This window comes from Lacisediminihabitans profunda, from assembly GCF_008040105.1.
GTDB lineage: Bacteria > Actinomycetota > Actinomycetes > Actinomycetales > Microbacteriaceae > Lacisediminihabitans > Lacisediminihabitans profunda.
Map to the genome: position 1 here is coordinate 1 of NZ_VRMG01000009.1, position 55,001 is coordinate 55,001.

At 67.9% G+C, this 55,001-nt stretch carries 57 protein-coding genes (1 of these 57 running past the window's edge); 16 read left to right on the forward strand and 41 right to left on the reverse strand.

The window, feature by feature from the left end; translation table 11 throughout:
* Positions 1–141: 141 nt before the first annotated feature.
* The gene (locus FVP33_RS13265) at positions 142–1,029 is read right to left on the reverse strand and encodes an SDR family oxidoreductase (RefSeq protein WP_147784168.1); all 888 of its coding nucleotides are present in this window, start codon (positions 1,027–1,029) and stop codon (positions 142–144) included.
* Between the two features lie 82 nt (positions 1,030–1,111).
* On the opposite strand from FVP33_RS13265, the gene FVP33_RS13270 reads away from it, so the two are divergent.
* From FVP33_RS13270 to FVP33_RS13280, 3 genes are all read left to right on the forward strand, one after another.
* Entirely contained in the window at positions 1,112–1,456 is a 345-nt protein-coding gene (locus FVP33_RS13270; protein WP_147784169.1) for a metalloregulator ArsR/SmtB family transcription factor, read from the forward strand.
* Positions 1,457–1,858: 402 nt separating this feature from the next.
* Positions 1,859–2,509 carry a LysE family translocator gene (locus FVP33_RS13275; RefSeq protein WP_147784170.1) on the forward strand — a complete coding sequence of 217 codons (651 nt, stop codon included), beginning with the start codon at positions 1,859–1,861 and terminating at the stop codon, positions 2,507–2,509.
* Between the two features lie 714 nt (positions 2,510–3,223).
* Complete coding sequence (locus FVP33_RS13280; protein WP_147784171.1) at positions 3,224–6,103, forward strand: alkaline phosphatase family protein; 2,880 nt, start codon at positions 3,224–3,226, stop codon at positions 6,101–6,103.
* 186 nt (positions 6,104–6,289) lie between these two features.
* Here the strand turns inward: FVP33_RS13280 and FVP33_RS13285 are convergent, their stop codons facing one another.
* From FVP33_RS13285 to FVP33_RS13310, 6 genes are all read right to left on the reverse strand, one after another.
* A complete protein-coding gene (locus FVP33_RS13285) occupies positions 6,290–6,979 on the reverse strand; it encodes an N-acetylmannosamine-6-phosphate 2-epimerase (protein ID WP_147784172.1) in 690 nt (229 codons plus the stop codon).
* Positions 6,976–7,896 (reverse strand): ROK family protein, encoded by a 921-nt coding sequence (locus tag FVP33_RS13290; protein ID WP_187270716.1) that lies wholly within the window; start codon positions 7,894–7,896, stop codon positions 6,976–6,978. Before FVP33_RS13290 ends, FVP33_RS13285 begins: the two co-directional genes overlap by 4 nt.
* Positions 7,893–8,600 (reverse strand): GntR family transcriptional regulator, encoded by a 708-nt coding sequence (locus FVP33_RS13295; RefSeq protein WP_147784174.1) that lies wholly within the window; start codon positions 8,598–8,600, stop codon positions 7,893–7,895. Before FVP33_RS13295 ends, FVP33_RS13290 begins: the two co-directional genes overlap by 4 nt.
* Before the next feature lie 27 nt (positions 8,601–8,627).
* Entirely contained in the window at positions 8,628–9,494 is an 867-nt protein-coding gene (locus tag FVP33_RS13300; protein WP_147784175.1) for a carbohydrate ABC transporter permease, read from the reverse strand.
* Complete coding sequence (locus FVP33_RS13305; protein WP_147784176.1) at positions 9,491–10,390, reverse strand: carbohydrate ABC transporter permease; 900 nt, start codon at positions 10,388–10,390, stop codon at positions 9,491–9,493. Before FVP33_RS13305 ends, FVP33_RS13300 begins: the two co-directional genes overlap by 4 nt.
* A 109-nt stretch (positions 10,391–10,499) precedes the next feature.
* Positions 10,500–11,675, reverse strand: coding sequence for an extracellular solute-binding protein (locus tag FVP33_RS13310; protein ID WP_147784177.1), 1,176 nt, complete (start codon positions 11,673–11,675; stop codon positions 10,500–10,502).
* Between the two features lie 327 nt (positions 11,676–12,002).
* Here FVP33_RS13310 and FVP33_RS13315 point away from each other — a divergent pair, with 327 nt between their 5' ends.
* Complete coding sequence (locus tag FVP33_RS13315) at positions 12,003–12,788, forward strand: glucosamine-6-phosphate deaminase (protein WP_147784178.1); 786 nt, start codon at positions 12,003–12,005, stop codon at positions 12,786–12,788.
* Between the two features lie 96 nt (positions 12,789–12,884).
* On the opposite strand, the gene FVP33_RS13320 is transcribed toward FVP33_RS13315, so the two are convergent.
* Positions 12,885–13,436 carry a GNAT family N-acetyltransferase gene (locus tag FVP33_RS13320; protein WP_147784179.1) on the reverse strand — a complete coding sequence of 184 codons (552 nt, stop codon included), beginning with the start codon at positions 13,434–13,436 and terminating at the stop codon, positions 12,885–12,887.
* Between the two features lie 83 nt (positions 13,437–13,519).
* Positions 13,520–14,173 (reverse strand): TetR/AcrR family transcriptional regulator, encoded by a 654-nt coding sequence (locus tag FVP33_RS13325; protein WP_147784180.1) that lies wholly within the window; start codon positions 14,171–14,173, stop codon positions 13,520–13,522.
* Between the two features lie 86 nt (positions 14,174–14,259).
* Between FVP33_RS13325 and FVP33_RS13330 the strand changes: the two genes are divergently transcribed.
* Entirely contained in the window at positions 14,260–14,751 is a 492-nt protein-coding gene (locus tag FVP33_RS13330; RefSeq protein ID WP_147784181.1) for a cupin domain-containing protein, read from the forward strand.
* Between the two features lie 96 nt (positions 14,752–14,847).
* Complete coding sequence (locus tag FVP33_RS13335) at positions 14,848–15,270, forward strand: VOC family protein (RefSeq protein WP_147784182.1); 423 nt, start codon at positions 14,848–14,850, stop codon at positions 15,268–15,270.
* 9 nt (positions 15,271–15,279) lie between these two features.
* On the opposite strand, the gene FVP33_RS13340 is transcribed toward FVP33_RS13335, so the two are convergent.
* The 4 genes from FVP33_RS13340 to FVP33_RS13355 form a co-directional block, all read right to left on the reverse strand.
* On the reverse strand, positions 15,280–15,474 hold the full coding sequence (locus FVP33_RS13340) for a hypothetical protein (protein ID WP_147784183.1): 195 nt from the start codon (positions 15,472–15,474) through the stop codon (positions 15,280–15,282).
* Positions 15,475–15,897: 423 nt separating this feature from the next.
* Positions 15,898–16,824: an aldo/keto reductase gene (locus tag FVP33_RS13345; protein ID WP_147784184.1), complete on the reverse strand. Its 927-nt coding sequence runs from the start codon at positions 16,822–16,824 to the stop codon at positions 15,898–15,900.
* A gap of 43 nt (positions 16,825–16,867) precedes the next feature.
* Entirely contained in the window at positions 16,868–17,068 is a 201-nt protein-coding gene (locus FVP33_RS13350; RefSeq protein WP_147784185.1) for a hypothetical protein, read from the reverse strand.
* Between the two features lie 89 nt (positions 17,069–17,157).
* Positions 17,158–17,394 carry a DUF167 domain-containing protein gene (locus FVP33_RS13355; RefSeq protein ID WP_147784186.1) on the reverse strand — a complete coding sequence of 79 codons (237 nt, stop codon included), beginning with the start codon at positions 17,392–17,394 and terminating at the stop codon, positions 17,158–17,160.
* A 264-nt stretch (positions 17,395–17,658) separates the two neighbouring features.
* Here FVP33_RS13355 and FVP33_RS13360 point away from each other — a divergent pair, with 264 nt between their 5' ends.
* Positions 17,659–19,029 (forward strand): NAD-dependent succinate-semialdehyde dehydrogenase, encoded by a 1,371-nt coding sequence (locus tag FVP33_RS13360; protein ID WP_147784187.1) that lies wholly within the window; start codon positions 17,659–17,661, stop codon positions 19,027–19,029.
* A 97-nt stretch (positions 19,030–19,126) separates the two neighbouring features.
* Here the strand turns inward: FVP33_RS13360 and FVP33_RS13365 are convergent, their stop codons facing one another.
* From FVP33_RS13365 to gabT, 3 genes are read right to left on the reverse strand one after another with little or no spacing between them, the layout of a single operon-like run.
* The gene (locus FVP33_RS13365) at positions 19,127–20,287 is read right to left on the reverse strand and encodes an acyl-CoA dehydrogenase family protein (RefSeq protein ID WP_147784188.1); all 1,161 of its coding nucleotides are present in this window, start codon (positions 20,285–20,287) and stop codon (positions 19,127–19,129) included.
* A 23-nt stretch (positions 20,288–20,310) separates the two neighbouring features.
* Positions 20,311–21,825 carry an aldehyde dehydrogenase family protein gene (locus tag FVP33_RS13370; RefSeq protein WP_147784189.1) on the reverse strand — a complete coding sequence of 505 codons (1,515 nt, stop codon included), beginning with the start codon at positions 21,823–21,825 and terminating at the stop codon, positions 20,311–20,313.
* Positions 21,822–23,201 carry a 4-aminobutyrate--2-oxoglutarate transaminase gene (gabT, locus tag FVP33_RS13375; protein ID WP_147784190.1) on the reverse strand — a complete coding sequence of 460 codons (1,380 nt, stop codon included), beginning with the start codon at positions 23,199–23,201 and terminating at the stop codon, positions 21,822–21,824. Before gabT ends, FVP33_RS13370 begins: the two co-directional genes overlap by 4 nt.
* A 102-nt stretch (positions 23,202–23,303) precedes the next feature.
* Between gabT and FVP33_RS13380 the strand changes: the two genes are divergently transcribed.
* A complete protein-coding gene (locus FVP33_RS13380) occupies positions 23,304–24,821 on the forward strand; it encodes a PucR family transcriptional regulator (RefSeq protein WP_147784191.1) in 1,518 nt (505 codons plus the stop codon).
* A 6-nt stretch (positions 24,822–24,827) separates the two neighbouring features.
* Here FVP33_RS13380 and FVP33_RS13385 read toward each other — a convergent pair whose 3' ends face one another.
* The 9 genes from FVP33_RS13385 to FVP33_RS13425 form a co-directional block, all read right to left on the reverse strand.
* The gene (locus tag FVP33_RS13385) at positions 24,828–25,982 is read right to left on the reverse strand and encodes a CaiB/BaiF CoA transferase family protein (protein WP_147784192.1); all 1,155 of its coding nucleotides are present in this window, start codon (positions 25,980–25,982) and stop codon (positions 24,828–24,830) included.
* Positions 25,983–26,062: 80 nt separating this feature from the next.
* Positions 26,063–27,010 (reverse strand): acyl-CoA thioesterase, encoded by a 948-nt coding sequence (locus FVP33_RS13390; protein ID WP_147784193.1) that lies wholly within the window; start codon positions 27,008–27,010, stop codon positions 26,063–26,065.
* A gap of 98 nt (positions 27,011–27,108) precedes the next feature.
* The gene (locus tag FVP33_RS13395) at positions 27,109–27,558 is read right to left on the reverse strand and encodes a pyridoxamine 5'-phosphate oxidase family protein (protein WP_187270717.1); all 450 of its coding nucleotides are present in this window, start codon (positions 27,556–27,558) and stop codon (positions 27,109–27,111) included.
* Between the two features lie 89 nt (positions 27,559–27,647).
* Complete coding sequence (locus FVP33_RS13400; RefSeq protein WP_147784195.1) at positions 27,648–29,873, reverse strand: glycoside hydrolase family 31 protein; 2,226 nt, start codon at positions 29,871–29,873, stop codon at positions 27,648–27,650.
* Positions 29,870–31,024, reverse strand: coding sequence for a glycoside hydrolase family 15 protein (locus FVP33_RS13405; RefSeq protein WP_147784196.1), 1,155 nt, complete (start codon positions 31,022–31,024; stop codon positions 29,870–29,872). Before FVP33_RS13405 ends, FVP33_RS13400 begins: the two co-directional genes overlap by 4 nt.
* Before the next feature lie 115 nt (positions 31,025–31,139).
* The gene (locus FVP33_RS13410; RefSeq protein WP_147784197.1) at positions 31,140–32,387 is read right to left on the reverse strand and encodes an ABC transporter substrate-binding protein; all 1,248 of its coding nucleotides are present in this window, start codon (positions 32,385–32,387) and stop codon (positions 31,140–31,142) included.
* A 58-nt stretch (positions 32,388–32,445) separates the two neighbouring features.
* Positions 32,446–33,336, reverse strand: a complete 891-nt coding sequence (locus tag FVP33_RS13415) for a carbohydrate ABC transporter permease (protein ID WP_147784198.1) — start codon at positions 33,334–33,336, stop codon at positions 32,446–32,448.
* Positions 33,329–34,288 carry a carbohydrate ABC transporter permease gene (locus FVP33_RS13420; protein ID WP_147784199.1) on the reverse strand — a complete coding sequence of 320 codons (960 nt, stop codon included), beginning with the start codon at positions 34,286–34,288 and terminating at the stop codon, positions 33,329–33,331. Before FVP33_RS13420 ends, FVP33_RS13415 begins: the two co-directional genes overlap by 8 nt.
* On the reverse strand, positions 34,285–35,508 hold the full coding sequence (locus FVP33_RS13425) for an ROK family transcriptional regulator (protein WP_147784200.1): 1,224 nt from the start codon (positions 35,506–35,508) through the stop codon (positions 34,285–34,287). Before FVP33_RS13425 ends, FVP33_RS13420 begins: the two co-directional genes overlap by 4 nt.
* 196 nt (positions 35,509–35,704) lie before the next feature.
* Here FVP33_RS13425 and FVP33_RS13430 point away from each other — a divergent pair, with 196 nt between their 5' ends.
* Both FVP33_RS13430 and FVP33_RS13435 read left to right on the forward strand, forming a co-directional pair.
* A complete protein-coding gene (locus FVP33_RS13430; RefSeq protein ID WP_147784201.1) occupies positions 35,705–36,145 on the forward strand; it encodes an ArsR/SmtB family transcription factor in 441 nt (146 codons plus the stop codon).
* A complete protein-coding gene (locus tag FVP33_RS13435; protein WP_147784202.1) occupies positions 36,142–36,582 on the forward strand; it encodes an SRPBCC family protein in 441 nt (146 codons plus the stop codon). Before FVP33_RS13430 ends, FVP33_RS13435 begins: the two co-directional genes overlap by 4 nt.
* A gap of 32 nt (positions 36,583–36,614) precedes the next feature.
* On the opposite strand, the gene FVP33_RS13440 is transcribed toward FVP33_RS13435, so the two are convergent.
* Complete coding sequence (locus tag FVP33_RS13440) at positions 36,615–37,058, reverse strand: flavodoxin family protein (protein WP_147784203.1); 444 nt, start codon at positions 37,056–37,058, stop codon at positions 36,615–36,617.
* Positions 37,059–37,209: 151 nt separating this feature from the next.
* On the opposite strand from FVP33_RS13440, the gene FVP33_RS13445 reads away from it, so the two are divergent.
* Together FVP33_RS13445 and FVP33_RS13450 are read left to right on the forward strand one after the other, a co-directional pair.
* Complete coding sequence (locus FVP33_RS13445) at positions 37,210–38,469, forward strand: MFS transporter (RefSeq protein ID WP_147784204.1); 1,260 nt, start codon at positions 37,210–37,212, stop codon at positions 38,467–38,469.
* 95 nt (positions 38,470–38,564) lie between these two features.
* A complete protein-coding gene (locus FVP33_RS13450) occupies positions 38,565–38,822 on the forward strand; it encodes a hypothetical protein (RefSeq protein ID WP_147784205.1) in 258 nt (85 codons plus the stop codon).
* A gap of 158 nt (positions 38,823–38,980) precedes the next feature.
* On the opposite strand, the gene FVP33_RS13460 is transcribed toward FVP33_RS13450, so the two are convergent.
* Both FVP33_RS13460 and FVP33_RS13465 read right to left on the reverse strand, forming a co-directional pair.
* Positions 38,981–39,472, reverse strand: a complete 492-nt coding sequence (locus FVP33_RS13460) for a MarR family transcriptional regulator (protein ID WP_187270718.1) — start codon at positions 39,470–39,472, stop codon at positions 38,981–38,983.
* A 72-nt stretch (positions 39,473–39,544) separates the two neighbouring features.
* Complete coding sequence (locus FVP33_RS13465; protein WP_147784207.1) at positions 39,545–39,760, reverse strand: PLDc N-terminal domain-containing protein; 216 nt, start codon at positions 39,758–39,760, stop codon at positions 39,545–39,547.
* Positions 39,761–39,854: 94 nt separating this feature from the next.
* On the opposite strand from FVP33_RS13465, the gene FVP33_RS13470 reads away from it, so the two are divergent.
* Positions 39,855–41,372, forward strand: a complete 1,518-nt coding sequence (locus FVP33_RS13470; protein ID WP_147784208.1) for a CYTH and CHAD domain-containing protein — start codon at positions 39,855–39,857, stop codon at positions 41,370–41,372.
* Between the two features lie 18 nt (positions 41,373–41,390).
* On the opposite strand, the gene FVP33_RS13475 is transcribed toward FVP33_RS13470, so the two are convergent.
* A complete protein-coding gene (locus FVP33_RS13475; RefSeq protein WP_147784209.1) occupies positions 41,391–42,608 on the reverse strand; it encodes an acyltransferase family protein in 1,218 nt (405 codons plus the stop codon).
* A 76-nt stretch (positions 42,609–42,684) separates the two neighbouring features.
* Between FVP33_RS13475 and FVP33_RS13480 the strand changes: the two genes are divergently transcribed.
* The gene (locus FVP33_RS13480; protein WP_147784210.1) at positions 42,685–43,491 is read left to right on the forward strand and encodes a DUF1206 domain-containing protein; all 807 of its coding nucleotides are present in this window, start codon (positions 42,685–42,687) and stop codon (positions 43,489–43,491) included.
* A 9-nt stretch (positions 43,492–43,500) separates the two neighbouring features.
* Here the strand turns inward: FVP33_RS13480 and FVP33_RS13485 are convergent, their stop codons facing one another.
* Together FVP33_RS13485 and FVP33_RS13490 are read right to left on the reverse strand one after the other, a co-directional pair.
* Complete coding sequence (locus FVP33_RS13485; RefSeq protein WP_147784211.1) at positions 43,501–44,094, reverse strand: FMN-binding protein; 594 nt, start codon at positions 44,092–44,094, stop codon at positions 43,501–43,503.
* Positions 44,095–44,203: 109 nt separating this feature from the next.
* Complete coding sequence (locus FVP33_RS13490) at positions 44,204–45,391, reverse strand: alkaline phosphatase family protein (RefSeq protein WP_147784212.1); 1,188 nt, start codon at positions 45,389–45,391, stop codon at positions 44,204–44,206.
* 151 nt (positions 45,392–45,542) lie between these two features.
* On the opposite strand from FVP33_RS13490, the gene FVP33_RS13495 reads away from it, so the two are divergent.
* Together FVP33_RS13495 and FVP33_RS13500 are read left to right on the forward strand one after the other, a co-directional pair.
* On the forward strand, positions 45,543–46,148 hold the full coding sequence (locus tag FVP33_RS13495) for an acetate uptake transporter (RefSeq protein WP_147784213.1): 606 nt from the start codon (positions 45,543–45,545) through the stop codon (positions 46,146–46,148).
* A 54-nt stretch (positions 46,149–46,202) separates the two neighbouring features.
* Positions 46,203–47,051, forward strand: a complete 849-nt coding sequence (locus FVP33_RS13500) for a class I SAM-dependent methyltransferase (RefSeq protein WP_147784214.1) — start codon at positions 46,203–46,205, stop codon at positions 47,049–47,051.
* Between the two features lie 127 nt (positions 47,052–47,178).
* Here the strand turns inward: FVP33_RS13500 and csrA are convergent, their stop codons facing one another.
* The 10 genes in view from csrA to FVP33_RS13550 are tightly spaced (at most 4 nt apart) and all read right to left on the reverse strand, a layout consistent with a single transcriptional unit that may run on beyond the window.
* The gene (gene csrA / locus FVP33_RS13505) at positions 47,179–47,472 is read right to left on the reverse strand and encodes a carbon storage regulator CsrA (RefSeq protein WP_147784215.1); all 294 of its coding nucleotides are present in this window, start codon (positions 47,470–47,472) and stop codon (positions 47,179–47,181) included.
* A 4-nt stretch (positions 47,473–47,476) separates the two neighbouring features.
* The gene (locus FVP33_RS13510; RefSeq protein WP_147784216.1) at positions 47,477–48,346 is read right to left on the reverse strand and encodes a hypothetical protein; all 870 of its coding nucleotides are present in this window, start codon (positions 48,344–48,346) and stop codon (positions 47,477–47,479) included.
* Positions 48,321–50,369: a flagellar biosynthesis protein FlhA gene (locus FVP33_RS13515; protein WP_147784217.1), complete on the reverse strand. Its 2,049-nt coding sequence runs from the start codon at positions 50,367–50,369 to the stop codon at positions 48,321–48,323. The genes FVP33_RS13510 and FVP33_RS13515 overlap by 26 nt, the downstream gene beginning before the upstream one ends.
* Position 50,370: 1 nt before the next feature.
* On the reverse strand, positions 50,371–51,468 hold the full coding sequence (locus FVP33_RS13520; RefSeq protein ID WP_147784218.1) for an EscU/YscU/HrcU family type III secretion system export apparatus switch protein: 1,098 nt from the start codon (positions 51,466–51,468) through the stop codon (positions 50,371–50,373).
* Positions 51,469–52,227 carry a flagellar biosynthetic protein FliR gene (locus tag FVP33_RS13525; protein ID WP_147784219.1) on the reverse strand — a complete coding sequence of 253 codons (759 nt, stop codon included), beginning with the start codon at positions 52,225–52,227 and terminating at the stop codon, positions 51,469–51,471.
* Position 52,228: 1 nt separating this feature from the next.
* Positions 52,229–52,504 (reverse strand): flagellar biosynthesis protein FliQ, encoded by a 276-nt coding sequence (fliQ, locus tag FVP33_RS13530; protein WP_147784220.1) that lies wholly within the window; start codon positions 52,502–52,504, stop codon positions 52,229–52,231.
* Positions 52,504–53,340: a flagellar type III secretion system pore protein FliP gene (gene fliP / locus FVP33_RS13535; protein ID WP_147784221.1), complete on the reverse strand. Its 837-nt coding sequence runs from the start codon at positions 53,338–53,340 to the stop codon at positions 52,504–52,506. Before fliP ends, fliQ begins: the two co-directional genes overlap by 1 nt.
* A complete protein-coding gene (locus tag FVP33_RS13540) occupies positions 53,337–53,834 on the reverse strand; it encodes a FliO/MopB family protein (RefSeq protein ID WP_147784222.1) in 498 nt (165 codons plus the stop codon). Before FVP33_RS13540 ends, fliP begins: the two co-directional genes overlap by 4 nt.
* A complete protein-coding gene (fliN, locus tag FVP33_RS13545) occupies positions 53,835–54,542 on the reverse strand; it encodes a flagellar motor switch protein FliN (protein WP_147784223.1) in 708 nt (235 codons plus the stop codon).
* Positions 54,539–55,001, reverse strand: partial view of a flagellar motor switch protein FliM gene (locus tag FVP33_RS13550; protein ID WP_246142336.1) — the 3' portion only. It continues 443 nt past the right edge of the window; the window shows 463 of its 906 coding nt (coding positions 444–906); its start codon lies off the right edge, out of view; its stop codon occupies positions 54,539–54,541. Before FVP33_RS13550 ends, fliN begins: the two co-directional genes overlap by 4 nt.

Below are 55,001 nucleotides of genomic sequence, written 5' to 3' on the forward strand. Positions count from 1 at the left end.
CGTCGACCATTGGAATCCGCCGTACCTAAGCGCGAATCCTTTGCGGGCGGGTCATACGGACACGGCGACCAATGCCAATCTGCGTCCTGGCGGCCGATGCGCTGACTGTCCGGCTTGCGGAACGCCCGATGAAGAGTCCGGCTATCGAGCGAGCCTCAGGTCGCTCACTCCGAACCCGCCCCGCGGAGGCAATGCAGCTTCGATCTGGTCCACGGAGAAAGGCAGTTTGGGTCGGAGTTCTGCCGGTAAGTCCGGAGTGGGTGGGGCGGCTTCGGAAACGCCTTCGGCCAACATCCGGGCCTGCGCTTTAGCAATCAGGGGGACTTTCATCGTCCACTCGGTCAGCTGGGCAACGATCCGGATAAACCAAACTGGTGACGGTACAACGGCAACGCGGCGACCGACAACTCGCGCGACCCGGTGGACTACTTCGCTCAGCATCAACTCCTCGCCGCCAGTGACGGCGACGGTGGATTTCGGAAGCTTGCCTTCGATCGACGCGACGAGCACATCGACCATCTCACTGACGGGGATTGGGCGGATCGGCTTCTCGTGGAATCCCACGGTGGCAAAGAGCGGGATTGTCTGAACGGAATGGCTGACGTGGTCTACGAGGTGATCACCGTGACCGTAGATCATTCCGGCTTTGAGAATTGTGTAGTCGAGACCTGAGTTACGCAGGAGTTCCTCGGCGGCCCATTTCGACTCATGGTAGGGCGAACCGCAATCCGGTCGAGCTCGCAAGAAGCTCAGCATCACGATTCGTGTGACCCCTGCCCGTCGTGCGGCCTCGATGACCGTGCGCGTGCCGTCGATGTGAACTTTTTGGTAGGTCTGCTGGCCGATCTCCCGATTGATGCCAGCGCAGTGCGCGACGACCTCACAGCGGGCGAATGCTTCCGTCAAGGCCTCAACGTCCTCGAGGTCGACGCCCGTTCGGCGAGAGACCGTCACAATGTCAGCTGCGTCGAACCGCTCGGCGAGGTGGCGACCTACGAAGCCGGCGCCACCGGTAATTGCGATCTTCATCGTTGCGATCCCCTCAAGAAATCCTGTCTATCCAGAAGTTAGGCCCTTGTTAGCTATTTAGCAATGATGCTAAGTTGTTGCTATGCAAGACAACGTCAGTGAGATTTTCGAGGCGCTCGCACATCCGACTCGTCGCCAGATCCTCCAGGATTTGAAAGATGGCGAACTGGCTGCGGGTGAGATCGCATCCCGGTTCCATGTGTCCGGGCCGACCATTTCGAGGCACCTCGGCGTGCTTCGCGGTGCAGGCCTCGTAACCGAGCGAAGGGATGCCAACCGCATCCTCTATTCGCTGGTCGGCGATCGACTCGCGTTGTCTGTCGGCGATTTCCTCTCAACCGTGTGCCCTGAGCAAATCGTGATGCGTGAGGTGCGAAAGCGATCGAACGCGTCGCGGCGCGAGAAGGTCACGGAGGCCACCGCATGAGTGGATTCAAGACGCTGCGCGCTCAAGTTCGCCGTCGCCTTTTCGAAAGGGCGGCCTAACGGCTACGGGGCTCGAACTGATGACATCCACGGCGTAAACGTGGCTCGCGATTACGACGTCATCTTCTTCTCCTGCTTCGACCGACCCTGGGCCCGAGGGGTGTTGAATGCCCTCCCCTGCACCGACCTAATCCCGGTCATCGACGGCGGCATCACGCTCGACAATTTCCCGGACGGGCGCATGCGCAATGGCATCTGGCGCGCACACACACTTGCGCCTGGGCGACGATGAATGGCCTGCCTCGGCCAGCTCGGGGTCGGCGAGATTCCTCTCGACAAACAGGGGCGGCTTGATGACCCGGAGTACATCGCGGATGATGCGGGGCGGTCGTACACTGCGGAGATGACTCTCGCCTCGTTCGCCGCCTTCTCGGGGTTGTGCGTGCTCTTGGCCGTAACCCCTGGGCCGGATACATTCCTTGCTCTGCGCTTCAGCATGGCCAGGCGGGCGGCCGGGATCGCCAGCGGCCTTGGCTCGTCGGTCGGATCGATCGCGTGGGCTGCGCTTGTCGCCGCCGGTCTCGCCGCACTGCTTGAACAGTCTGCCGAGTTGTACCGAGTCGTGAAGATCGTCGGAGGACTGTACCTGGTGTATTTGGGCATCAGCACCTTCATCAGGGCCAGGCGGTCGCGTGCACGATCAGCGGAGAATCGCCCGCACGCTGCCGCCGTTACCGTGCGCGGACTCGGCATCAGGCAGGCATTCGCGGCCGGGATGGCGTCGACGCTGCTGAACCCGAAGGTTGGGTTGTTCTTTCTCGCGATCGTGCCGCAGTTCGTCCCAGCGCACCAGGCGACAGCGGGTTGGACCCTCATCCTCGGTGTGACCTTTGCCGTCATTGGCGGGATCTACCTCACGGTAATCGCGTTCGTCGCCTCACGTGTGACGGGCTGGTTGAATCGACCCGCGGTAACGAAGTGGCTGGAGCGGATATCCAGCGGCGTCCTCGCCGCTCTCGGAATCGGCACGATCGTGCTGTCAGCGCAGGAGTGACCCGACGCCTGCGTTGCACTGTCGTTTGTGGGGCGTCACGGGGCGCCCTTCTACCGCGCCGACGACGTGGCGAGCTTGACGCGCATCACGCTTCAGGCGATCGACGAGCTGGTTTGGGAGCGCCGCCTGCTGGCGCTCACCTCGCCCTCCGGTGCTGTCGCCAACCTCACTAGACCCGGATGCGCGGGACCCGCTCGGCAGTGCGCTGTGGCTAAACCGAGTGAAAGGCCCGGCGGTTTCGATCGTTGCGGCGCAACAGTGTCAACCACACCCTTGCCGCTAGAAGCCCGACCCAACACGTGCAAGGTCCCTGGTGTGTGGTGGAGGATTCAGGAAGTGGATTAGCCCCAGCCCTGTCGCTCTGGCCGCCCGCTCTCTTTTCGCCGGAGGGTCAGGTCGGCAGTAATCCGCGGGTTCACGCGAACAGGCCCGTCACAGTTGTGCGCGCAGCACCGCCCCCGCGCACGGTTCCCTTCATCAAAGGTGGCGTGACGAACTCGGTCAACCTCCTCGACCAACGTTCCCGGCGGGTGGTCTTCGTCGGGCGTCGCAACAACCCCAGCCGTTCATCGGCTGTTTGGTTGCCCCCCTTTGGGGGCCATGTCAGTGTCTTTACTTGGGCCGTAGCGAGGCCGCACTACCGGTACGAGCAGCCGTCGACATCATCGCGGGTCTGCGTTCTCAGCAACACAAACTCCGGAAACAGGTATGCACATGAACAGCAAATCTCCTCGGCCATGGCAGTCCAGCCTGCGCCATCTCTCCTCGGTAGCCAAAGGACACCGCATCCTTACCGTCACCGCGGCGGGCTGCGCACTTGCGCTGCTGGGCGGCGGCATCGCCACCGCCTCGACGCTCGCTTTCGGCAACCAACAGGTCGGAACCCAGTACAACGGCGGGGAACAGATCGCCTCCAACCAGATGCTCCAGCCCATCGGCGACCGTCTGATGACGCCGTTCGGCAAGCTCATGGGCTCGGTCGTCAGCCCGAATGGCCGCTACCTCGTCGGAACCAGCGCCGATCGCTCGGTCGACCTGCAAGTCTTCGACCTGAGCACGTATAAGCCGGTCGCCGCGGCCGGCACCCGCTCCGTCGCCTCGTTCGCAACCGCCGCGACTAACGCTGGCTACGGGAACATGGCCTACCTCAAGATCTCCGATGGCACGGTCGGCCAGGAAGGCCCGGTCTTCTCCGCTGACGGGAAGTTCCTCTTCGCCCCGGTCGCCACCGGCATCGTCCGGTACCCGTTCAACGCCGACGGCTCGCTCGGAGCCGGCACCACGATCAGCATCCCAACCACGGGTGGCCTCCAATCGCTGACAGCCGGCATGGCCTTCTCCGCCGACGGCTCGACCCTCTACGCCGCCGTCAACGGCCAGAACACGGTGGTCGCGATCGACGCGGCCGCAGGCACGATAACGAAGACCTTCGCCGTCGGGATCGCCCCCCGCCAGCTGAAGTTCGTCGGCAACACGCTCTACGTTTCGAACGAGGGCGGCCGTCGGGCCGTCGCGGGCGACCCGACAATGGGCTCCTACGGAACCCAGGTGCCCGCCGACACCACGCTGGGCACCACCACGACGGGTACGGTCAGCGTCATCGACACGGCGAACCCATCGACGCCGGTGTCGTCGATCCCCGTTCAACTCCACCCCACGGCGATGTACCTCGACGGCACCACCCTGTACGTAGCCAACACCAACAGCGACACCCTCTCGGTCATCGACACGAAGACCGGCACGGTCAGGCAGACCATCGCGACGCAGCCCTGGGCCTCGTCGAAGACCGGTTATGAACCGACCGCGATCACCATGCAGGGCGACCACCTGCTGGTTTCCCTTGGCCGCGCCAACGCCATCGCGGTGTACAAGATCGACCGGAAGGACCCACGCGACCCGGCGAGCTACATCGGCCTCCTGCCGACGGACTACTTCCCGCAGAACGTCAGCACGGTGAATGGCCAGATCGTGGTCACCAACACGCGCGGCATCGACGCGCGCGGCCCGGCGATCACCTACAACAAGGGGGAGGGCACCGTTCCGGCGACGGGCCACGGAACCCACTCGACTACCGCCTCGCTCACCCGGTTCACCCTGCCAAGCGATCAGAAGATCCAGAAGTACACCGCGGCCGTATTCACCCAGAACGGCTGGGATGCCAGCTCGGTGCTGCAGGCCCACGGAAGCCAGGGCGACAACCGGCCGGTCGAGGCCATCCCGAAGCGGATCGGAGATCCATCGGCCATCAAGCACGTGTTTCTCCTCGTCAAGGAGAACCGCAGCTACGACCAGCTCTACGGCGACATGAAGCAAGGTAACGGCGACCCGTCCCTGGCGCAGTTCGGTCAGAAGGTCACCCCAAACCAGCACGCACTAGCGACCCAGTTCGGCCTGTACGACAACATTTACGACATCGGCACGAACTCGGCCGAGGGCCACAACTGGCTCATGCAGGGCGACAACCCGGCCTACACCGAGACCAGCGCGGGCGAGTACACCCGCTCCTACGACACGGAGGAAGACGTGCTCGGCCACCAGCGCTCCGGCTTCCTCTGGAACTCGATCCAGTCCGCCGGCAAGACCGCACGCAACTTCGGCGAGTTCGAGTACGGCGAGGGCAAGTCGGCCGACGCGACCTGGCAGAAGTACTACTGCACGGCGAAGGACGTCATGGCGGGCGGTGACGCGGCCCAGCTGTTTTCTCCGTCGCTTCAGCTGCACGCCAGCTCCGCCATCCCGTCGCTCAACGCCATCACGGATCCGAATGCCGCACCGTTCGACCTGGCGATACCGGACATCTACCGCTACCAGACCTGGAAACAGGATTTCAAGAAGAACGGTCCGGCGAACCTGAACATGGTGTGGCTGTCGAGCGACCACACGGGCGGCACCGCCGACCCCGAGGCCCAGGTTGCCGACAACGACCTCGCGGTCGGCAAGATCGTCGACGAGATCTCGCACTCCCCATACTGGAAGGACTCGGCGATCTTCGTCGCCGAAGACGACACCCAGGACGGCGCCGACCACGTCGATGGCCACCGGGCTCCCATCCAGGTGATCAGTCCGTACGCGGTGCACGGCAAGACGGTCAGCACGTTCTACTCGCAGATCAGCTTGGTCCGCACCATCGAGCAGATCCTCGGCGCCCAGCCGCTGAACCAGAAGCTCGCCGCGGCGACGCCGATGACCGAGGCGTTCACCAACAAGGCCGACCTGACACCGTACAACTCGGTGCTCAACCAGGTGCCCCTGACCGAGGGTGTGGTGACCGCGCCTGACTGCGGATACGACACGCTCGGCGCGACCGGCGCCGCGGCGGAGGCGGTCAACGCCGCAGCCGCCAAGGCGGCCGTCATCCCGCCGGCCGAGAAGACCGTCGCCGCCCAGTGGCAGAAGTGGTCGGAGAAGCAGCGCTTCACCGGGACCGCCCGCCAGGATGCGGTGCCCGACTTCAACAACCCGGAGCTGATGAACCGCTGGACGTGGTACCAGACGAAGCACTGGACGTCTCCGTACCCCGGGGACGCAAAGATCTACGGTCCTGACGAGGTCCCCGGCATCCCGGCAGGCTCGACCAGCCACAACGACGGCTGACCACCGGGCAGCGGCACGGACATGGGCACCCAGCTTCAGCTGGGTGCCCATGTCCAGTTCGAGCAGACCCGAGTGTCGCTACGTCAGAGGCGGTGGCTCTTGAGCGTCGAGGAGCGAAGGTTCGGGGTCCGGCTTCGACACGACGAACCAGCCGTAGCCGAGCAATTCGGCAGACTCCGCTCTTATCTAAGCGGGCTCCGTGGGAACGAGTTCACGTCGAAGCGCGTCGACGTACCACGAGGTGATTGAGGTCGGGTGGGTGATTGCCGTTCCGACAACGACCGCGTAGGCGCCCCGGTCGAGCGCCTCGCTCGCTTGAGCGGGCGTTCGGATTCGGCCTTCGGCAAAGACGGGGACGCTCAGGGCGGCTGCCATCTCACTGATCAGCTCGAGGTCGGGTCCGATGGTCCTCGGGCGCGCGCCCGTGTATCCGGAGAGGGTCGTGCCGACGATGTCCGCCCCGGCATCCTGAGCCGATAGGCCGTCCTCCAAACTGCCGGCATCGGCCATGACCAACGCTCCGGTGGTCTCATGGATCGCCCGGATCGTTTCCGCGAGCGTCAGGCCGTCGGGGCGATCGCGGCGAGTGCCATCGATCGCGACGATGTCTGCTCCGGCCTCGGCCACGGCGATCGCGTGCGCGAGAGTGGGAGTGATGAAGACATCACCGTCTCCTACCTTCAACAGCCCGATGAGGGGGAGTGCGACAAGTTGTCGGATAAGTGTGATGTCCTCAATCCCTTGGGCGCGTATTCCCGCGGCCCCACCTGCGGCTGCAGACATCGCAATCAGGGACATGGCGCGTGGGTCTCGAAGGGGTTCACCAGGATAGGCCTGGCAGGAGACGATTAGTCCGCCGCGAAGGGAGTCGATCATGCGAGTTTCTCCAAGAGGTCGAAAGCTTGTTTTGCCGAGCCGATGATGGCGGCGTCGTCGCCCAACTCGGCTTTCACCAGCAGGACGTCACTCAGAATGGGCAGGGCCGTATCGCGAAGGCCCGCCTCCATTGCGGACCACCACGGTTCGCCCGCGTTTCGCATCCCGCCCGCAATGATGATCACGTCTGGGTCGATGACATTGGTGAGGCCGCCCAATGCCTGGCCGAGAGTTCTCCCCGCGGTGGACACGGCACGCGAGGCGAGCGGATCTGTCTGCGCGAGCCGAACGACCGCGCGTGCATCCTCCTGCCCGGGGTCTCCTCCGAGCTTCAGATAATAGGCGTGAAGTGCGGTTCCTGAGGCGATTGCCTCGACATGGCCGATGCGGCCGCAGGGGCAGAGCATCCCATCCGCTTCCGCGACCGGCAGGTGGCCGAAGTGACCAGCCACACCGTGCGCCCCGGCTTGAACCACCCCATTGATCACAACCGCTCCGCCGATGCCGGTGCCTACGGCCGCGACCAGCACAGTGCCGTGCCCACGCCCCGCCCCCACGAACGCTTCACCCACCGCATGCGCGTGCACGTCGTTGCTCGCGGAGACGGGAAGGCCGAGTCCGCTCTCCAGCAGGAGGCCGAGTTCTGTGCCGGCCCAGTCCCTAAGGTGATCCGTGGCGGAAATCACGCGTCGAGTTATCGGGTCGATGACCCCCGCCGAGCCCACTCCCACCGCGACGACCTGAACGCCTTCCCTGAGTTCGCGTGCGAGCCCCAAGGCTTTGGTGACGATCTGTGTGCCGCCGAGAGCGGCCGGGGTTGGAGTCTCCGCGCGGCGAACCACGGTGCCGGCACGATTGACGAGCCCGGCGGCGATCTTGGTACCACCGATGTCGATCCCCAGTGCGAGGTCGCTCACTTTTCTGATTCTCTGGTCACGGCAAGCTGGAAGGTATACCGGTCGGCCCGATAGATGGTGCGGGCGTATTCGATCAACTGGCCGCGTCGGGATGAGCTCACGCGCGTGACGGCGAGCGCGGCGGTGCCCGGCTCCACCCCGAGAAGTCGGCTTTGTTCGTCGTCGAGTGCGATCGCCTGGATTTCCTGTTCCGCGCGATGGAGTTCGTGGCCGGCTCGATCGAGCTGCGAGTAGAGGGACTCGGTCAGTTTGAAGTCCTCAAGGGCGAGCACCTCTCTCGGAAGGTAGACGTCCTCGATCGCCATCGGATTTTCGTCAGCCAGCCGGAGTCGTCTGATGTGGGTGCATTCCGAGTCGACTGGGATGCTGAGTGAACGCGCGATCTCGCCGGTCGCCGGCACGCTGGTGAGCGCCAACACTCGGGAGGAAGCGGCAAAGCCACGGCTCATCATGTCCTCGGTGAACGAGGTCAATTTGGGTGTCTTCAGGAACAGGTCGGTGGATCCCACGTATGTCCCTGAGCCGTGGATGTTGTACACGCGCCCCTCGTCCACGAGCTTGGCGATTGCCTGGCGTACCGTCATGCGGCTCACACCATAGACCGACATGAGGTCCCGCTCGGAGGGGAGCGCGTCGTGTGGCCTCAGGGATGCGGCGATGGTGTCGCGAATGCCTGCCGCTACAGTCTCGTATTTATGAGCCATCGCACGTTCTCCTCAGATCGAGAGTCATTATCCTTTGACCGCCCCCGCGGAGAGACCGCTCACCAAATATCGCTGGGCGAAGACTGCAAATGCCAGCGGCGGCAGGGTGGAAAGAAAAGAAGCGGCGGAAATGTCGCCCCATCGGATACCCGTACTCGTCACGAAGTTAGCCGCGCCGAGGGTGACCGGTGTGGAGTTCGACGTGGAGAGTACGAGTGCGAAGAGATAGTCGTTCCAGGTGAAGATGAACACGAGTACCGATACCGCCACCATCGTGGGGGCCAACATCGGCAGCACGATGCCCAGCAGTGTGCGATAGACGCTTGCGCCGTCCATGGCTGCGGCTTCTTCGATCTCGTTGGGTATGTCCCTGAGGCCCGAGGCCAACAGAATGATGGCCAGGGGCAAGTTGAGGAAGGTGTTCGCGACGATCAGTCCGAGAATCGTGTCTTGGAGTCCCGCTGCCGAGAACAGCACGAAGAAGGGCACGACGAAAAAGATCGCGGGAAGGAGTCGCAGTCCGGAGGCGCTATTGATGATCCAACGACCGCCGAATCCGAGACGGATGATCGCATACGTCGACGGCACGGCGATGAGGAGGACGAGCGCCACGGTTCCGAGGGCGATCAGCGTCGAGTTGAGGAAGAACTGCGGGAAGTTGTAGCCCGATGCGTAGAGCACGTTGGCGTAGTGGTCGAATGTCGGGGCGGTGGGGAGGCTCAGCGGGTTTTTTGCGATCTCCCCGGTGGGCTTGAAGCTGACCAGAAGGGCATTGAGCAGAGGAACGTTGACGAGGAGTGCGACCAGGCCCACCGCTATCGTGAAGATCCACTTTCGGCCGTTCCTCGGAGAGCGGCGCGTTCTCGGCACAAGCGGCGTGCTGAGTGCGGTCATCTCTGTGCCTCGATTCCTGTTGATGCGATTCTCTTGACGATGAAGGGAACGAAGGGGATTAGACACACCAGCACGACCAGCGCTGCGGCGGCCGCCTTGCCGAAGTCCCCCGACTCGAACGCGGCCTTGTAGATGTAGATGCTGAGTGTCGTCGTGCTTGTTCCTGGCCCACCCGCGGTGAGCACATAGATCACGTCGAACGTTCGCAATGCATCGATCGTTCGAAGGAAGAAGGCCGCAAACAGCACGGGCTTCAGCACGGGCATGATCACGTGGACGAGCGACCGGAAGGGTCCGGCTCCGTCCATGGCCGACGCCTCAAGCAGTTCCCCAGGAAATGACTGCAGCCCCGCATAGATGATCAAGAAGGTGAACGGCGTCCACTGCAGGACATCCAGAACGACGAGGAGCGGAACGACCGAACTCGGGGAAAACAGTGAAACGCTGAGGCCCATCCCGTGAAGCAAGGCGGGGACCGCGCCGATGTCCCCGTTAAGCAGCAATCGGAACATGATTCCGAGGAGCGCCGGTGCCACCATGATCGGCAACAAGATCATGGTGAAGAAGAGCTTCTTTCCGGGAAAGGTCCGGTTGAGCAGGAGAGCCAATCCGAATCCGAGCACCATTTCGATGGTCACGACGATGGCAGAGAAGCCGACCGTGAAGCCGGCGGATTTGGCGAAGCCATCGCTGCGGAATAGGGCGATGAAATTCTGGATGCCGTTGAACGATCCGGACTGGTCGAAGATGGTGCTCGCTTGAAATGCCGTCAATCCCCCGGCCAGCAGCGGATAGACGATGAAGGCGAGGGCAAAGGCCATCAAGGGTAAGGAGAGCAGCACAGAGGCGGCCGTCTTCTTTCGCTGTCCTGCGGTGAGAGCCATAGGTTCGGTCACCTTCCAATGAATTCTGTTCTCGTGGACTTAGTTGAAACGAGTGAGGACGATGAGACCCGCAGACCCGAACTGCGGGTCTCATCCTGGGGCAAGACGGTGCGAGAACTGCTTACCCGAGCAGTTCCTGCAGGTCCGTGTTTGCCGTCTTGAGAGCGTCATCCACCGGGGTCTGTCCGACCCAGGCTCCGCTCAGGTCTTCTGCCAGCTTGCTGTAAGCCTCGAAGGTTTTCGGGAACACCGGTTCGGCATATCCGTTTTTCGCAATGGTTTCGGAGACCTTCGTGAACGCAGGGTTGAGCGAGGCCTTCGCCTCGAGCACCTTCGGCATGGCGGGGATTCCGCCGGCTTCGGCGTATTTCGACATGGCGCCCTCGGTCGCGAGGTAGGAGAGCCATCTCTTGGATGCTGCCTTGTTCTTGCTGTATTTGTTCAGCGAGACCGCGAGAGCGTGAACATGCGTCTTACCACCGGGAACCGGGGCGATTCCGATCTTGCCGGCTACCTGCGGTGACTGGGCCGGGTCGTTGAGAGACGCGAAGGCGGCGGACCACTGTATGGCGAATGCCGCACTTCCGGCCTGCAGAGCGGCCTGGGTCTCGGGAAACTCGGCCTGCGAGCTGTCGGGCGACGTCCACTTGTTCTTGTAGATGTCGGCGTAGAGCGACACGGCCTTCTTGGCCGCACTGGAATCGAGGTTGGCCTTGCCGTCCTTCGCCCAGTTGCCGCCATAGCCCCAGAGCACGTCGTTCCAGATCATCGTGTTGTAGAGCAGGTTCTTGGCCTGCAGGATGGTGCCGTACTCGGTCGGAGACTTCGGGTTGTCTGACTTGGAGAAGTAGGCGGCCATTGCCTTGAAGTCTTCCAGGTCCCAGCTCTGCGGGTCTTTCGGGGCGCGGGCCTCACCCAGAACCGACTGGGAAATCTTCTCGTACTCGGCAGAAGCCACCGGGTCCTTGATGAGCGCTTCGATGAGGTCCGTGCGGTAGAGCAGGAAGTGGTTGCTGACATCCAGCGGGAGCGCGTAAAGCTTGCTCTTGTATTTCAGCCCATCAACGGCGACGGGAAAGTAGCTTGACGTGTCGATGCCGTCAAGCGGGTCGAGCGATGGAGCATACTGGCCGACGTTGTATGAGGCGGTCCAGTAGATGTCCATATTGCTGGACTTCGACGCCATCAGCGCCGTCTCTTTCGTGAACGTGTCCTGGCGTGACAGGAGGACCACGTCGACCTTGACCTTGTCCTTCTTGCCCTGTCCAGCGTTGTAGGCGGCGACGACCTTGGCCATTGCGTCTCCCTCAGGCCCCGGCCACGAGACCATCTTCACGGTTCCCGTCCCGCTGCCTTCCGTCCCTCCCGCCGATGTTGAGCATCCCGCCAGCAGAGTCGCCGTCAGGAGCGTTGCTCCAATTGCCCAAAAGCGCTTTCCGCGCATCCTATCCTCCAAAGTGGTCTATACCAGTTGTGGGAATAGACTTGCACTGCTCGATCTTGGTGTCAAACACTTCCTGTTTGGTTTACACAATCGTAACAACTGGTACGGTCCACATTTGACACCAATCCTTTGATTCGACATCGTGTGACCAGCAATTCACCACTAGAGAGGGAGATCTCATTGACTGAAGTTGTTATCGTCGACAACCCGGATGCCGCGGGCGCACTGGTCGCGGCACACATTCTCGATCTCATCCGTGCCAAGCCGGCCACAACCCTCGGCCTCGCGACAGGGTCGACCCCACTCGCCCTCTACCGGTCACTCGCCGCCCAACTCCCGTCTGGTGGCGTGGATGTCTCTCTCGTTCGTGGCTTCGCCCTTGACGAGTACGTTGGACTGCTCCCCGGCCATCCCGAAAGCTATAGTTCGGTGATCGGTCGCGAAGTTGTCGGGCCGCTGGGTCTCACCCCGGAACTGATCAGTGTGCCCGACGGCAGCCTTGCCGGCATCCGCACTGCCGGGGATCACTACGAGAACGCCATCATTGCGGCGGGGGGAATCGATCTTCAGATCCTGGGAATCGGGTCCGACGGGCACATCGGGTTCAATGAACCCGGATCGTCGCTCGCCTCGCTGACCAGGGTGAAGACTCTCACCCAACAAACGCGCCGTGACAACGCAAGATTCTTCGCATCGGAAGCAGACGTGCCGCTGCACTGCATCACGCAAGGGCTTGGCACCATCCTCCGCGCCCGCCACCTTGTGCTCCTCGCGTTCGGCAACGGCAAGGCAGAGGCGCTTGCCGGGGCGGTAGAAGGACCGGTGTCATCAAGCAACCCCGGGTCGGCCATTCAACTGCACCCGCATGTCACCGTTCTCGCCGACGAAGCCGCGGCCAGTCACCTCGCAAACCGTGACTATTACCGATTCGCCTGGGCGAACAAGCCCGAATGGCAGGGCATCTAACCTGACGAGTGCCGCGACCCGGTCGAGCTGCTTCACGCCTTTTCCGCTGTGCTACGCCGGGCCTCAAGCGAGCCCGGATCCGCCGACCGACTCCCCTTAGCCTCGCGCGGGCGCCGACTCCGAGCGCAGAATGGACCAGACCTGCTTGTCGTGGAAGGTGTCCCCGATCTTCCACGACTGGCGCAGCACGCCCTCGAGGGTCATCCCCAGCCGCCGGGCGACGTCCGCGCTGCGCGCGTTGTCGGCACGGCAGCGCCACTCGGCACGGTGCATGCCTCGCACGCCGAACGCCCAGTCGAGCAGAGCGCGGCACGAGAGCGTGATGAGGCCGAGACCCTCCGCATCCGGCTGCAGCCAGCAACCCAGCTCGCAGGTGCCGGATGCGGGGTTGAACTCCACGAACATCACGCCACCGACGAGCACACCGCCGTGCCAGATGCCAAAGATCCGCGCACCGTCGCGCGCGGTCTGCTCGGCGTAGCGGGAGAGCGTGGCGTGGGCCCCTGCGAGCCCCTCGGTGACGAAGCTGGGGCCGACCCACGGGCGGATGTGCTCCCGGGCGCGGTCCATATGATCCGCGAACTCGCTCGCGTTCCAGACCTCGAGGGGGCGCAATTCGGCGGTGTCGGACAGGGATAGGGCGAACATGCTTTTCAGCCTCTCACATGGCGCGCGCCGCGAGGCGAGGGCTGGCTCGTCGATCCACGCGACGGCGAGGGCCGTCGTCCCGCTCAGCCATTCACCAGATTCGCGGCAATCTGCCGACTCAGCCAACTCTCGAAGTCAGACGTCGACCAGCCGCAGGTGACCACCAGGGAGCGATAGAGCGCCGGGTTGTTGTAGACCCACAGAGCATCGGTGGCGCGCTCGGCGAACGACGCGGTGAGCGCCCCGATGTCGACCGCGTGACGGACGACCATTGCGGCGCCGAGCCGCCGATTTCGTTCGACCTGATCCCAGAGGGAGGCCAGCTCGGGAGAAGAATCCGCCGCCCGTCGCAGCACCTCGAAGATCGCCTCGGTGCGTGCACCGACCAGAGCGCAGACGGCCGCGTACGCCCGGGAGAGCTCGTCCACCGACGTCGAGTGCACCACGGGACGGAACCACGGGCGCTCGGCTACCGGGATCGGTTCGTCGTCGCCGGCAAGCGCCTCGTCGACGAGGGCCTTCAACAGCGCGGGCTTCGAACCGAACCGTGCGGTGACCGTCGGCCTCGCGACGCTCGCCGCAGCCGCGATCCGACTCAGAGACGCTGACGCATATCCGTCTTCCAGGATCAGCTGACGGGCGGCGGAGAGGATTGCCCGCCGGGTTCTCTTCGCTCCATCGTCCCTGATCGCCGAGGTGTAGCGGCGGCTATCGCGACCGTCCTTGACTCCAGCCATGAAACGAGTATATTCGCGACTATTAAACATAACGTTGGACATTGAATTGCGGATGACCACCGATGAGACAAACAGGGAGCGAACACATGGCCGAGACGGCTCACACGAAGGCCTCGGTGCTGAGATCCGAGGAAGGCCAGTCCTATTGGTTCCTCGACAGTCTGGTCACCGTCAAGGTCTCGGGGTCGCAGACCTCAGATCGGCTCACCGTGCTCGACTTCCTCAATCCCCCCGGCTTCGCGCCCCCCACCCACCGGCACCTCGTGGAGGACGAGATCTTCTACGTCCTCTCCGGCTCGGCGGTCTTCTTCTGCGACGGTGAGACCTTCGACGCCGGTCCGGGTGACACCGTCTTTCTGCCCGTCGGCTCGACGCACTCCTTCCGCGTAGCGGACGACCAGCCGTTCAGGACCCTCCAGATCACCGTGCCATCGGGCTTCGAAGAATTCACCGCCGAGGCGGGCACCCCCGCGACGGGCCACGTGCTTCCGTCGCCCGGCCCCATTGACTTCGCCGCGGTCGGCCAGGCGGCCGCTCGTCACAACATCGAGATCCTGGGACCGCCGCCGGCCAAGTGAACTCGTCTCGGCGACCATGGGCGATATTTTTTCCGATCCGCGTCACGGGCGCGGTGGAAGAATGGGATCGTCCTCGTCAAACCCGAAGGAGACCTCATGACCGTCACGCTCAACCCGTACCTCAGCTTTCGCGGCAACGCGAGGGAGGCCATCACTTTCTACAAGTCGGTGTTCGGCGGCGAACTCGCCATCAGCACCTTCGACGACTATCACGCGAGCCAGGATCCGTCTGACGCGAATCTCGTCATGCACTCGATGCTGACCGGCGACAACGGACTCACGCTCATGGCATCGGACACCCCCCGGCCCCGGGAGTACAACCCAGGCGACAACATCTCAATGTCGCTCAGCGGTGCCACGTCCGACGAGCCAGTGCTGCGCGGCTACTGGGACAAGCTCATCGATGGAGGCACCGTGACGATGCCCCTGGAGAAGGCGGTCTGGGGCGACACGTTCGGCATGTGCGTCGACAAGTTCGGCATCGCCTGGCTGGTCAACATCGCCGGCGCGCCCAGCTGAGAGCGCTACTCAGCCGGTCAACCACGCCCACCAGGATCGCTTCGCGCGAGCTCGACACTCCGGTGCGGCGTTCAGGATGAACTCCTGGTACTCGCGCACCGCCGCCTCGGAGATGAAGGTGGAGAGCCCGCAGGCCTCGCAGACCCGGATGTAGTGATGCGTGGCCAGACCGACACCGTAGTAGGGGTTGTGAACCGTCTTCATCCAGCCGGTGCATTCCGGGCAATGCATGGGTTGTGCGAACCGAGCGGGGATGTTCGGCCCGACGTCGATCACGAGCAGACGATCGAGTCGGCGTGAGACGCGGGCAATCGAAGGCGTGCTACCGGGGAAGGACGAGACATCGTGCACCTGCAAACGAATTCATGGCGAGCCGCTGACGCGCCTCTGTGATTCACCGTTACAGGTCGATGTGTGGATGTGCTGCCCAGACTCCCACGCAGGGCACGTGGTCGAGGAAATCGTATTCCGGTCGATTGTCGAGCCTGAATCGGTTCCCCAAATGGACAGTAACACGCGCCGGCCGCGTTTGCCCCCTTTCCGGAAAGCGGATTCCCGTCGACGGGCGGGCGACACCGCCTTCTCGTCCGGGTCGATCGGGGTCCAGCCGTCGCTGGCGTGGCCCCGCTACGGCAGGATGTGGCCCGCGGCGGTGAAGAGCCGGTACCACTCCTCGCGGCTGAGCGGAATCTCCGACCCGGCCGCGGAGTCCTTCACCCGCTCGGGCTTTGTCGTGCCGAGCACGACCTGGATGTTGGCCGGATGACGGGTGATCCACGCGACGGCGATGCCGGTGGGCGTGACGCCGTGGGCGGCCGCGATCTCGTCGAGTGCGTCGTTGAGTGGCCCGAAGTTCTCCCGGTCGCCGAGGAACACCCCGTCGAAGAAGCCCTTCTGGAACGGAGACCACGCCTGCAGCGTGATGTCGTGAAGGCGGCTGTAGTCGAGGATCCCGTTGTCGCGATCGATCGACTGGTCGAGCCCCGCCATGTTCGCGGCGATTCCGGCAGCGATCAGCGGCGCATGCGTGATGCTGAGCTGCACCTGGTTGAAGGCGAGCGGCTGGGTGACCGACCGCTTGAGGAGCTCGATCTGCCCGGGGGGCTGGTTCGAGACACCGAAGTTGCGCACCTTGCCCGCGTTCTGGAGCGTGTCGAAGGCCGCGGCGACCTCGTCCGGCTCGACCAGGGTGTCCGGACGGTGCAGCAGCAGGATGTCGAGGTACTCCGTGTTGAGCGCCTCGAGCGACTCGTCCACCGTGCGGAGGATGTGCTCCCGGGAGAAGTCGAAGAACCCATTGCGGATGCCCACCTTGGACTGGATGATGACGGACTCACGATCGACCGGCGTGAACGTGACGGCCTCGCCGAACCGCCTCTCGCATCCGTGCGCGCCCCCGTAGACGTCGGCGTGATCGAAGAAGTTGATGCCGGCATCGCGCGCTGTGCCGACCAGGGTGCGGATCTCCTCGTCGTCGAGTTCGGAGATCCTCATCAGGCCGAGGATCACGTTCGAAGCGGTGAGGGTCGTCTGCGGCGGAGTGAATGTCTTCATCGGTCCATTCTCCCGCGCCCACGCGACGGGCCCCGCCGTGCGGTCAGGCGCCGATCGCCAGCAACACGTGATAGACGACGTAGACCGGCCAGACGAGCGCCTGCAGCAGCCCCAGGATCACGGCCCAGAATGTGCCGTCCGATCTGGAAATGAAGTAGATCGCTGCCCCGATGTACGCCAGCAGGAAGGCGAACCCCCACTGTCCGTCCCGCACCGTGACCCGTGTTCTGCCGTCCGTCGCCATTCGATGCTCCGATCATCCGAGATCTTCTTGACTAGCCCATCGGGCCAAGGCTAGCCCGGCACGAAACGGCGCGACAGGCCCGAAAGTCCTTATTCCGCGGGGCGCTCCCCGCCGATGCGCACGCGCTTCGCCCGGGACGCCTGGCCGTGCAGGATGCTGACGGTGCTCTTCGGCACGCCGAAGTGCGTAGCGAGCACACCGATGAGGGCGTCATTCGCCTTCCCGTCGACGGCTCGTTCGCGCAGGAAGACCACGAGACGATCCTCGCCCTCCTCGACGAGGGGTCCCTTGCGACTGCCGGGCTTCACCCAGACCGTGATATCCATTGCGACTCGTCTCGCGGTTGCCGGTTGCCTCTGACCCCTCCCACGTTAGCCAACCGGCAACGCCCCACGAGGGCGGAGCCGCGGCGGGTGGTCGCTGGACGTTCTGAGCGGCGGCCGTCCGTGGTCGTGGCACAGGTTCATCCCGTAGATTTCTCCTGAGGTTTCGTTGAACCGAAGCGGTGGATGAACCAGACCGATGCACGATGCGAAGACGCAGCGCGCGCGACGGACGGGGAGCCGCCGATGAGATATCGAGGAGCAAGCATGAGCGAATATGTCGTCACCAATCCTGCAACCGGAGATCGCGGACCCGTCTTCACGCCGGCCACGGACGCCCAGTTGAACGACGCCCTCGGCGCGGCCGGGACGGCCCACCGCACTTGGTCGAGAACCACCACCATCGGCGAGCGCGCCGCGCTCGTGCAGCGGGTCGCCGATCTTCACGTCGAGAGGCGAGAGGTGCTCGCCGAGATCATCGTGCGGGAGATGGGCAAGCCGCTCGAGCAGGCCCTGGGCGAGGTGGACTTCAGCGCGGACATCTACTCCTACTACGCCACCAACGGCGAGAAATTCTTGGCCGACGAGCAGATCGAGCTGCTGGATGGCGAGGGCAGCGCGTTCGTGCGCCGGTCGTCGCTCGGTCCCCTGCTCGGCATCATGCCGTGGAACTTCCCCTATTACCAGGTGGCCCGGTTCGCCGGCCCCAACCTCGTGCTCGGCAACACGATCCTGCTGAAGCACGCCGGGCAGTGCCCCGAATCGGCGGCGGCGATCGAGCAGATCTTCGCCGACGCCGGGTTCCCGACGGGCGCCTACCGCAACATCTACGCGTCGAACGAGCAGATCGCCGGCCTGATCGCCGACCCTCGCCTCGTCGGGGTGTCCCTCACCGGCTCGGAGCGCGCCGGCGCGGCGGTGGCGGAGGTCGCCGGCCGCAACCTCAAGAAGGTGGTGCTCGAGCTCGGCGGGTCAGACCCGTTCATCCTGCTCAGCACCGACGACCTGGACGCAACGGTGGATGCCGCCGTCTCGGGGCGCATCGACAATAACGGCCAGGCCTGCAATGCGGCCAAGCGCTTCGTCGTGATCGCCGACCTGTACGACCAGTTCCTCGAACGCTTCACCGCCAAGCTCACGGAGCCCGTGCCCTCTGACCCGATGGCCGAGGGCACCGTCCTCGGGCCATTGTCGTCCGCCCTCGCCGCTGACCGCCTCGACGAGCAGGTGGAACGCGCCATCGCCCAGGGCGCGACCGTTGTGGCGCGGGGAGAGCGCAACGGCACCTACTTCCCGTCGGTGGTGCTCACCGGCGTCACCCCCGAGATGGACGCCCACCACGAGGAGTTCTTCGGTCCCGTCGCGATCGTCTACAGCGTGGCGAGCGAGGAGGACGCGGTCACCCTCGCGAACGACACCCCGTTCGGCCTCGGTTCCTACCTCTTCTCGACCGACCGCGAGCAGGTGCTGCGCGTGGCCGACCAGATCGAGGCCGGAATGGTGTTCGTCAACGGAGTCGGGCTCGACAGCCCGGAGCTCCCGTTCGGCGGAATCAAGAGGAGCGGCTTCGGCCGGGAACTCGGCCGGTTCGGCATCGAGGAGTTCGTCAACCGCAAGATGGTCCGCATCCTCAAGTAGGGCTTCGGGGCAACCCGTGACTGTGCCCGTTTGTCGCTGGTGTGCCGGTTCGCCCGCGCCCACTAGCGACAAACGGGCACGTTCGTGCCGCGGCGGGTCAGCGGAACGCCGGGATGCCGGTGATGTGGTTGCCGATCACGAGGGTGTGAACCTCGTCTGTGCCCTCGTAGGTGCGCACGCTCTCCAGGTTGTTGGCGTGACGCAGGGGTGAGTAGTCGAGGGTGATGCCGTTCCCGCCGAGCATCGCGCGGGCATCCCGGGCGATCGTGATCGCCTCGCGGCAGTTGTTGAGTTTGCCGATCGAGATCTGGTGCGGCTGCAGCGAGCCGGCATCCTTCAACCGGCCGAGCTGCAGGGCCAGCAGGGTGCCCTTGTTGATTTCGATGGCCATGTTCACCAGCTTCTCCTGGGTGAGCTGGTAGCCGGCGAGCGGCCGGCCGAACTGGAGCCGCTCGAGCGAGTAGTCGAGCGCGGCGAGGTAGCTGTCGCGGGCGGCCCCCATCACGCCCCAGATGATGCCATAGCGCGCCTCGTTGAGGCACTCGAATGGGCCGCGAAGGCCCTTCGCCTTCGGCAGCATGGCCGATCCGGGCAGCCGCACCTCGGCGAGCTCGATCTCGCACTGGATCGAGGCCCGCATCGACAGCTTCTGCGGGATGACCGTGGCCGTGAAGCCGGGCGTGCCGGTCGGCACGAGGAAGCCGCGGATGCCGTCGTCGGTCATCGCCCAGATCACGGCGATGTCGGCGATCGAGGCGAGTCCGATCCAGCGCTTGGTGCCGTTGATGACCCAGTCCTCGCCGTCCCGCCTGGCGAACGTGGTCATGCTCCCCGGGTCGGATCCGGCCGTCGGCTCGGTGAGCCCGAAGCATCCGATGGCCGTGCCCGCCGCCATCCGCGGCAGCCACTCCTGCTTCTGCTCCTCGGACCCGTGCCGGTGGATGGCCGTCATCGCGAGCGACCCCTGCACGCTCACGAAGGTGCGCAGCCCGGAGTCCCCGGCCTCGAGCTCGAGGGCCGCGATGCCGTACTCCACTGCGCTCCTGCCCGGGCAGCCATAGCCGGTGAGGTGCATGCCGAGGAGGCCGAGCTCGGCCAGCCGCGGGATGATTCTGGTGGGGAACTCCGCGTTCTCGTACCAGCCCGCGATGTGCGGCTTGATCTCCGCGTCCACGAACGCGCGCACCGTGCGGCGCAGCTCGAGTTCGCTTTCGGTGAGCAGCGAGTCGACATCGATGAGGTCGGAATTCTCGGGCATCGGTTTCCTTCGGTGGGAGTCGGCTATTCGGGCAGGGTGAGTCGTCCGTTGAGGCGGCGCGGGAGGTTCCAGGGATTCTCCGGTTGCAGCGGGAGCGGAAGCTGCTCCGCTGACGCGTTCTGCAGGCTCACCGGTCGCACGAAGCGGGCCAGGCCCCCGGCGCCGACGCTCGTCGCCTCCGGCCGGGAGGTCGCCGGCCAGGGTCCGCCGTGCTGTTGCGACCACGTCGTCGCGACGCCGGTCGGCCACGCATTGACGGCGACTCTGCCCACCCGCGTGGCCAGTCGGGCGATCGCGCCCGCGGCATCCGCATCATGCTCCCCGGTGAACACCGACGCCGCGAGGGAGGGCTGAAGCCGTTCGAGAGCCGCGAGCGCCGACTCCAGGTCGTCGTACTCGGCGATGAGCGCCACCGGACCGAAACACTCCTCGAGCAGGCGCGATCCGGCAGTCAGCCGGTCGAGCGCCACCGGGATGGAGCGGGCGACGACAGAGAATCCGGGCAGGGGCTCTGCGGCCCCGGCCGTCGGTGCGGCAGCGCTTCCCGCGCTCGCGGCGACGAGTTCGGAGACGCCGCCCTCGTAGGCGGCGGCGATCGCGGCGGTGAGGAGCGGGGCGGCCGGCACCCGGGAGACGGCCTCGGCGATGGAGTCGACGAAGCCGTGCCCGCTCGGCACGAGGATGAGGCCGGGCTTCGTGCAGAACTGACCGGCTCCGAGGGTGAAGGAGTCGGCGAATCCCCGGGCGATCGACTCGCGATCCGCCGCAGCGGCGGGCGTGACGAGCACCGGGTTGACCGTGCCCATCTCGGCGAAGACCGGAACGCCGCGGCGGGCCGCCCGCTCGACGAGTGCCATGCCGCCGCGTTGGCTGCCGGTGAAGGCCACGGCGCGCACGACGGGCGAGTCCACGAGCCGGAGCCCGGAGTGGAAGCCCACGACGACCTCGAAGCAGCCGTCGGGGGCGCCGGCGTCCCGGAGGGCGTCCCGCACCACCGCGCCGAGACGCACGCTGAGCCGCGGGTGCGCCGGGTGGGCCTTCACCGCCACCGGACAGCCGGCGGCCAGCGCGGACGCCACGTCATGGCCGAAGATGCCGAACCCGAACGGGAAGTTGCTCGCGCCGAACACGGCGACCACTCCCACCGGAACGTTCCAGCGCACAAGCGATGACCCGCCGGGCAGGTCGTCGCGGCTCACGCCGAGGTAGCTGCCTTCGACGGCGACGGCCGCGTAGAACCGGGCGCTCGCCGCCATCCGGGTGAGCTCGCCCTCGAGACGGGCGAGCCCGAGCCCGCTCTCTGCCCTGGCAAGCTCGACGAGCTCGGCCGAGGCGGCAAGCACGGCATCGGCCGCGGCGGCGATCCATGCCGCTCTGGCCGCGGGGCTTGCCGCGGCGAGAGGGGTCGCCGCGCGAGCCGCGAGGTCCAGCACACTCGCGACCTCTTCCGGGGTCGAGTGAGGGACGGCACCGGTGCGCTCCCCCGTGACGGGGTCGAAGCTGGCGTCCTCGCCGACGTCGGCGAGCGGAAGCGTCATGCCGTTGCCACGTCCCGAAGCGCGGATGCCTCGGCCGACTGCCGCACGATCGCCTCCGCGAGCACCCGGAGACCGTCCTCCAGCAGCTCGGTGCCGATGACGAGCGGCGGGAGCAGCCGGATCACGTTGCCGTAGGTGCCGCAGGACAACACGAGCACTCCCGCCGCGTGACAGGCCGCCACGACGGCCTTGGTGACATCCGCCCGCGGTTCGAGGGTGACTGGATCGGCGAACTCGATGGCCATCATCGCCCCGCGGCCACGCACCTCGGCGACGACGGGGACCGAGTCAAGGAGAGGTTCGAGGTGGGCGCGGACGACGCTCTCGATGACGCGCGCGGCGTCGAGCAGCGAGCCGTCTTCGAAGGCCTCGAACACCCCGAGCGCGGCGGCGCAGGCGAGCGGGTTGCCCGCGTATGTACCCCCGAGGCCACCGGGGTGCACCGCGTTCATCAGCTCCGCGCGACCGGTGACGGCGGAGAGCGGCAGGCCGCCGCCGATGGCCTTCGCCGTGACGATGAGATCTGCCTCGACGCCCTCGTGCTCGCTCGCGAAGAGGGTGCCGGTGCGGCCCATTCCGGCCTGGATCTCGTCGATGACGAACACGATTCCGTGGGCATCCGCGATGCTCCTCAGTCCGGCCAGGAAGCCCTCGGCCGGCACGAGGAATCCGCCCTCGCCCTGGATGGGCTCGATGACGATGGCCGCGAACGACTCTGGACCGTGGTCGGCGAGGATGCCTTCGACCTCCGCCAGCGCCTCGGCGGCGGCGTTCGCGGCGCCTCCCGGCCAGCGCAGCGGAGCGGCATTGGGCGCCCGCACGATCTGCTCGGGGAAGGGGCCGAAGCCGAGCTTGTATGGATTCTCCTTCGCCGTCATCGCCATGGTGAGGAGGGATCGGCCGTGATAGGCCTCATCGAACACGAGCACGTTCGGGCGGCCGGTGGCGGCGCGGGCGATCTTGATCGCGTTCTCGACGGCCTCCGCGCCGGTGGAGAAGAGGGCGCTACGCTTGTCGAACGAGCCGGGGGTGTGCGCGTTGAGCCAGCGGCAGACCTCGGTGAAGCCCTCGTACTCGGTGACCATGAAGCAGGTGTGGGTGAATCGCTCGAGCTGGGCCGCGACCCGGGCCTGCACGAAGGCGTTGGTGGCCCCGACGCTCGTGACCGCGATCCCCGAGGCGAAGTCGATGATGCGGTTGCCGTCGACGTCCTGCAGGATCCCGCCCTCGGCCCGGTCGATGAAGACGGGCAGGGTGGTGCCGAAGGCCGAGGTCACCTCGCCGTTGCGCTGCGCCTGCAGCTCGCGGGATCGGGGGCCGGGAATGGGCTGGGCGAGGTGACGGGACTGGGGCAGGGCGGGGAGGGTGGAGGCCATGAGGCCAATGTAGTCACGAGGTCGGTCACGGTCAGTGGATGTTCCGGCCCTTACTGTCGCAAACACTGGATAAAATGACCTAAACAACCCGGAGGAGCGCGGATGGTCACCCTGGAGCAGTTGTGCGAGCGACTCAGCGGGGAGCTGCGCCCGGCGGCTCCCGGTCCGATCGGACGCCACGCCCTCACCGGAGTGCACATCTCCGAACTCGCCGATCCCACCCCGTACCTCGAGGGCGGGGAGCTGCTGCTCACCACGGGAATCCCGCTGACCGGCGGAGCGGTCGCGATACGCGACTACGTGGGCAGGCTGGCCGCGAAGGGGGTCTCCGCGCTGGGGCTCGGTCTCGGTGCCGGAACGGACCTGGTCGATCAGGAACTCGTCTCGGCCTGCGCCGATGCCGGGCTGCCGCTGCTGCTCGTGCCGGAGGCTGTTCCCTTCATGCATGTCTCGCGCGGCTTCTGGCAGCTCGTCGGCAGGTCGGAACAGGCCGACCTGGCCTCCCGGCTCAGCCTGCAGACCGCCCTCGCCCGCGCGGCGACCCGTGACAACGCGGCCCAGGCCATCGTCACCTCCCTCGCCCAGGGGCTCGGCGGGTGGGCCGCCTACCTTCCCGCGGACGACGGCACCGAGACGGTCTGGCCGGCGAACGCCGCAGACGTCGTGCCCCGGCTGCGCCTCGAGTCGGCCAGGCTCAACCTCGTGGGCACGTACTCGGCGGCCACCTTCCCGCTGAATGGCACGGATGTCGTCGAACACTCGATCGTGGTCGGCCGGCGCACCGTGGGCTTTCTCGCCGTCGGGGCGGGGCGCGGGCTGCGCAAGGCAGACCGCCAGCTCATCCTCACGTCGTGCATGCTGCTGTCGCTGACCGCCCAGCGGGCGCAGGAGGCGTCGAGGGTGGAGGCGGAACTGGGCGGTGTCATCGCGGCGCTCGTCCTGGCCGGTCACGTCGACGCAGCGCGCCTGGCCGCCGAGCACAGCGGGATGCCTCCCCTCGGCGACTTCGCCCGGGTCTTCGCGCTGCGCGGGGAGGGGGTGGAGGCACTCGACTCCCCCGATCTCGGCGCGATCGTCGGGTCGCTGGCCGCCACCGGGCCGAACTCCGACCTCACCCCCGCCGGGCTGCGCGACCGGGTCTCTGCGTCGATGCTCCGCGCCGCGATGGGCGGCATCCGCGTGGTGATCCTGCCGGAGGCGACCGCGGGCGGGGCCACCGAGTCCGCCCCGGGAGGCGGCACGCCTCGGGGCGACTTCGCGGGCGCGCTCAGCGCACCCCTCCCCCTTCAGGCGGTGGCCGCCGCCGTCGGCCCGGTCAGCTTCGCCTGCCGCAGCGCGCGGGCCGGCACGGTGGTCGCCGTCACTGACGCCGCCGACGACCGCGGCGCGGCGTGGCTGGATGCCCTGGGGCGGCATCCGCGCGGCGACCTCACCGAGACCGTGCGCTGCTACCTCGCCCACCGCGGTCAGTGGGAGAGCACCGCGCGCGAACTGGGCATCCACCGCAATTCCCTGCGGCATCGGATCGCGGTGGCGACCGAACTGGTCGGCGCCGACCTCACCGATCCGGACACCGCCGCCACGCTGTGGGTGGCTCTGCGTCGGCCAGAGGCGGGCTGACGGCCGTCAGCGGCCCAGCCACTCCCGCACGGCCGCATCCTGCTCCCCCAGGAGGGGCGGCGCGGAGTTTCGGAGCGGGATCGGCGGGCTCCAGCTGATCGGATGCCGCACCTGGCTGGCGACGGCGGCGCCGGCCGCATCGACGACCTCCATGGTCGGCTCGAGGCCGAGGCTCGACGCGAGCGCGATGCCGTCGGCGATGGTGCCGACTCGACCGGCCGGCACGCTCACCGCCGTGAGCCGCCCCTGCCACTCGGCGGCCGCGGCCCCCCGGAGCTGCCGCTCGAGGAGCGGCACCAGGGTCGCGCGATTGGCCACCCGCCGGGAGTTGCTGGTGAACCGTGGGTCGTCGGCGAGTTCGGGAACTCCGAGCACCGCCACCAGGCGCCCGAACTGGCCGTCGTTGCCGCAGGCGATGGCGATCGGTCCGTCCGCACACTCGAGAGTCTCGTAGGGCGCGATCGAGGGATGCGCGTTGCCCAGGCGCCCGGGGATCACCCCCGCGCCGAGGACGGCCTGGGCCTGGTTGGCAAGCGCGCCCTGCAGGCTCGACAGGAGATTCAACTCGAGCCGGGCGCCGGAACCGGAGGACTGCCGGCGCAGCAGCGCGGCCAGGATTCCGGCCACGGCATCCTTGGCAGTGAGCACGTCGACGAGGGCGACGCCGGCCTTGAGCGCCGGCCCGTCCGCCTCGCCGGTGATGCTCATCAGGCCGCCGAGCGCCTGCACCACGAAGTCGTAGCCGAGCAGGTCGCGTCCGGCCGCGGTGCCGAATCCGGAGATCGACGCGTAGACGACGCCCGGGTTGGTGACCCTCGCCTCGTCGTAGCCCAGGCCGAGTTTCTCCATGCCCCCCGGTCGAAAGTTCTCCACGACCACGTCGGCGCGCGAGATCAGCTCCCGGGCCAGGCCGCGGTCGCCGGGGTCGGCGAGGTCGAGGCACACCGACTCCTTGTTGCGGTTGACGCTCTCGAAATAGGTGGACCCGGTGGCCGAGAACGGCGGTCCCCAGGAGCGCGTGTCGTCGCCGTCTCCCGGCCGCTCCACCTTGATCACCCGCGCACCCAGGTCGGCGAGCGTCATCGTGGCAAGCGGGCCGGCGAGGATGCGGGAGAAGTCAGCGACCAGGATGTCGGCGAGAGGGGCCGCAGCGGTGTTCATTCGGCCATGATCCATGCTGCCGAGACTAGCGGCAGGCGCGGGGCGGCACAGTCCAGGAGCGGCGAGCGCGACCGGTCGAATTAGGTGCGATACGGTCCGTCGACCGGCAGGGCGGTGAGTTCCGCGCGCATGGCGATGAGGTCGATCGCGTGGGCGTCGAGGGCCCGGTCCTCCTCGGATTGCGGCACCAGGGCCGGCACCGGAATCGCACGGCCATCATCGCCTGTGGAGACGAGGATGCTCATGCACTGCGTGGTCATCTCCATCACCGGATCGACGGGGTCGCCGGATCGCACGTGGATGGCGACGTGCATGCTTCGCTGTCCGGTGTGGATGAGCCGCGCCTCCACCTCGACGATCTCGCCGATGTGGATCGGCCGGTAGAAGTGGATTCCGCCCGAGTACACGGCCCTCGACGCACTCTTGCTCCACCCGGTCGCGCAGGTGCGGGCAGCCTCGTCGATCCACCGCATGACAGTTCCGCCGTGAGCGTTGCCGCCGAAATTGACGACGGAGGGCGCGGCCAGGAAGCGGAACGTCACCCTGGGCGCCGTTCCCTCGCTCGTATAGCTCTGGCGACGCATCTCATCGTGGATCCGTGCGCGGGCCACGATGCGGCCCTCGGCCCCGGCGGCGATCTCCAGGTCGTCGAGACCGCGTGGCACCCACTCCGGAACGCGCTGCGGACGTCCGGCCGCATCGACGGCCACGAACACGAGGATGCAGTGCGTTCCCAGGCTGAACTCGCCGTCCCGGGTGTCCGCGGACGAGATGGTGACCTGCACGTGGATGCTGGTGCGCCCGGTGTGGATCACCCGGGCCGTGGCCTCCACAAGTTCGCCCGGGTGGATCGGACGACCGAAGTTGACGTTGCCGACGTACGCGGTGACGCAGGACGCCCCCGCCCAGCCGACCGCGCAGGCGTAGCCCGCCTTGTCGATCCACTCGAGCACGCTGCCGGCCTGCACGATCGATCCATCGGCGTCGCCGGGGGACGCGAGGAATCGGAGGGTGATGCGATCCTTCATGTCCGCCCTTCAGGCCCGTTCGAAGACGGCGGCGAGGCGCTGCCCGCCGCCGATGCACATGGCCTCCCCAGCGTAGCGTCCATCCATCACCCCGGCCCTCAGCCGCCGTACAGCGCCTTCGCCATCTCCTTCACCGAACGGCGAGGGCCGATGAACCGGCGCCCGGTGACCACGCCGGGCAGGATCCGCACGTAGTTCCACTTCTCGGTGGGGCTCAGCGTGTGCAGGCCGAGAACGCCGGACGCCTCGATCTCCGAATCCAGCGCCATCCGTTCGGCCCGTCCCTTCACCACCACGCTCCAGCGGGCGCGGCGGTGGGTGCCCTCCACCTGGAAGGCGACGCTGGGATGCCTCGTGAGGTCCATGAGCTTCGAACCGGGCGCGCTTCGAAAGAAGATCACGCGATCCTTCGCCAGGTAGTTGACCGGGAAGATGTCCACCCCGTCGTCGGTGGACACGGCGAGGCGGCCGATGGAGGCATCGCCCAGGAGGTCCCAGCAGACCTCCTCCGCGAGCTCTTCGACCATCGGACGGGACGAATCGGACACGGCACTCCTCGGGATCGGCTGGGTTCCATAGTCTCCCGTTTCCGCCCCTCGTGTCGACCGCCGCCCGCACATTCGCGCGAGCCGGTCGGTCAGCCCCCGAACACCGCGGCCAGGGAAGGCCAGGCCGACGCGCGAACATAGATCGGAATCTCGTCGATGGGTGCCGGCCGTTTCACCACGCGGCCGCCCTCCGCGGCGTCGCCCGTCCAGGCGTCCACCCACTCGCCGGCCGGAAGGTAGGTCGACCACTCGGTGGCGCCCGCCTCGGTGACCGGGGCCACCAGGAGGTCATCGCCGAGCATCCACTGCAGCGGATGCCGCCAGACGTTCTTGTCGTCCGGTGCGTCGAAGTAGAGCGGTCGCATGAGCGGAGCGGACGTCTCGATGGTCGCGTGTGCCTGGTCCGCGAGGTAAGGGACCAGCCGCTCCCGCAGCTTCGCGAATCGCCGGAAGGTGGGCAGCACCCGGGGGTCGTCGTTGCGTTCCGCGATGTTCCACGGCGTGCGGTCGCCGCTCGGCAGCCGGTGGTGGTTGAACTCGGCGTGGTACTGCATGATCGGCACGAAGGCGGCCGCGGCCGCCGAGCGCAGGTACAGCTCGCCATCCGGCACCTCGCCGGAGAATCCGCCGAGGTCCCAGCCCCAGTAGACGATGCCGCTGGATGCCGCGGAGAGCCCGGCGAACAGGGACCACCGGAACGCCTCCCAGGTGGAGTTCTCGTCCCCGGCCCAATAGGTGCCGTGGGCCTGGCTGCCGGTGAACCCGGCACGGCTGAACGTCACTGGCGCCTTGCCCGCCGACTCGAGCAGATCGCCGAACGCCTTCGCGTAGTGAACGGGGAAGAGGGCATTCCCCTCGTCGCCGTGCCTGCCGTCGAGGTACCTCAGGTCGCGTCCCCAGGCGTGTTCCCCGCCGTCGGTCTTGAAACCGTCGACGCCCAGTTCGTCCACGAGATAGCGGCGCTTCTCGGTCCACCACTTCGCCGCTCGATCGTCGGTGAGGTCGGGCATCAGGCCGAGCGGGAACCACCAGCCCCGGTTGCGGTATGGCCTGAGCGACCCGTCCGGCGCCTCCTCCTGCACGAGCACGCCCTCGCGAATCGCCGCGGCGGCATCCGCCGCCGCCTGACCTTTCGGATGCGGTCGCATCTTCACGAGCGGAATCTGCCAGAGGTGGAGCCTGATCTCCCGCGCGTGGAGTTCGTCCACCATGCCCTTCGGGTCCGGCCAGGCGCCGTCCGGGGGGAATTCGAAGTCCGCCAGCCGGTGCGGAGCGCCGTCCTCGGTGACGGAGTAGCGGGAGTCCCGCCACGCGGTGAAGGTGCTCTCGTCGCTCCACGCCTCGATCACGACCGACCCGACCGGGATGTCGTGCTCGCGATGCAGGTCCATCTGCCGCATGACCTCGCTCTGAGTGTTCCACTCGTTTGCGCTCGCCCAGAGCCGGAAGATCCAGGACGGAAGCTCGGTCGGTCGGCCGGCCTCAGCCAGAAACTGGTCGAGCACCCTGGTCGGCGTGCCCTCGTAGACGGCGAGATCCAGCACCGCGGCGTCCCCGCTTGCGCTGTCGACCTCGGCCTCGACCCAGATGCGGCCGGTCTCCCGCTCGGCAAAGTCGAACCACACCCGGCGCGAGGTGCGCACGTGGAAGCCCCAGCCGGCGGCGCCAACGATGTGGGCGAAGGGCATCGGCAGGTAGGTCTTGCGTTCCGCGCCCTGGCTCTTGTACTGCTCGAAGACGACGGAGTCGAGGCTCGTGCCGCGTTGGTCGAGCGCGTCGAAGCGCTCGCCCAGGCCGGTGACGTGCTCGGCGTCGGCGAGCGGGAGGGCGAAGCGCACGCGACGGGTGCGGGTGCCATCGTCGAGCACGGTCACGCTGCCCGGGATGATCCGCTCCGGCCCGACGGTGCGAACCGCGCCCGGCGCCGGTCGCCAGGCGGCGACCCGGAAGTCGAACCACCGGGTGGACTGGCGGCGCGCGCCGGAGGCGACGAAGCGGTAGCGGTAGTGCTCGCCGGGCCGAAGCCCGTCGAGCCTGAGCTGCCAGCCGCCGGAGTCACGGGCGAGTCTCGCCTGCGCGGACGCCAGATGGCCTCCGTCGGTCGACTGTCCCCTCGACGTGCGGACGGTGGCCACGAGATCGAGACTGCGGGACTCGCCGCCATCCCGAACGATCTCGGCGGTGACCGCCGTGACCTCCGAGGACGTGCGCACCCCCAGAACGACGGGCTCACCCGCGACGGGATCGATGGGCCAGCGCTGTTCCGTGTCGACGGAATACGGATGCCCGGAGCCGAACGGCCGATGACGGATCATGCCGGCAACACCTCCACTACCCCGACCTCGACGGCGAGGCGCACGAACATGGCATGGCTCCAGAGCAGCGGTCTCGCCACCGGCCCCCAACGGTCATCCCACTCCTGGTAACGGGAGGGATCGAGCAGGTGATCCCCGACCTGCTCGGGCAGGGCCCCATCCCGGTCGGCGGTTCCCGCGGCCCAGACCAGCAGTTCGACGGCGCGGCCGCGGTCACCCGCCGCGGCGTAGCCGAGCCCGAGGAGGCAGCTGAGCAGGGGCCACTGCCCCCCGCCGAAGAAGGTGTCGTCCAGGTAGCGGTGCACGCCGCCGCCGACGTTCAGCGAGTCGTCGATCGCCATCAGGGTGCGCGAGCCGATCTCCCCGGATGCCGGGAACAGCCCGAGCGGAGCGACCGCCGCGAGCGCGCTCGCATCCACCTCGGTCGAACCGAGCCACTTGGCGAGGTAGCCGTGCACAAGCCCACGCTCGACGATCGTGCTCCTGATCGACTCGCTCGCGTCGAGCGCCTGCTCCAGGCGGCGGCCATCGATGGCGCCCGCCTCGGCCACCGCGACGAGGCCGGCGGCGACGCAGGCGAGGGTCGACACGTGAACCTCGGAGGCGTTCTCCTCCCACCAGTCGAAACACGGCCTCTGCCACGACGAGGTGAGGTAGTCCACGCTCAACTCGATGGCCCTGGCCCACCGGCCGAGGCCCGTTCCGTGTCGACGCGAGTGCTCGGCGACGGCCCAGAGCCAGGTGCCGAATCCGTCGAGCTGGAAGTCCCACCAGTCGTCCTCGCCCTCCTCGCCGGCGAAGGTGAACCGGGTGGGGAGCATCTGAGCATCCGGCACGGGGTCTCCGGCCAGCGCTCTCGAGACGATCTCCACGATCGCGGGCTCGCGGGCCACCAGAATCCGGGCGCACCAGTCGAAGAAACGCTCCGCCGACTCGCTCGCGCCGGCAGACGACATCGCGTCCGCGATGAATGCCCCGTCCCGAAACCAGCAGTAGCCGCGGTAGGCGGAGAAGGTGGGACTCGCCGGGTAGGCCCCGCTCGGGTCTTGCAGGCCCAGGATCAGGTCGACGCTCGACTCGGCGAGCCGGGCGAGAGGGTCGCGGCTCTCCGCGTCGCTCCCGGACTGGATGCCGTGGTGCGCCTCGATCATGCTGGTGTCTCCCTGGTTGTTGGTGCGCGGTTATCCGCGCGACGGCAGTTGAAGGTCCCGGGGCCGAGAGGGCCCCGGGACCGTGCGGCTGTGCCCAGCCGACGAGGTCGGCGACTCAGCCGGCGAGAAGGGTGTTGATCTTCTTCTCGGCGTTGGTGAGTGCCTGTTCCACGCTCTCGCGGCCGGCCTGGGCCTCCACGAGCTCGCCGGTGATCGCATCCTGCATCGCCGACTGGTTGTCACCGATCGAGGGGGCAGGAGCGATCTTCTTGGCGGCGTCGAAGACCGCCTGACGGTTGGCCGGCTTGCCCTTGGTCAGGTACGAGTTCAGCTTCGCGGTGTCCGAGATGGTGGGAAGCTCCCAGCCGGCGTCCAGCCGCACGCTGACCTCCTCATCCGAGGACGACATGAACTCGGCCCACTTCTGGGCCTCGGCCGGGTGCTTGCTGGTCGCCGAGACACCGATCCCGTTCGAGAAGACGGCGCTGGCCGTGGTGGTGTTGCCCGGTTCGACGGCGATGTCCCAGTTGGCCGGGGTGTCTGCGAAGGAGCCGAACACCCAGATCCCGGTGTGCAGCATCGCGAGCTTGCCTGCCTTGAACAGGTTGGTGTCGAAGTCCGCCGTGCCCTGGCCGTCGGCGACCGTCGGCATGGTCGTGCCGCTCTTGCCGACGAGCCACTTGGCCGCCTCGATGCCGGCCGGGGTGTTGAATGCGGCCTTCTTGCCGTTCTTGCTCAGGAAGCTCGCTCCGTTCTGCACGAGTGCCTTGTAGTACTCGTTGTAGGTGACCGGCTGGTGGTCACCCCAGACTCCCGCTGCCTTGTTGGTGAGCTTCTGCGCGGCGGCAGTCTCGTCCTTCCAGGTCCAGCTGCTCGTCGGGTACTTCAGACCCGCCTTGTCGAAGAGGTCCTTGTTGTAATAGAGCACCACATCCGAGAACGAGGTGGGCAGCGCGTACTGCTTGCCGTCGGTGGCGTAGCTGTCGAGCAGGGCCTTGTTGTACTTCGCCGAGGGGACGGCCTTCAGCTCTGCCAGGACCCCGTTGGCCTGCAGCGGTCCGTAGCTCGACGGCCCGTTGATGTCGAAGACGTCGGCCGGGGTGCCGGCCGCGAGATCGGTCTGCAACGCCGTGCCATAGGAGTCATACGGCAGGGTCTTCACCGTCACCGTGATGTTCGGGTTCTTCTTCTCGAACGCCGCCACGATCTTGTCCAGGTTCTTTTCGTTTCCGGCATTGGAAATGAAGTTGGAATAGGTGATCGTGACGGGGCCGCTCGCCTTGGGCGCGGCGGATGCGCAGCCGGTCACGGCGAGGGCGAAGACCCCCGCGAGGCCGAGCGCGACCATTAGCTTTCGATTCATGTGCTGCTATCTCCTTTGATGTGGTGGTGCGGGTGGTGCATGGGGACGGGATCGAGCGTCACTTGATCCCGGAACTCGCGACGCCCTGGATGACGTACTTCTGGGCGAACACGTAGAGCGCGAGCATCGGGAGCACGCTCACGACCGAACCGGCCATGATCACGTCCCACTGCGAGGTGTACTGGCCCTGAAGGCCGGCGAGTGCGATCGGCAGGGTCTGCAGTTCCGGCGAGCGCAACACGACGAGCGGCCAGAGGAAGCTGTTCCAGCTGCCCATGAAGGCGAAGACGACGAGGGTGGCGATGGCCGGTCGGATGTTCGGCAGAATGATGCCCGTGAAGATGCGGAAGTGTCCAGCGCCGTCGATGGTCGCGGCCTCGTCCAGCTCACGCGGGACCTGGTTGATGGCTTGCCGGAGCAGGAAGATGCCGAAGGCTGTCGCGAAGGTCGGCAACAGCGCCCCGAGATAGGTGTCGAGCAGCCCGAACGCCTTCAACTCGACGAAGAGCGGAACGATGAGCACCTGGAGCGGGATCATCATGGTCGCCAGGTACACGCCGAAGACCACGTTCTGTCCCCGGAACGGAAGTCGGCTGAACGCGTAGGCGGCGGTCGAACTCGTGACCAGTTGAACCGCCGTGGTGATGACGGCGAGCAGGAAGCTGTTGAGGATCACCTGCCCGAACGGCCGCTCGACGAAGAGCCTCTGGTAGGCGCCGAGGGAGGGGTTCTTCGGGATGAGCGCCGGCGTGGTGGTGAGGCTCGCGCCCGGGGTGATCGAGGTGATGATCGTCCAGAGGAAGGGGAAGAACATCGCGATGGCGCCCACGATGATGACGAGGTGCAGCACGATCACCCCCGCCAGACGCAGCTTGGCCTCCCGGCTTCGCGGCGCCCGGCCGACCGTTCGGCGAGCGGGCGTTCGTGCGGTGAGAAGCGCTTCAGCCATAGGTCACCCACCTCCTCTGGCCGCGGACTTGGATGACGGTGACGGCGAGCACCACGGCGAACAACATCCAGGACAGTGCGGACGCCTCGCCGGCCCGCCCGTAGCGGAAGGTGAGGTCGTAGATCTGCTGCACGACGACCTCGCTCGCCCCGTTGGGCCCTCCCCCGGTCATGGCGTAGACCTGGTCGAAGACCTGGAAGCCGTTGATCAGCGAGATCACGATCACGAAGAAGGTGGATGGCGACAGCAGCGGGAGCGTCACGCTGAAGAGTCGCCGCCACCAGCCGGCCCCGTCCACCTTGGACGCGTCGTACAGCTCGGTGGGGATCGCCTGCAGCCCGGCGAGCAGGATGACCATCACGAATCCGAGGTCCTTCCAGGACGACGCCACGATGATCGCCGGCATCGCCCAGTGCGGGTCGGTCCACCACCCGGGACCGTGGATGCCGACCGCGGCCAGCACGGTGTTGACGATCCCCGAGGTCGGGCTGAGCAGCCATCGCCAGACGAGCGCGACGACGATCCAGCTCGTGACGACGGGAAGGAAGTAGATGCCGCGCAGGATCGACCGCCCCTTGAGCGCGGTGTTGAGGGCGAGGGCGAGCGCCAGACCGCCGAAATAGACGAGGGGGAGGTAGCCGGCGATGTAGTAGATGGTGTGCACGAACACGTCGCCGGTGATCGGGTCGGTGAGGAGCTTGGCATAGTTGCCGAGGCCCACCCACTGCATCGGTGCGAGCAGGTTCCACTTGTGCAGGCTCACCCACGCCGCCGCGACCATCGGGCCGAGAACGAACAGCAGCAGGGGTATCGCGCTCGGCAGAAGGAAGGCGAGCACCGTGAAGGTGTACCGCGCCCGATTGCGGGCCGTGCGGCCGTCGCGGGTCGGGATGGCGTGCCGAAACTGCGGCTCCTTGTCCAGGAGCGCGGTCTGGGCCACCGACACGCTCATGCGCCGGCTCCCGCCTGCGGGAAGGCCTGCTCGACGAGGCGCTCCCGAACGAGCCGGCCCTGGTCGCCCGCCATGTCCTCCGCGTCGAAGGGGGTGGCGAGCACGAGCGCGGCGGCCCCCTGCGCCCAGCTCTCGTCCTGCCAGGTCTCCACGGCCACGGCGACTCCGCGGCGGCTCGGGATGAGGGACGAGCGGAAGGCCGGCTCGAACCCGAACGACCAATGGCTCCAGGCCGCGGTGCCCTCGCCGAGCACGATCACGATCTCGGGATCGAGGGTGTGCACGATGCCGGCGAGGGTGCGGCCGAGGACGTGCCCCGCCTCGCTGAAGATGCGGGTGGCCTCGGCGTTGCCGGAGTCCGCCGCGCCGCGGAGCGCCGCGATGCCGCTGTGCTCGCCGATGACTCCTCGCCCGCGGCCCAGCCGCACGAGCGCCGCCTCGCCGATGATCGACTCGAGGCAGCCGTGGTTGCCGCAGGTGCAGAGCGGGCCGTCGACCTCGACGGGAATGTGGCCGACCTCCCCGGCGCCGCCGCCCGAACCGCGCAGCACCACGCCATCCACCATGATTCCGGCGCCGATTCCGGTTCCGATGGTCACGACGAGGAAGTTCTCGTGCAGCCGACCGACCCCGTACAGTCGCTCGGCGATGGCGAGCGCGTTCACGTTGTTCTCCACGATCACCGGGAGGTTGAGCTCTCGCTGCAGGGTGGACCCGAGCGGCACCTGCCGCCAGCCCATCTGGGTCGAGTCGACGAGTCCGTTGGCCTGGCGGTCGACGCTGCCGGGCACGCCGACGCCGACGCCGAGGAGCGGCGCCGAACCACCGCCGGCGACGAATCGCCGCAGCAGGCCCGTGAGGTCGGCGAGGAAGGTCGAGGCCGACGCGTCGAAGGGTTCGCTCGCCGATCGCACGACGGTTCCGTCGATGCCGACGTCGACGAAGGCCACGTGATCGGCGACGACCTTCACGCCGATCGCCCGGCCGGCCGTCGACATCAGGCCGAGCATCCGAGCCGGACGACCGCCCTGGGAGGGCGAGTGCTCGAGCTCCCTGAGCAGTCCCTCGGACAGGAGGTCCTTGGTGAGCTGCGTCATCAGAGCGGGCGAGACGTTGAGCGCCCGAGCCAGGTCGGCGCGGGAGGCGGGGCCGTGCGCACCGAGTCGCGCGAGAATGGCTGACCGGTTGACGTCGGTGCGGGCTTGCGGGCGATTTGCCAAGAGAACCTCTTTGTTCAGAACTAAACAAAGAATAGAACAAAGAGGTGAAGTTAGTCAACCGCGGAATCGGATGACGCGAAATGGCCCGGAGATCCGCTCCCGAGCGAACGCCGATCGCCCCGTGACCGGAAGGTGCTTGCGCGTCATTCAACCATTCGGTATTATACTTATCAGTTGAATACGAACGGAGCGAGACATGCCGACCGACCAGTTGAGTCGCACCTTTGCCGCACTCGCCGACCCCACCCGCCGGGCGATGCTCTCCCGTCTCGCGCGTGGCGAAGTGACAGTCGGGCAGCTCGCCGAGCCGTTCGACATGACCCTCGCTGCCGTCTCGAAACACCTCCGCGTGCTCGAGCGGGCCGGGCTCGTCAGCCGAGGACGCGACGCGCAGTACCGGCCGGCGCAACTCGACGCGCGTCCCCTGGCCGCCGCCTCGGGCTGGATCAGCGACTACGCCCGGTTCTGGTCCGACAACCTCGACAGCATGGGCGCCTACCTCGGGCGGCTCCAGTCCGACCGGTCCGAACCCGGCCCATCGGCCGCCACACCCGGCGGCCGGTCGCCGGCCGGAAGGCGCGCCACCCCTTCCACCGAGCCCATCCCGGGCACCCCGCTCACAGGAGAACAGTCATGACCGACGGAATCACCATCACCCGCACCTTCGCCGCCCCGCGCGACCTCGTCTACTCGATGTGGACACTGCCCGAGCACTTCGCGGTGTGGTTCGGCACCGATGCCGTCGAGATCCCCCTCGATTCGGTCGCGATGAATGTGACGGTCGGCGGCGAGTGGAGGGCCACCATGAACCTGCCCGATGGCAACTCGATCAACTGGGTCGGCGAGTATGTCGAGGTCGAGCCACCGAGCCGCCTGGCCTTCACGATGACCGACAACCCCTCGAATCCGGCCCGTGAGCCCGTCACCGTCACGCTGGTCGAGGTCGACGGCGGCACCGAGATGACGCTGACGCAGAACGGGGGCAACCTCACCGAGGAGCAGTACGCCCAGACGATCGTGGGCTACAACGCCTTCTTCGACGTCATGGAGCGCCTGCTCGCCGAGCGGGTCTGACGCCTCGGGCGCGAATTCGTCATCGGCGCCCTCTAGGCGGTTCGCGCCACCTCGGCCGCGATGGACCGCCCCCAGGCCGTCGCTGCCTCGAGTTCGCCGTCGAGCAGGGGACCCTCGGTGCCCTTCACGATGAAGCCGCGCGGGCGGGCGACGATCGTGGCTCCCGCGTTCTCGAGCGCTCGGGAGATCTTGCCAGCGGCATCCCCATGGATGAAGAGCCGCACCCTCGTGTCGAAGGCCGCGGCGCGAGTGCCCGCGAGTTGTGCGGCACCGAACCCGGCGAGGAACTTTTGCATGGCCGCGGTCGGGCGCCATCCGTTGATCGGGCTGCCCACCACGAGGAGATCGGCCTGCAGGTTCGCCGGATCGAGCCGGGCCACGGACACGGTGGTCGCGCCGCCGATTCCCGCCGCGATCGCCTCGGCGACCCGCTCCGTGTTGCCGTAGTTCGAATCGAAAACCACCACCGCTGACATTTCACACCTCTCCCGGTCGCCCTCGGTACGAGTCTGATCCCCCGAACCGGGTCCGGATGGGGCTAAAGGCCCGCCCGGGGCCACCGCGCGGGGATTGCGGGGCTGACCCTGTCCCTCCCGGTTCGCCCACGCGCCGCGGCAGGCTGCGATAATGGTGGCTCTCGGTGGCTGGGGGTGCGTGATGTCCGGTACTCCTCCTCGCTGGTCCGCGTGGAGGGTCGTCACCGGGTTCGGCTTCCTCAGCCTCGCCGTCGACATCGTCTCCGACGGGGGAAGCTCGCTCGCCGGGCCGCTTCTCGGCCAGCTCGGTGCGTCCGCTCTGGTCGTCGGGCTCGTGACGGGTACCGGTGAGGCCATCGGCCTTGGGCTGCGCCTCGCCACCGGTCCGTGGGCCGACCGAACCCGCCGCTACTGGACATTCACCGTCGTCGGCTACGCGCTCACGGTGATCTGCATCCCGCTGCTGGCCCTCGCGCCATTCGTCGGGGGCGCCGGCCTCGCCGTGGCGAGCATCCTGATCATCGGCGATCGCACCGGCAAGGCGGTGCGCAGCCCCGCGAAGACCGTGCTTCTCGCGTCGGCCGCCGGCTCGGTGGGGCGCGGCCGGGGCTTCGCCGTGCACAAGGCCCTCGACCAGACGGGCTCGCTGCTCGGCCCGCTCGTCGTGGCCGGGGTGATCGCGCTGACCACAGTGCTCTGGCCCGCCTTCGCCGTGCTCGCGGTACCGGGGGCGCTCGCTCTCGCTCTGCTTGCGGTGATCCGGATGCGGGTTCCCGACGTGAGCGTCTACGACACAAAACTCGACCGGGCCGCTGGGGCCGCGACCGACGGGAGCGATCCCCCACCGCGCCTTCCCCCGACCTTCTACCCATTCGCCGCGGCGGCGTTCGCCGCCAATGCCGGCCTCGTCACCTACGGCGTGATCTCCTTCCATGTGACGAAGGCCGGCCTGGTCCCGCTTTCCGCGGTGCCTCTCGTCTACGCGGCCGCAATGGCGGCCGGCGCCATCGCGGCGCTCGCGAGCGGCTACATCTACGACAAGAAGGGGACGAACGTTCTGCTGGCCCTGCCGTTCCTGATCGCCCTCGTGCCCGGGCTGGCTCTGTCGAACCAGATCGGGGCCGTGATCCTCGGGGTGGTGGCCTGGGGGGCGGCCTCCGGCATCCAGGAGTCGACGGTCAAGGCGATGGTCGCCGATCTCGTGCCGTCGGCGCGTCGAGCGACGGCGTACGGCATCTTCGCCGCGTTCGAGGGCGCGGGCGCGCTGGTGGGCGGGGTGCTCTCCGGAGCCCTCTACGGGCGGCTCGGACTGCTCATCCTCGTCGTGATCCTGCTTCAGGTGTGCACGTTGGTGTTGCTCGTCCTGACCGTGCGGAAGCAGCGCAGGCGGGACCTGTCCGCTGCGAACTAGCCCCCCGAGGACTCTGGACAGGTAGACGCGGTAGTGCAATGATTGCGTTAACGCAACGGATTGCACAGCCGATTGCGCCAGTCGAAGGAAGGACGATGACCAATACAGAAGGCCCCAACACCGTCGGGGGCACGAACGGGACGACAGAAGAATTCGAAGGACGGTACACCGAGGTGGACCCGGAGGGGCCGGCCCCGCGCACGATCCATGGGGCATACACCCGCACCGAAGCCAACCCGCATCCGGAGCCGCCGGAAGAGGGCCGGTACATCCGCAGCAGGGCCAACCCCCGGGGGATCGCCCCCGGCTCCCACCACGGGCACTACACCGACGCCGAACGCGAGGTCAGGTAGGCGCGACAGTAGCGCCGCAGCGCCAGCACGCCCTCGGCAGTGGACCCTCGACGAGAGCGCCGCACTCGGGGCACACCCGCTCGAGCCAGCAGACCTCCCCGCGGTCGTCGTCGGCGTGCTCGCCAGTGGCACCGGGTTCGCCGGTCATTTCGGCCCGGTCATTTCGGCAGGCTGAGCGCGAAACGCCCATCGCGCGTGCCCTCTCCCCCCGCCGCGGCGGCGAACCCGGAGAGCGCCCGCGCGGTGGCCGCGCGCTGGTCGGCCGACATCCGGGACAGGATGTCCGCGATGGCGCGGCGACGGCGTTCGAGCACGTGAGACACCAGGTCTCGACCACGCTCGGTCAGGGCGAGGTGCAGGTAGCGGCGATCCGCCCGATGCTCCGTGCGGGCGATCAGGCCGGCCTGGACCAGGCGGTCGCAGGTGCGCGTGGCGTTCGACGGATGCACCCCGAGTTCCGCGGCGACGGCGCCCAGATTCTGCGGTCCGCTCGCCGCGATGAGGATCAGCACCCGCAATTGCGGCGTCGTCACGATCTCCTCGACGTCGAGCACCGACTGGGCCGCCACCCGCAGCAAGACGTTGGCTGCGGCGAGCACGGCATCGATCTCGTCGAGTGCGGGTTGAGCCTCGCCGGCTGAATCGTTCACCCGCCCCACTATTCCCGAATGATTGCGGCTGCGCAACCTTTGCGCCACGCGGGGATCAGCGACGCCCGCGGATCAGCGGCGCCGACCTCGCACGAAGTAGGCGATCGGCCCGAAGAAGTTCACCGCGATGATCGCCGCCCACACGCCCTTGCGGCCGTTGACGAGCCTGGCCGGTCGTCTGGCCAGATCCGTCCAGGCCGCGACGGCGAGCGCGAGTTCCGCGACGGCCGCCGCCACCACCGCCCTCTGCTGTCCCGTGCTCAGGTCACTCCAGTTGCGTGTCTTCATTGCTCCCTCTCCCTTCTTCGGATTCTCGCATCCGCTACGGCGATCCCGCCCGGGCCTTAGGGCCCGTGCCTCACTTTGCTGCCTAAAATCAGCTATGACTTCCCACGACGCCCTCGAGATCGAACGGAAGTACGACGTCACGGAGGCGACCCCGCTTCCCGAACTGCACACCATTTCCGGCGTTCGACGCGTCGACCAGCCGGTGGAGCACACGCTCGAGGCCGTGTACTTCGACACCGACGACCTCACCCTCGCCGCCAACCACATCACCCTGCGCAGGCGCACCGGCGGCGACGACGCGGGCTGGCACCTCAAGCTCCCGCAGTCGGGCGACACGCGCCGGGAGCTGCACGAGCCACTCGGTGTCGACCGCCACCGGGTTCCGGAGGCCCTGCTCAGGCGCGTGCGGGTACACCTCCGGGACCGCGCACTCACCCCTGTCGTGAGGCTGCACACCCGCCGCATCGTGCGCGGGCTGCGCGGCGATTCCGGCCAGGTGCTCGCGGTCTTCTGCGACGACCACGTCACCTCCGAGCGGCTCGTCCCCGCCAGCGCCGCCGAGAGCTGGCGCGAGTGGGAGATGGAGCTCGTGGAGGGCGGCGCGACGGTGCTCGACGCCGCGGAGTCGCTGTTCGCCGCGGCCGGCATCCGCCGCTCGCCGTCGGCGTCCAAGCTCGCCCGGTCCCTCGGCGACCGGCTGCCCCCGCAGCGTGCCACCCCGCAGTGGATAACCGACCGGAAGACCGCCGCCCACGCGCTGCTGAGTTACCTGGACGAGCACGTCCACGCGCTCATCGCCCAGGACCCGCTCGTGCGCGAGGGCGGGCCGGATGCTGTGCACGATCTGCGGATCGCCATCCGCCGGCTGCGCTCCGCGCTCGCGACCTATCGTCTGCTCATCGACCCGGACGTCGCCGCGCGGCTGCGGGCCGAGTTGCAGTGGCTCGGTGCGGCGCTGGGAACCTCTCGCGACATCCAGGTGATCAATGCGCGACTGGACACCCTGGTCGGGGACGAGGCTCCAGCACTAGTTCTCGGACCGGTGAGGAACCGGATCGATGACCAGCTCGGCGAGGACTTCGCGGCCGCCCGGCACCGCGGTCTCGAGGCGCTGGACTCGACCAGGTACTTCGATCTGCTCGACGCGTTCGACGCCCTCCTGGCCTCCCCGCCGCTCACCGACCTGGCCGGGCGGTCCGCGGAACGGGTGATTCCGCGCCTGATCGAGCGCGAGTCGCGGCGGCTTCGTCGGGCCGCACGCGCGGTTCGCGCGGTGACGGATGCCGGGCGGCGCGCGGTCGCCCTGCACGAGGTGCGCAAGTCCGCCAAGCGCCTGCGCTACGCGGCCGAGCTGGCGCGGTCGGTGCGACGCAAACCGGCCGACCGGCTCGCCGCCGCGGCGGAGAACCTGCAGACGATACTGGGCGACCACCAGGACAGTGTCGTCGCGCGCGACACGCTCCTGCGGCTGAGCACCCAGGCCTACCTGCAGGGGGAGAACGGGTTCAGCTACGGGCGCCTGCACGCCATCGAGGAGCAGCGCGCCGCTGCGGCCGAGGCGCAGTTCCGCAAGGCCTGGAAGCAATTCCCGACGGGGCTCGCGAAGGACTGACCGTCCACCGAGCGAGCGTCAGGCCGCCTTTGACGAGCGCGCGCGGTGGCTCTCCACCCCGGTCGAGACCGCCCGGGTGATTCGCCGGGCCAGTCGGTGGGATGGGCGCTCGACTGCCCAGTGGAACCCCCACGCCGTGAGCAGCGCCGCCGGCACGGTGACCATCGCAACGAGCCACCAGCGGTCGTCGCCGAGCAGGAAGGTGAGGGTGGCGAGGATCGGCATGTGCACGAGATAGAGGCTGAACGAGACCCGGCCGAGCCACTGGGAGGGGCGGGACTCGAGCGCCGACCGCACCGGCCGCACGCCGATCGCGGCGAGAACGAATCCCGCGGCACCGAGCACCGAGAGCTGGCTGAGCAGAGTGTCGGCGACCGAACCGCCCGGAACGAGCGGCCGAAGGAGCGAGTGGCCGACGATCAGCAGCAGTGAGCCGACGACGAGCGCCGCCCCCCACCGGCCGGAGTGCGGGCGAAGCAGGCGGCGCTTCGTCCACTCCCGGATGGCATCCAGTCGAACCGCCATGATCGTGCCGATGAAGAACACCGGGAGGTAGTGGAAGGCGTCGATGCCCGAGACCACACCGACCGTGCTGACGACGAAGGCGGCCGCGATCGCGATCGCCCAGTGGCGGCGCACCACGATGGCGAGGGCGACGAAGAGGGGCAGCAGCACCGAGAAGACGAGTTCCCAGCGGAGAGACCACAGGACATTGTTCACGCCGTAGGAGTCGCGGGTGAGGCTCGCCTCGTCGAGCAGGGTGCCCCAGCTGATCGAGGTCGCCTGGGAATTGTCCATCCACGTTCCCGCGGTGACCGCGGACTGGTCACGGGGAATCATCCAGACCAGCACGGTTCCGATGGCGATGGAGACCCAGACCGGAATGTACAGGCGCGCGAGGCGCCCGCTGAGGAATCCGGCCCAGGTGAAGCCCTTCGAGCCGAGGGCCGGCAGCGCGACGACGAGCCCACTCAGCACGAAGAAGACCAGCACGGCCTCCGACCCGGCGCTGAACAGCTTGAGGGGTGTCTGCGAGATCCACCAGATGGGGCTTCCCACCCCGGATCCGCCCGCCTTCAGCAGCACTGGCTCCGCGACGAGGTACAGGTGGTAGAGCACCACAACCATCGCGGCAACACCGCGGAGACCGTCGAGAGCGGTGAGGCGAGTGCTCGATCCCGCGCCTTTCGCGGGGGTCGCAGTGGCCTGTCGTTCGCTCGTCGTCTGTAGGGTCATCAGTTCGAGGCTAGGAAACCTTCCTGAGTGTTGCGTCTGTGTACCGTGGCAATCCCCGGCTGACTAGGCTGGGACGATGGCAAATCGGGTGGCCACCTCCGCGGCGCGAGGGGCGAAGAACAATCGGCTGTTTCGGGCGCTCGCCCGTCTGGGCTACGCCGTCAACGGGCTCCTCCACATTCTCATCGGGGCGATCGCGATCAGCGTCGCGACCGGTGCCGGGGGCGGCCAGGCCGACCAGTCCGGAGCCCTGGGGCAACTCGCCGCAACCCCCGGCGGGCGCATTCTGCTCTGGGTGGTCGTGGTCGGCCTGGCCGCCCTCGGCCTCTGGCAGTTGGTGGTCGGACTGCTCGCCCGCGGGTCTGACCCGAAGAGCCGGTGGGCGCACCGTGCTGCCGAGTGGGGAAAGGGGATCGCCTATCTCGCGGTCGCCGCAACGGCGCTCACCTTCGCCAACGGCGGATCCACGAATGCCGCCCAGAGCACGAGCGGCTTCGCCGGCACGCTCATCGCGACCCCGGGCGGCGTCATCGTTCTGATCCTGCTCGGACTCGGCATCGCCGGCATCGGCCTGTACTTCGTGCTCAAGGGGGCCAGGAGAAAGTTCACCGACGACATCACCGTGCCGCCGACCGCGGGTCGGGTGGTCGTCGTCCTCGGCGTGGTGGGATATGTCGCCAAGGGCATCGCGCTCGTGGTGACCGGCGCGGTCTTCGTCATTGCGGGAGTCACGATCGATCCCAGCAAGGCGACCGGCCTGGACGGGGCGCTCAAGGCGCTCGTGGCACTGCCGTACGGCCCGGCCATCCTCTGGCTGGTGGGCGCTGGGCTCGTCGCCTACGGTCTGTACTGCTTTGCGCGAGCCAGGCTCGCCCGTCTCTGATCGTGTCGGCTACCCGAAGTGCGCGCTCGTGAGGGCGGCCTGCAGCGAGGAGAGGTAGCCGACCGAGGTGTAGGTGGCACCGCTGACCCCCGCCACGCGCGCCGACTGGGATGCGAGCACCTCGGATCGTAGAATCGGCGCGGCGTACTGGCTGATCTGCACCGAGGTCGAGCCCGCGTCGGTGAGCTTGAGCGCCTGCACGTCGGTGATTCGCCCGCCCGCGATCGTCACGGCGACCCGCACCGTGCCGTACGGCGTCTGGACCAGAGAACCGGGGAAGGTGCCGGCGGCCGCGACGGGAGGGGGTGCCGGCGCCGGGGCGACCGGCGGGGCTACCGGCGGCGGAACGGGGCTCGGCGTGGCGGTGGGGGTAGGGGTTGCCGTGGGTGTCGGCGAGGGGCTCGGCGTGGCCGTCGCCTCGACCGGGGCGGGGATGCTCTCCACGGGAGTCGGCGACGCCGAGCGGAGGGTGACGGTCGGCGTCGGGGTGGCCGCCGCCGATGCCGGGTGGAGGGCCGCGTCATGCCACGCGCCCGACTCCCAGCCGGCCACGAGGATGCACCCCGAGGCGAAGACCGCCGCTACCACCGCACGTGCTCTCATTGCTGCTGCGCCGTCCTCCCCGGTGGTGTTCTCCCATTCTGCGCCGCGATCCTCGCCGGGCGAGCACCCGAGGCGTGGGTGTGTCGCGGCCGGCGTTCCCGCCGAGCGATCAGAGCGGCTTCGGCGCCCTCGGCGGATTCGGGTGCACGATGCCGTCCCGGGGCGCCGGCAGGGTCGAGCCGTCGAGGGTGACGAGCGCGTGCAGGGTCACGCCGAGCGGCTCCGGCCAGGGGGCGGGGGCGACCTTGACGGGAGGGGGAGCGGGCGGCGTCGGCTGCACTATCGTGCTTCCGAACTCGGGCGGCGCCGGCCGCGAGAGCGTCGGCCGCACTCGGTGGGCGAGCGACGGGGCGTGGTCCACTCGGGGCACCCCGAACGGCGGGAGCCCGAGCAGGTCCACGATGGTCTTCGGGATCGAGGCGTGCGAATGCCACTCCGGGTCGATGCCCTGCTCGACCATGCCTCCGAAGATGATCAGCGGGATTCGCGACCCGCCGATCACCGCGAACCCGCCGGGGTGCAGCGCATCCGGCACCGTCTCGATCGCCGGTGTCGGCACGGAGTCGGCGTACCCGCCCCAGTCGTCCCAGGTGATGATGAACGTGGTGTTCTGCCAGCCGCCCCCGTCGATCACGGCCTGCACGCGCTGCCAGACGAGGTCCTGGCCCCTGGTGGCGTAGCTCGGGTCGCTCACGTGCGGCGGATGCTCGTCATAGCCCGCTGGGCTCCAGACGACGCAGACCCGCGGCAGTTCGCCCGCCTTCGCCATCGGGATGAAGTCCTTCGGCGGGTACACGTTGGCCGATCCCGGGGTGGTCGAGAGGCTCTTGTAGAACTTGGTGGGGTAGCCGCCCTGGTCGGGGAACGCCGCCCAGCTGACATGGCCGGACTCGGCGACGGTGAAGATCGACGGGATGTCCCAGACCGGATGCGGCCCGACGAATGGGGGGTTCTTGAGGGTGGGCATCTGGCCGCCGACGGCGAGCATGTGCCCGGGGGTGGAGTTGGACCCGGATCCGAAGTGGTGGTCCGAGAAGGTGAACTGCTTGGCCAGCCAGCTGTAGAACGGGATCACGGTGTCGTTGTCGACCTGGGCCGCCAGGGCCGGATAGTCGCCCATCGCGTAGTGCACCCACGCGTTGCGATCGTGCGGCTGGTCGAAGTTCGGCGCCGCGCTCAACAGCCGGCCGTTGTTCGCGACTTCGGCCCCCCATTCGGCGAGTGTGGGGAAGTAGAAGTCGGTGGTCTTGTTCTCCTGGAGGAACACGATCACCCGATGATCCGGTATGGCGGCCATGCTTCAAGCCAAGCACCATGGCCGGTGCACGACAAGATCCACCGGGTGAACATCGCGTTGCGCCGGACGATGACCCCCGAACGGGGGCGTAGGGTGGCTCGGGTGTTCTTCGGCAACGCCGCCGGAGACGAAGAGCAGGAGTGTCATTCGCATGAGCGCCACCACTGAGATCCCCGTCACCGACCACGCCGTGCACGCCCGTCCATCGTTTGCCGATCCCGGGGCTCTGGGCCTGGGTGCATTCGCCCTTACCACCTTCGTGCTCAGCCTCGCCAACTCCGGCATCGTGCCCACCGCGGGAGCCGCCGTGCTCGGGATCGCGCTGTTCTACGGAGGAATAGCCCAACTCGCCGCCGGGATGTGGGAATTCGCAAGCGGCAACACGTTCGGCGCGACCGCCTTCACGTCGTACGGCGCGTTCTGGCTCGCTTTCTGGTGGCTGGAGACCAACCCGGCCGCCGCGAAGGAGGCCGGTGCCGCCGGCGTCGGCAGCTTCCTGCTGGCCTGGACGATCTTCACCGTGCTGATGACGGTCGCCGCCCTCAAGACCAACGGTGTGATCCTTGCGGTGTTCGTCGCGCTCTCGCTCACGTTCCTCGCCCTCACCATCGGCGAGTTCTCCGGCGCGGTGGGCGTCAGCCGGCTCGGCGGCTGGATCGGGTTCCTCACCGCCGCGTTCGCCTGGTACGGCTCCTGTGCCGTCGTCGTGAACTCCACCTGGAAGCGCACGGTGCTCCCCGTCTGGCCGCGGGGGTAGTCCAACCCGCGTCGAGGCCTTCTCACCGACTGCCGCGAGGACCAGACTGGGCGCATGGATTCCCCCGAGGTCAACCAGCACAGCGCCAGGGTCGCGGCCCTCTTCAACCGGGTGGCGGACACCTACGATGCCGTCGGCGTGCCGTGGTTCGTACCGATCGCCGAACGACTGGTGGAGGAGGTCGCCCCCCGACCCGGAGAGCGCGCCCTCGACCTCGGCACCGGGCGCGGCGCGGCCCTCTGGCCCCTCGCCGACGCGGTCGGCCCGACCGGTCGGTTGACCGGGGTCGATCTGGCGGAGCGGATGATCGAGGCGACGCGGCAGGACGCGGCGGAACGCGGGATCGACACCCTGACTCTCGTCGTCGACGACGCGAGCGGCCCCACGCTGCCGGAGGCCTCCTTCGATCTGGCTGTCGCCTCCCTCGTTCTCTTCTTCCTCCCCGATCCGCCTGCCGCCCTCGCCGCCTGGCTGCGCCTGCTCGTGCCGGGCGGGCGGCTCGGGGTCTCGACCTTCGGCGCCCGGGACGCGGCGTGGGAGCGGCTCGACGACGTCTTCACCCCGTACCTCCCGCCCCAGCTTCTCGACGCCCGCACCAGCGGGGCGCGCGGCCCGTTCGCGAGCGACGCCGGCGTGGAGCGGCTGTTCGCCGACGCTGGCTTCGTCGATGTGCGCACCGCCCACCTCGAGCAGGCCGTGCGGTTCTCCGGCGCCGAGGAATGGCGTCGCTGGACCTGGTCGCACGGCCAGCGCACCCACTGGGAGTCCGTGCCGGAGGAGATGCGCGCCGAGGTGCTCGAAGAGGCGGCCGAGCGGCTGTCGACGGCCCCGGCCGACGGCGGCGGCTTCTCCCTCAGCCAGCAGGTGCGCTACACGATCGGGGTGCGACCGACGGCGGACTGACCCCGGTCAGGACTCCGGCTGGGCGCTGTTCTGGGCGCTGCTCTGGGTGATGCGCGCGGAGTGACTTGCCGCAGTCCGGGCCATCCGGACGGGAAGAGGGCACGGACGGCCGGAACTCGTCGCCGCCCTATTCGCGGTCGGCGGAGGCCTCTGGCGCGAGGTCCAGCGGGGCGGCCGCCTGCGGCGCCGTCGGAAGCAGCCCGAGCGCCGCCTTGATGCGGTCTTCGTCGCCCTCGTCGGCCTTCGCCGCGGCGAGGTTCGCCTCGGTCACGGCCCGCAGCACCTCTTCGCGCTGGATCTTGACGCCCCGGGGCGCATCGATGCCGATCCGGATGCCGTCACCCCGACTGTCGAGGATGGTGATGACGATGTCGTCGCCAATGAGGATGCGCTCCCCGGCCTTACGCGTCAGCACCAGCATCAGGTCAGCCTACCGAACCACTTTCCACCCAGCCGACCTGGAGACCAAGCTCGTTGACCGTGTTGGGACTGGAGGTGGCCCCGCGGCCGATCACGGCCACCGCATCTACGTGGCTGATCGCGGCCACGGCGGCCACCCAGCGACCGGTATCCGCCGGCTTCCGGCCCGCATCCACCGCCACCCAGACCTGGTCGCCCTGCAGAAACTCGAGCGCGTCCGCCCCGGCCTCATCCAGCCCGACCCGCTGCAAGCCGAGCGCCACGATGATGCCGAACTGGTCGCGCACGCCCTGGGCGCGGGCGGCGAGCACCCCGCGACGATCGCTCAGCCGCTTCACCCCGTCCGACGAGCATTCACCGGCCACCCGCAGCTCGGACGCGCCGGAGGCGAGGGACATCTCGCGGGCGATGGTCAGCGCATCGCTGCCCAGACCCACCACGATCACGAGGTCGCCCGGCGCCGAAAGAGGGGCCTGCAGTCGGGGGGCCCTCGCCGTGGCGATCGGCAGGTCCGGCGGCGGGGGTGCCGTGTTGAGCGTGAGATCGGCCATCAGCGTGTCGAAGTTCTCCGACGACGTCGACACATCCGGCAGAGTGTCGGCGGACCGGATGTGCGCCTCGACGCTGTCCGCATCGTCGAGCAGCGCCGCGAGGCCCGCCCGGGTCGGCAGGTCGAAGGCGTGCACGTCCCGCGCCGTGCCATCCGGCACGTCCACCTCGATCTGGAATCGACGCTGCGCGAAGAAGCCCTGGATGCCGCCCGTCGTCACCGCGCGCACCGCCACGACCTGGGCGTGCGGGCCGTGCTCCTGGAGCACCCGCGCGTTCAGCTCGTCGAGCGACGTGCCCTCAAGCTGAAATCGATTCGGTGACACGCACCACTCCCACCGTCTCGATGTTCACGTTGGCCGAGGTGACCTCCTGGTACGACAGCACCGGCAGGCCGCCGGTCTGCGCGGAGACCAGGCGCCGGATGGCCGGACGCAGCGCGGGCGCGCAGACCAGCACACCGGAGGAACCGCTCGCTTCGAGCCGCGCCACCACCTCCTTGGTGGAGTTGAGCACGGCCTCGAGTCCGGCCTGGTCCATGACGATCTGGGTCCCGAGCTCCGAAGGCCGCATCGCCTCGAGCATCGACTGCTCCAGCATCGGGTCGATCATGATCACCCGCAGAGTCTGGCCGTCGAGGTGGCTGACGGTGAGGGCCGGGCCGAGTGCGAAGCGGGCGGCCTCGATCAGCCCCTCCGGATCCGTCGACGCCTTCGCGCGCAGCGAGAGGGCCTCGTAGATCCTGGGGAGGTCGTTGATCGGAACCTGCTCCGTGAGCAGGCCCTGCAGAACCCGCTGCACCTCGGCGAGACTGAGCAGGCCGGGCACGAGCTCGTCGACCGCCGACGGGTTCACCTCCCTGACGCCCTCGGTGAGCACACGAACGTCTTCCCGGGTGAGTAGGCGGGCCGCGTTGTTCGTGATGATCGAGGAGAGGTGCGTGACGACGACGGACACGCGGTCGATCACCGTGGCGCCGCTCATCTCGGCGCTGTGCCGCATCTCGCTCGGCACCCACTTTCCGGCGAGCCCGAAGACCGGTTCGATCGTGACCGCGCCCGGCAGTCCTTCGAGGGCGTCGCCGAGGGCGAGCACCTTTCCGGCCGGCGCCGTGCCTCGGCCCGCCTCGACACCGGCGATCCTGATCACGTAGGTTGCCGGCGGCAGCTCGACACTGTCCCGCGTGCGCACCGGCGGAACCACGATGCCCAGGTCCATGGCGATCTTGCGACGCAGTGACCGCACCCGGGCCAGGAGGTCGTCCGAGGCGTCGGAGACGATGTCAACGAGATCCGGTGCGAGCAGGATCTCGAGAGCGTGAACGCGCATCTGCTCGATGAGCGACTCGGTGGTCACCACCTGGGAGGAGTCGGCCTGGCCGGCGGCCGCGCTCTCGAGGGTGAGCTTGGCCTCTTCGCGCACCTTGATGCGCTGGGCCAGGAGCAGCAGGCTCGCCCCGATCACCACGAACGGGATGATCGGCATGCCGGGGATGAGCGCCATGAGGATGGCGGCGCAGCCGGCGATCATGAGCGCGTTGCGCGACTGGGTGAGCTGGGCGGCTGCCGTGGACCCGATGTCCGATTCGGCGTTCGCGCGGGTGACGATCATGCCGGTGGACACCGCCATGAGCAGCGCGGGAATCTGGGTGACGAGGCCGTCGCCGATGGTGAGGAGCGTGTATTTGGCCACCGCGTCGCCGATGGAGAGGCCGCCCTGCAGCATCCCGATCGCGATCCCGCCGACGATGTTGATGATGATGATGATGATTCCGGCGATCGCGTCGCCCTTGACGAACTTGGACGCGCCATCCATCGCGCCGTAGAAGTCCGCCTCGGCCGACACCTCCGCGCGCCGCTCGCGGGCCTGGGTGTCGGTGATGAGTCCGGCGTTGAGGTCGGCGTCGATCGCCATCTGCTTGCCCGGCATGGCGTCGAGCGTGAACCTCGCGCCCACCTCCGCCACGCGCTCCGCGCCCTTGGTGACCACCACGAACTGGATCACCACGAGGATGAGGAAGATCACGGCGCCGATGATGATCGAGCCGCCGACCGCGACGTGGCCGAACGCGCCGATCACCTCTCCGGCATAGCCCTGGCCGAGCACGAGCCGAGTGGATGCCACGTTGAGGCCGAGCCGGAACAGGGTGGCCACGAGAAGCAGGGACGGGAAGACCGAGAAGTCCAGCGGCTTCTTCACGAACATCGTCGTGAGCAGCGTGACGAGCGCGAGCATGATGTTGAGGATGATGAGCACGTCGAGCACGACGGCGGGCACCGGCACGACGAGCAGCAGGATGATGCCGACGACCCCCACCGGAACGGCGAGCTTGGAGAGATTGCGGTTCACGTCAGTGGCCTCCTGCGGTCATGGTGAGTTCAGGCATCTGGTGCACCCCGCGGCTCGAGCCGCGCGTGCGAAGGGAGAGCACGAACGCGAGAACTCGGGCGACGGCGTTGTAGAGCTCCACGGGGATCTCGTCGCCGAGGTCGCAGGCGGCGTGCAGGGCCCGCGCGAGCGGGATGTCCTTGACGATCGGCACGCGATCGGTCTCCGCCTGCTCGCGGATGCGGGCGGCGATCATCCCGGCACCCTTCGCGACGACGCGGGGCGCCGACTTGCCCGGCTCGTACTTGAGGGCCACGGCGAAGTGCGTGGGGTTGACGAGCACGACGTCCGAGGTGGCGACGGCGGCGATCATCCGGTTGCGGCTGATCGCGAGCTGGCGCGCGCGGCGCTGCCCCTTGATCAGCGGGTCGCCCTCCGAGCTCTTGTTCTCGTCGCGCACTTCCTTCTTGGTCATGCGGGTTCTCTTGCGGTTGCGACGCATCACCACGAAAACGTCGGCGGCGGCGAGGATGAGCCCGGCGGCCACCGCAGACTGCACGAGGGCGCCCGTGCCGTCGCCGGCAGCCTTGATGAGCGCGCTGGCCGGCAGTCCGCCGGCCGTCATCAGAATCGGCATGAGGCCCTGGATCACCGTCATGAGCACCACCCCCACGACGACGGTCTTGAGCAGCGCCTTGAACCCGTTCCAGGCCGCCTCGGCGCCGAAGGTGCGCTTGACGCCGCTGAGCAGGTTGAACTGCTCGAACTTGCCGGCCATCTTCTTGAAGTGGATGCCGCCCTGGGCCGCGGCCGCCGCGAGCACCGCCACGGCGACCACCACGAGCATCGGCAGCACGACTCCGGACATCGAACCGAGTCCGGCGCCGAGGGCCTCCAGGACCTTCGTCGGGTCCGGGTTCATCGCGGCATCCTTGACCGCGGCGAACTGCGCGGATGCCGCGTTGGCACCGGCGGACACCGTCGCCGGAATCATCACGGCGGCCGTGCCGACGCCGACCCACGCGGTGAGGTCCTGCGACTTGGAGAGCTGCCCCTTCGAGCGCACCTCCTTCATGCGCTTCTCGGTGGCCTGCTCGGTCTTCTCTCCGACGTCCGACATCTACTTCACCCCCACGAGGGCGCCGATGGCGTCCCCGGTGATGGATTCGACGATGCGCGGCATGGCCGCGAACACGACGGAGCCGAGGGTGAGGGTGATGAGGATCTTGAGCGGGAAGCCGAGGGCGAAGGCGTTGAGCGCCGGGGCGACGCGGGTGAGCAGGCCGAGTCCGGCATCCGCCAGGAAGAGCACGACGATCAGCGGACCGGCGATCTGCAGGGAGGCGAGGAGCATCTGGCCGACGGCCGCAGTCACGGCGGCGAGGGGCGTGGCGAGATTCAGTCCGCCTGCCACCGGCAGAGCGGTGAAGCTGCGGGCGAGGCCGCCGATGATGAGCTGGTAGCCGCCGCTGGTGAAGAGCAGGGCGAGCGCGGTCATCTGGAAGAGCCGGGTGTACTGGGCGCCGTTGATCATCAGCTGGGGGTCGTAGCCCTGGGCGAGCTGGAATCCGCCGAACAGGTCGATGAGGTTGCCGGCGGACTGGATCGCCGAGAAGACGAGCATCACGAGGAATCCGAGGAGCGCCCCGACGACGAGCTCGATGAGCAGGGAGATGATGAACTGGCCGGTGTTCGGCGAGACGTAGTTGCGGGCCACCTGGGGGGCGACGGCGAGCGCGAGGCCGAGGCCGAGCATGCCCTTGATCCGCAGCGGGAAGGCGTTGTGGGAGAACGGCGGCGCGATCACCAGGAACGCGATCATGCGCACCGACGCCAGCATCACTGCCTCGATCCACGGAAAGTTGAGGGTGATCGCCATGTCAACCGCCGCCGAGCAGGGAGGGAATCTTGTCGAACATCGCCTGCGTGAACGACACGAGCTCGGAGATCATCCAGTGCCCGGAGACGATGAGGGCCACAGCCACCGCGATCGCCTTCGGCACGAAGGAGAGGGTCACCTCCTGGATCTGGGTGATCGACTGCAGGAGCGAGATGGCGAAACCGACGACGAGCGCGGTGATCAGGATCGGCGCGGCGAGCTTGGCGGCGATGATGAGCCCCTGCAGGGCGATGTCCATGACGGCATTGGTGTCCATCAGCCCCCCTTGTAGCTCGAGATGAGGGTCGTGATGATGAGGCCCCAGCCGTCGACGAGCACGAACAGCAGGATCTTGAAGGGGAGGGAGATCATCACCGGCGGGAGCATCATCATGCCCATGGACATGAGAGCGGCCGACACGACGAGGTCGATCACGAGGAACGGCACGAAGATCACGAAGCCGATGATGAAGGCCGCGCGAAGCTCGGAGATCATGAACGCGGGCACGAGGGTGACAAGCGAAACGGACTGCGGGTCCTTGGGGTTGGCATGGCCGGCCGCCCGCGTCATGAGGGCGAGATCCTCTTCCCTGGTGTGCGCGAGCATGAACTTGCGCAGGGGCGTCGAGGCGAGGGTGACGGCGTCGTTGAAGCCCAGGTGCCCGTTGAGGTAGGGCTGCACCGCATGGTTGTTGATGTCGGTGAGGATGGGCGCCATGATGAACAGCGTCAGGAACAGGGCGAGTCCCGCCAGCACCTGGTTGGGCGGGATCGAGGGAAGCGCGAGCGCGTTGCGCGCCATCGCCAGCACGACGAAGATCTTGGTGAACGACGTCATCATGAGCAGCAGGGCCGGGGCCACCGAGAGCAGGGTGATTCCGACGAGGGTGACGATTGCCGACGACGGGGTGCCGTCCGGCCCGTTGATGTTCACCGAGACGCCACCGCCACTCGGCGCGATCGGGTCGACGGGCGGCGTCGGCGGCACGATGGCCGCGTGGCTCGCGTTGCCGGTCATCATGACGAGCGCGGCGGCCACCACCACGGCGAGCAACACCATCACGAGGATTCGCGCCGCCCGGCCGGAGAGCCAGGGGCTCGTCGGCGCCTTCATCGACCCTGCCGGAGGGCTGCGGCAGCACGCTTCCAGGTGGTGGGGGAGAGGATCGAGCTGCCGAGCGGGCCGGTCGTGAAGCCGCCCGCGCCCAGAGACTGGCCGCCCAGGGCCCTGCCGTCGGCGTCGGCCATGGCGCGGCCGAACGCCACTGCGGTCTTCGGCGCGGTCGCCGCCGCGGGGTCGGTCGCGGGCTGTGGCACGGCGGTCAGACGCGCCGGGGCGCTCTCCGCCACTATCGGTGTGGGCAGCTCGCTCGTGTTGAGCACGGTCACCGATTGCTCGGTGACTCCCAGCAGGAACCGCTTGCCGTCGACGTCGAGAACGACGACCGAGGCCTTGGGGGCGATCACCTGGCGCGTGACCACCGAGATGAGCTTCGTGGCGCGCGAGGCCCGAGCGCCCTTCGTCAGTCGGCGCTGCAGCATCCAGAGCACGCCGAGGACGGCGGCCAGGGAGAGCAGAACGCGAAGCGCGAGGAAGACCGACTCCACTTAGCTCAGACCCTCTGTCACGTCGAGGATCTTGGTGATGCGGATGGCGTAGTCCTGGTCGACGACCACGATCTCGCCGTGGGCGATCAGTCGGCCGTTGAGCAGCACATCGGCCGGCGCCCCGGCCGAACGGTCGAGCTCGATCACGGCGCCGGGCTCGAGGCTCAGCACGTCGCGCACCGACATCCTGGTCTTGCCGATCTCCACGGTGAGCGCCATTTCGACGTTGCTGATGCGGCCGAGGTTGATCGCCATCGACTCGTCGGACATGGTGTTCGCGCCGGTGATGACGCCGTTCTCCCGAATGCGGATGGCGAACCAGCCGGCCGCGACCCCTTCGCTCGAGAGGGCGAACACCTCGGTGGCGGGGTCCTGGAAGAGCGCGGTCGCGTCCTCGATGCGCGAGTCGGCGACGACACCGGTGCCGAGCACGGCGGCGGCGGCCTCGAGGGCCGGACGCAGCACGTCCACCATCGACACGAGCGCCGAGTCGGTGCCGGCCGCGGCCTTCATCGACTCCGCGTCGTTCAGGATCACGGCGAGGTCCGCCGAGCGGTCGCCGACGAACGAGGCGACGACGGCGGAGTCGAGGGGTCCCGCCGGGTGGCCCTCGATGGCGATCGCCTCGAGGACGCTCGTGCTCGGCAGCGTTCTGGCGAGCGCCTCGGCTGCCTTGGCGCGCGGGTCGGTGGCGGTGGTCTTCTTCACGATTTCTCCTCGGTGGTGACGACGACGCACGCGAGACGGGAGCCGTTGGATCCGACCGCCGCCCGTGCCATCGGCTGGCCGTCGATGGTCACATCGAGCGGTCGGTGCTGGGGATGCGGAATCTTGATGACGTCGCCGACGGCGAGGGTCAGGATGCGGCTGGGCCGCACGATGGCCGGGGTGAGGCGCAGCGACACCTCGACGGGTACGGCAGACATCTGCGCCGAGATGAGCTGCCGCGCGTTCGCGACGGTGCTCGTGGGATTGGCCTGGCCCAGTTGGGGAAGCAGCACCGCTGCCGGGATGGCGAGGGTGGCGGTGGCGACGTTGTCGCCGACCCGGATGGCGAAGGTGGCAACGATCATGAGATCCGCCGTGGCCGCGGCCTGGGCGAACTGGGAGTTGTACTGGATCGCGTCGACGGCGATGGACGTGACGAGCAACGAGCCGAGCGAGTAG

Coding starts and splice junctions, on each gene's coding strand:
- FVP33_RS13265 (WP_147784168.1), bottom strand. CDS start 1,029: ATGAAGATCGCAATTACCGGTGGCGCCGGCTTCGTAGGTCGCCACCTC.
- FVP33_RS13270 (WP_147784169.1), top strand. CDS start 1,112: ATGCAAGACAACGTCAGTGAGATTTTCGAGGCGCTCGCACATCCGACT.
- FVP33_RS13275 (WP_147784170.1), top strand. CDS start 1,859: ATGACTCTCGCCTCGTTCGCCGCCTTCTCGGGGTTGTGCGTGCTCTTG.
- FVP33_RS13280 (WP_147784171.1), top strand. CDS start 3,224: ATGAACAGCAAATCTCCTCGGCCATGGCAGTCCAGCCTGCGCCATCTC.
- FVP33_RS13285 (WP_147784172.1), bottom strand. CDS start 6,979: ATGATCGACTCCCTTCGCGGCGGACTAATCGTCTCCTGCCAGGCCTAT.
- FVP33_RS13295 (WP_147784174.1), bottom strand. CDS start 8,600: ATGGCTCATAAATACGAGACTGTAGCGGCAGGCATTCGCGACACCATC.
- FVP33_RS13300 (WP_147784175.1), bottom strand. CDS start 9,494: ATGACCGCACTCAGCACGCCGCTTGTGCCGAGAACGCGCCGCTCTCCG.
- FVP33_RS13310 (WP_147784177.1), bottom strand. CDS start 11,675: ATGGCCAAGGTCGTCGCCGCCTACAACGCTGGACAGGGCAAGAAGGAC.
- FVP33_RS13320 (WP_147784179.1), bottom strand. CDS start 13,436: ATGTTCGCCCTATCCCTGTCCGACACCGCCGAATTGCGCCCCCTCGAG.
- FVP33_RS13325 (WP_147784180.1), bottom strand. CDS start 14,173: ATGGCTGGAGTCAAGGACGGTCGCGATAGCCGCCGCTACACCTCGGCG.
- FVP33_RS13330 (WP_147784181.1), top strand. CDS start 14,260: ATGGCCGAGACGGCTCACACGAAGGCCTCGGTGCTGAGATCCGAGGAA.
- FVP33_RS13335 (WP_147784182.1), top strand. CDS start 14,848: ATGACCGTCACGCTCAACCCGTACCTCAGCTTTCGCGGCAACGCGAGG.
- FVP33_RS13340 (WP_147784183.1), bottom strand. CDS start 15,474: ATGAAGACGGTTCACAACCCCTACTACGGTGTCGGTCTGGCCACGCAT.
- FVP33_RS13345 (WP_147784184.1), bottom strand. CDS start 16,824: ATGAAGACATTCACTCCGCCGCAGACGACCCTCACCGCTTCGAACGTG.
- FVP33_RS13350 (WP_147784185.1), bottom strand. CDS start 17,068: ATGGCGACGGACGGCAGAACACGGGTCACGGTGCGGGACGGACAGTGG.
- FVP33_RS13355 (WP_147784186.1), bottom strand. CDS start 17,394: ATGGATATCACGGTCTGGGTGAAGCCCGGCAGTCGCAAGGGACCCCTC.
- FVP33_RS13360 (WP_147784187.1), top strand. CDS start 17,659: ATGAGCGAATATGTCGTCACCAATCCTGCAACCGGAGATCGCGGACCC.
- FVP33_RS13365 (WP_147784188.1), bottom strand. CDS start 20,287: ATGCCCGAGAATTCCGACCTCATCGATGTCGACTCGCTGCTCACCGAA.
- FVP33_RS13370 (WP_147784189.1), bottom strand. CDS start 21,825: ATGACGCTTCCGCTCGCCGACGTCGGCGAGGACGCCAGCTTCGACCCC.
- gabT (WP_147784190.1), bottom strand. CDS start 23,201: ATGGCCTCCACCCTCCCCGCCCTGCCCCAGTCCCGTCACCTCGCCCAG.
- FVP33_RS13380 (WP_147784191.1), top strand. CDS start 23,304: ATGGTCACCCTGGAGCAGTTGTGCGAGCGACTCAGCGGGGAGCTGCGC.
- FVP33_RS13385 (WP_147784192.1), bottom strand. CDS start 25,982: ATGAACACCGCTGCGGCCCCTCTCGCCGACATCCTGGTCGCTGACTTC.
- FVP33_RS13390 (WP_147784193.1), bottom strand. CDS start 27,010: ATGAAGGATCGCATCACCCTCCGATTCCTCGCGTCCCCCGGCGACGCC.
- FVP33_RS13400 (WP_147784195.1), bottom strand. CDS start 29,873: ATGATCCGTCATCGGCCGTTCGGCTCCGGGCATCCGTATTCCGTCGAC.
- FVP33_RS13405 (WP_147784196.1), bottom strand. CDS start 31,024: ATGATCGAGGCGCACCACGGCATCCAGTCCGGGAGCGACGCGGAGAGC.
- FVP33_RS13410 (WP_147784197.1), bottom strand. CDS start 32,387: ATGAATCGAAAGCTAATGGTCGCGCTCGGCCTCGCGGGGGTCTTCGCC.
- FVP33_RS13415 (WP_147784198.1), bottom strand. CDS start 33,336: ATGGCTGAAGCGCTTCTCACCGCACGAACGCCCGCTCGCCGAACGGTC.
- FVP33_RS13420 (WP_147784199.1), bottom strand. CDS start 34,288: ATGAGCGTGTCGGTGGCCCAGACCGCGCTCCTGGACAAGGAGCCGCAG.
- FVP33_RS13430 (WP_147784201.1), top strand. CDS start 35,705: ATGCCGACCGACCAGTTGAGTCGCACCTTTGCCGCACTCGCCGACCCC.
- FVP33_RS13435 (WP_147784202.1), top strand. CDS start 36,142: ATGACCGACGGAATCACCATCACCCGCACCTTCGCCGCCCCGCGCGAC.
- FVP33_RS13440 (WP_147784203.1), bottom strand. CDS start 37,058: ATGTCAGCGGTGGTGGTTTTCGATTCGAACTACGGCAACACGGAGCGG.
- FVP33_RS13445 (WP_147784204.1), top strand. CDS start 37,210: ATGGTGGCTCTCGGTGGCTGGGGGTGCGTGATGTCCGGTACTCCTCCT.
- FVP33_RS13450 (WP_147784205.1), top strand. CDS start 38,565: ATGACCAATACAGAAGGCCCCAACACCGTCGGGGGCACGAACGGGACG.
- FVP33_RS13465 (WP_147784207.1), bottom strand. CDS start 39,760: ATGAAGACACGCAACTGGAGTGACCTGAGCACGGGACAGCAGAGGGCG.
- FVP33_RS13470 (WP_147784208.1), top strand. CDS start 39,855: ATGACTTCCCACGACGCCCTCGAGATCGAACGGAAGTACGACGTCACG.
- FVP33_RS13475 (WP_147784209.1), bottom strand. CDS start 42,608: ATGACCCTACAGACGACGAGCGAACGACAGGCCACTGCGACCCCCGCG.
- FVP33_RS13480 (WP_147784210.1), top strand. CDS start 42,685: ATGGCAAATCGGGTGGCCACCTCCGCGGCGCGAGGGGCGAAGAACAAT.
- FVP33_RS13485 (WP_147784211.1), bottom strand. CDS start 44,094: ATGAGAGCACGTGCGGTGGTAGCGGCGGTCTTCGCCTCGGGGTGCATC.
- FVP33_RS13490 (WP_147784212.1), bottom strand. CDS start 45,391: ATGGCCGCCATACCGGATCATCGGGTGATCGTGTTCCTCCAGGAGAAC.
- FVP33_RS13495 (WP_147784213.1), top strand. CDS start 45,543: ATGAGCGCCACCACTGAGATCCCCGTCACCGACCACGCCGTGCACGCC.
- FVP33_RS13500 (WP_147784214.1), top strand. CDS start 46,203: ATGGATTCCCCCGAGGTCAACCAGCACAGCGCCAGGGTCGCGGCCCTC.
- csrA (WP_147784215.1), bottom strand. CDS start 47,472: ATGCTGGTGCTGACGCGTAAGGCCGGGGAGCGCATCCTCATTGGCGAC.
- FVP33_RS13520 (WP_147784218.1), bottom strand. CDS start 51,468: ATGTCGGACGTCGGAGAGAAGACCGAGCAGGCCACCGAGAAGCGCATG.
- FVP33_RS13525 (WP_147784219.1), bottom strand. CDS start 52,227: ATGGCGATCACCCTCAACTTTCCGTGGATCGAGGCAGTGATGCTGGCG.
- fliQ (WP_147784220.1), bottom strand. CDS start 52,504: ATGGACACCAATGCCGTCATGGACATCGCCCTGCAGGGGCTCATCATC.
- fliP (WP_147784221.1), bottom strand. CDS start 53,340: ATGAAGGCGCCGACGAGCCCCTGGCTCTCCGGCCGGGCGGCGCGAATC.